Annotated in this window: 51 protein-coding genes (1 of these 51 running past the window's edge); 30 read left to right on the forward strand and 21 right to left on the reverse strand. The window is 53.1% G+C overall.

Annotated elements, in window-relative coordinates; translation table 11 throughout:
- Positions 1 to 309, reverse strand: a 309-nt coding sequence (locus BLQ17_RS10325; protein WP_143005483.1) for a hypothetical protein, incomplete at its 3' end; no start/stop codon positions are given.
- A 437-nt stretch (positions 310 to 746) separates the two neighbouring features.
- Here BLQ17_RS10325 and BLQ17_RS10335 point away from each other — a divergent pair.
- From BLQ17_RS10335 to speB, 6 genes are all read left to right on the forward strand, one after another.
- Positions 747 to 2030, forward strand: coding sequence for a citrate synthase (locus BLQ17_RS10335; protein ID WP_092222533.1), 1284 nt, complete (start codon positions 747 to 749; stop codon positions 2028 to 2030).
- 248 nt (positions 2031 to 2278) lie between these two features.
- Positions 2279 to 3085 carry a sulfite exporter TauE/SafE family protein gene (locus BLQ17_RS10340; RefSeq protein ID WP_245695102.1) on the forward strand — a complete coding sequence of 269 codons (807 nt, stop codon included), beginning with the start codon at positions 2279 to 2281 and terminating at the stop codon, positions 3083 to 3085.
- 190 nt (positions 3086 to 3275) lie between these two features.
- Complete coding sequence (speA, locus tag BLQ17_RS10345; protein WP_092222536.1) at positions 3276 to 5177, forward strand: biosynthetic arginine decarboxylase; 1902 nt, start codon at positions 3276 to 3278, stop codon at positions 5175 to 5177.
- A gap of 42 nt (positions 5178 to 5219) precedes the next feature.
- Positions 5220 to 6437, forward strand: coding sequence for a saccharopine dehydrogenase family protein (locus BLQ17_RS10350; RefSeq protein ID WP_092222538.1), 1218 nt, complete (start codon positions 5220 to 5222; stop codon positions 6435 to 6437).
- A 1-nt stretch (position 6438) separates the two neighbouring features.
- Entirely contained in the window at positions 6439 to 7629 is a 1191-nt protein-coding gene (gene nspC, locus BLQ17_RS10355; protein WP_092222540.1) for a carboxynorspermidine decarboxylase, read from the forward strand.
- The gene (speB, locus tag BLQ17_RS10360) at positions 7626 to 8516 is read left to right on the forward strand and encodes an agmatinase (protein WP_245695094.1); all 891 of its coding nucleotides are present in this window, start codon (positions 7626 to 7628) and stop codon (positions 8514 to 8516) included. Before nspC ends, speB begins: the two co-directional genes overlap by 4 nt.
- Positions 8517 to 8688: 172 nt before the next feature.
- On the opposite strand, the gene BLQ17_RS10365 is transcribed toward speB, so the two are convergent.
- The 4 genes from BLQ17_RS10365 to BLQ17_RS10380 all read right to left on the reverse strand — a co-directional run bounded on the left by BLQ17_RS10365 (position 8689) and on the right by BLQ17_RS10380 (position 11967).
- Entirely contained in the window at positions 8689 to 9213 is a 525-nt protein-coding gene (locus BLQ17_RS10365) for a 3-isopropylmalate dehydratase small subunit (RefSeq protein WP_092222543.1), read from the reverse strand.
- Positions 9210 to 10508, reverse strand: a complete 1299-nt coding sequence (locus BLQ17_RS10370) for a 3-isopropylmalate dehydratase large subunit (protein ID WP_092222546.1) — start codon at positions 10506 to 10508, stop codon at positions 9210 to 9212. Before BLQ17_RS10370 ends, BLQ17_RS10365 begins: the two co-directional genes overlap by 4 nt.
- Positions 10509 to 10584: 76 nt before the next feature.
- Positions 10585 to 11166, reverse strand: coding sequence for a helix-turn-helix domain-containing protein (locus BLQ17_RS10375; RefSeq protein WP_218121758.1), 582 nt, complete (start codon positions 11164 to 11166; stop codon positions 10585 to 10587).
- A gap of 249 nt (positions 11167 to 11415) precedes the next feature.
- Positions 11416 to 11967, reverse strand: a complete 552-nt coding sequence (locus BLQ17_RS10380; RefSeq protein ID WP_092222548.1) for a DUF2062 domain-containing protein — start codon at positions 11965 to 11967, stop codon at positions 11416 to 11418.
- Positions 11968 to 12246: 279 nt separating this feature from the next.
- Between BLQ17_RS10380 and BLQ17_RS10385 the strand changes: the two genes are divergently transcribed.
- A complete protein-coding gene (locus BLQ17_RS10385) occupies positions 12247 to 13431 on the forward strand; it encodes an ExeA family protein (RefSeq protein ID WP_176761175.1) in 1185 nt (394 codons plus the stop codon).
- Here the strand turns inward: BLQ17_RS10385 and BLQ17_RS10390 are convergent.
- On the reverse strand, positions 13409 to 14530 hold the full coding sequence (locus BLQ17_RS10390; protein ID WP_092222552.1) for a glycosyltransferase family 4 protein: 1122 nt from the start codon (positions 14528 to 14530) through the stop codon (positions 13409 to 13411). The two genes, BLQ17_RS10385 and BLQ17_RS10390, sit on opposite strands and share 23 nt — an antisense overlap.
- A 169-nt stretch (positions 14531 to 14699) precedes the next feature.
- Between BLQ17_RS10390 and BLQ17_RS10395 the strand changes: the two genes are divergently transcribed.
- From BLQ17_RS10395 to cydB, 8 genes are all read left to right on the forward strand, one after another.
- Positions 14700 to 15899: a hypothetical protein gene (locus BLQ17_RS10395; protein WP_092222553.1), complete on the forward strand. Its 1200-nt coding sequence runs from the start codon at positions 14700 to 14702 to the stop codon at positions 15897 to 15899.
- Positions 15900 to 16053: 154 nt separating this feature from the next.
- On the forward strand, positions 16054 to 16887 hold the full coding sequence (locus BLQ17_RS10400) for a hypothetical protein (RefSeq protein WP_092222554.1): 834 nt from the start codon (positions 16054 to 16056) through the stop codon (positions 16885 to 16887).
- Positions 16888 to 17081: 194 nt separating this feature from the next.
- Entirely contained in the window at positions 17082 to 18080 is a 999-nt protein-coding gene (gene galE / locus BLQ17_RS10405) for a UDP-glucose 4-epimerase GalE (protein WP_092222558.1), read from the forward strand.
- 514 nt (positions 18081 to 18594) lie between these two features.
- Complete coding sequence (locus BLQ17_RS10410; RefSeq protein ID WP_342674181.1) at positions 18595 to 19854, forward strand: ammonium transporter; 1260 nt, start codon at positions 18595 to 18597, stop codon at positions 19852 to 19854.
- 15 nt (positions 19855 to 19869) lie between these two features.
- Complete coding sequence (locus BLQ17_RS10415) at positions 19870 to 20208, forward strand: P-II family nitrogen regulator (protein WP_092222560.1); 339 nt, start codon at positions 19870 to 19872, stop codon at positions 20206 to 20208.
- 323 nt (positions 20209 to 20531) lie between these two features.
- Positions 20532 to 20753: a DUF4492 domain-containing protein gene (locus tag BLQ17_RS10420; protein ID WP_092222704.1), complete on the forward strand. Its 222-nt coding sequence runs from the start codon at positions 20532 to 20534 to the stop codon at positions 20751 to 20753.
- 20 nt (positions 20754 to 20773) lie between these two features.
- Positions 20774 to 22306 (forward strand): cytochrome ubiquinol oxidase subunit I, encoded by a 1533-nt coding sequence (locus BLQ17_RS10425; RefSeq protein WP_092222562.1) that lies wholly within the window; start codon positions 20774 to 20776, stop codon positions 22304 to 22306.
- 1 nt (position 22307) lies between these two features.
- Positions 22308 to 23441 (forward strand): cytochrome d ubiquinol oxidase subunit II, encoded by a 1134-nt coding sequence (cydB, locus tag BLQ17_RS10430; protein WP_092222564.1) that lies wholly within the window; start codon positions 22308 to 22310, stop codon positions 23439 to 23441.
- 328 nt (positions 23442 to 23769) lie between these two features.
- On the opposite strand, the gene BLQ17_RS10435 is transcribed toward cydB, so the two are convergent.
- The 8 genes from BLQ17_RS10435 to def form a co-directional block, all read right to left on the reverse strand.
- Positions 23770 to 24750: an NAD-dependent epimerase/dehydratase family protein gene (locus BLQ17_RS10435; RefSeq protein WP_092222566.1), complete on the reverse strand. Its 981-nt coding sequence runs from the start codon at positions 24748 to 24750 to the stop codon at positions 23770 to 23772.
- A gap of 5 nt (positions 24751 to 24755) precedes the next feature.
- On the reverse strand, positions 24756 to 25958 hold the full coding sequence (locus BLQ17_RS10440) for a glycosyltransferase family 4 protein (RefSeq protein ID WP_092222568.1): 1203 nt from the start codon (positions 25956 to 25958) through the stop codon (positions 24756 to 24758).
- Between the two features lie 47 nt (positions 25959 to 26005).
- Positions 26006 to 26722, reverse strand: coding sequence for a class I SAM-dependent methyltransferase (locus tag BLQ17_RS10445; protein WP_092222570.1), 717 nt, complete (start codon positions 26720 to 26722; stop codon positions 26006 to 26008).
- 3 nt (positions 26723 to 26725) lie between these two features.
- Positions 26726 to 28426, reverse strand: coding sequence for a glycerol-3-phosphate dehydrogenase/oxidase (locus BLQ17_RS10450; protein ID WP_092222572.1), 1701 nt, complete (start codon positions 28424 to 28426; stop codon positions 26726 to 26728).
- 102 nt (positions 28427 to 28528) lie between these two features.
- A complete protein-coding gene (locus BLQ17_RS10455; protein ID WP_092222574.1) occupies positions 28529 to 28990 on the reverse strand; it encodes a phosphatidylglycerophosphatase A family protein in 462 nt (153 codons plus the stop codon).
- Complete coding sequence (gene larC / locus BLQ17_RS10460; RefSeq protein ID WP_092222576.1) at positions 28987 to 30174, reverse strand: nickel pincer cofactor biosynthesis protein LarC; 1188 nt, start codon at positions 30172 to 30174, stop codon at positions 28987 to 28989. Before larC ends, BLQ17_RS10455 begins: the two co-directional genes overlap by 4 nt.
- Positions 30171 to 31139 (reverse strand): methionyl-tRNA formyltransferase, encoded by a 969-nt coding sequence (fmt, locus tag BLQ17_RS10465; RefSeq protein WP_092222577.1) that lies wholly within the window; start codon positions 31137 to 31139, stop codon positions 30171 to 30173. The genes larC and fmt overlap by 4 nt, the downstream gene beginning before the upstream one ends.
- Positions 31140 to 31147: 8 nt before the next feature.
- Complete coding sequence (gene def / locus BLQ17_RS10470; protein ID WP_092222579.1) at positions 31148 to 31654, reverse strand: peptide deformylase; 507 nt, start codon at positions 31652 to 31654, stop codon at positions 31148 to 31150.
- 377 nt (positions 31655 to 32031) lie between these two features.
- On the opposite strand from def, the gene plsY reads away from it, so the two are divergent.
- Entirely contained in the window at positions 32032 to 32631 is a 600-nt protein-coding gene (gene plsY / locus BLQ17_RS10475; protein ID WP_092222706.1) for a glycerol-3-phosphate 1-O-acyltransferase PlsY, read from the forward strand.
- A gap of 174 nt (positions 32632 to 32805) precedes the next feature.
- Positions 32806 to 33909: a M24 family metallopeptidase gene (locus tag BLQ17_RS10480; RefSeq protein WP_092222581.1), complete on the forward strand. Its 1104-nt coding sequence runs from the start codon at positions 32806 to 32808 to the stop codon at positions 33907 to 33909.
- A gap of 83 nt (positions 33910 to 33992) precedes the next feature.
- Here the strand turns inward: BLQ17_RS10480 and BLQ17_RS10485 are convergent, their stop codons facing one another.
- From BLQ17_RS10485 to BLQ17_RS10495, 3 genes are read right to left on the reverse strand one after another with little or no spacing between them, the layout of a single operon-like run.
- Positions 33993 to 35339 carry an L-cysteine desulfidase family protein gene (locus tag BLQ17_RS10485; RefSeq protein WP_092222583.1) on the reverse strand — a complete coding sequence of 449 codons (1347 nt, stop codon included), beginning with the start codon at positions 35337 to 35339 and terminating at the stop codon, positions 33993 to 33995.
- A 40-nt stretch (positions 35340 to 35379) separates the two neighbouring features.
- Entirely contained in the window at positions 35380 to 35760 is a 381-nt protein-coding gene (locus BLQ17_RS10490; protein WP_092222585.1) for a Rid family detoxifying hydrolase, read from the reverse strand.
- 26 nt (positions 35761 to 35786) lie between these two features.
- Positions 35787 to 36425 carry a helix-turn-helix transcriptional regulator gene (locus tag BLQ17_RS10495; RefSeq protein ID WP_092222587.1) on the reverse strand — a complete coding sequence of 213 codons (639 nt, stop codon included), beginning with the start codon at positions 36423 to 36425 and terminating at the stop codon, positions 35787 to 35789.
- Positions 36426 to 36699: 274 nt separating this feature from the next.
- Between BLQ17_RS10495 and BLQ17_RS10500 the strand changes: the two genes are divergently transcribed.
- From BLQ17_RS10500 to BLQ17_RS10520, 5 genes are read left to right on the forward strand one after another with little or no spacing between them, the layout of a single operon-like run.
- A complete protein-coding gene (locus BLQ17_RS10500) occupies positions 36700 to 38760 on the forward strand; it encodes a serine protein kinase (protein ID WP_092222589.1) in 2061 nt (686 codons plus the stop codon).
- A 56-nt stretch (positions 38761 to 38816) separates the two neighbouring features.
- On the forward strand, positions 38817 to 40202 hold the full coding sequence (locus tag BLQ17_RS10505; protein WP_092222708.1) for a DUF444 family protein: 1386 nt from the start codon (positions 38817 to 38819) through the stop codon (positions 40200 to 40202).
- A gap of 59 nt (positions 40203 to 40261) precedes the next feature.
- On the forward strand, positions 40262 to 41893 hold the full coding sequence (locus tag BLQ17_RS10510) for a SpoVR family protein (protein WP_092222591.1): 1632 nt from the start codon (positions 40262 to 40264) through the stop codon (positions 41891 to 41893).
- 20 nt (positions 41894 to 41913) lie between these two features.
- Positions 41914 to 44220, forward strand: a complete 2307-nt coding sequence (locus BLQ17_RS10515; protein WP_092222593.1) for a serine protein kinase PrkA — start codon at positions 41914 to 41916, stop codon at positions 44218 to 44220.
- A gap of 23 nt (positions 44221 to 44243) precedes the next feature.
- Entirely contained in the window at positions 44244 to 44912 is a 669-nt protein-coding gene (locus BLQ17_RS10520; protein ID WP_092222595.1) for a uracil-DNA glycosylase family protein, read from the forward strand.
- Between the two features lie 269 nt (positions 44913 to 45181).
- Here the strand turns inward: BLQ17_RS10520 and BLQ17_RS10530 are convergent, their stop codons facing one another.
- The 3 genes from BLQ17_RS10530 to BLQ17_RS10540 all read right to left on the reverse strand — a co-directional run bounded on the left by BLQ17_RS10530 (position 45182) and on the right by BLQ17_RS10540 (position 48800).
- Entirely contained in the window at positions 45182 to 45820 is a 639-nt protein-coding gene (locus tag BLQ17_RS10530; RefSeq protein ID WP_092222599.1) for a hypothetical protein, read from the reverse strand.
- 197 nt (positions 45821 to 46017) lie between these two features.
- Entirely contained in the window at positions 46018 to 47697 is a 1680-nt protein-coding gene (locus BLQ17_RS10535) for a mechanosensitive ion channel family protein (RefSeq protein WP_092222601.1), read from the reverse strand.
- Between the two features lie 308 nt (positions 47698 to 48005).
- The gene (locus BLQ17_RS10540) at positions 48006 to 48800 is read right to left on the reverse strand and encodes a sirohydrochlorin cobaltochelatase (RefSeq protein WP_092222603.1); all 795 of its coding nucleotides are present in this window, start codon (positions 48798 to 48800) and stop codon (positions 48006 to 48008) included.
- A 266-nt stretch (positions 48801 to 49066) separates the two neighbouring features.
- On the opposite strand from BLQ17_RS10540, the gene BLQ17_RS10545 reads away from it, so the two are divergent.
- The 4 genes from BLQ17_RS10545 to BLQ17_RS10560 all read left to right on the forward strand — a co-directional run bounded on the left by BLQ17_RS10545 (position 49067) and on the right by BLQ17_RS10560 (position 53574).
- A complete protein-coding gene (locus tag BLQ17_RS10545; protein WP_092222605.1) occupies positions 49067 to 50566 on the forward strand; it encodes a DUF3373 family protein in 1500 nt (499 codons plus the stop codon).
- Positions 50567 to 50704: 138 nt separating this feature from the next.
- Entirely contained in the window at positions 50705 to 51496 is a 792-nt protein-coding gene (gene pgeF, locus BLQ17_RS10550) for a peptidoglycan editing factor PgeF (RefSeq protein WP_176761176.1), read from the forward strand.
- Positions 51497 to 51524: 28 nt separating this feature from the next.
- A complete protein-coding gene (locus BLQ17_RS10555) occupies positions 51525 to 52199 on the forward strand; it encodes a winged helix-turn-helix domain-containing protein (RefSeq protein WP_092222608.1) in 675 nt (224 codons plus the stop codon).
- The gene (locus BLQ17_RS10560; RefSeq protein WP_092222610.1) at positions 52180 to 53574 is read left to right on the forward strand and encodes a sensor histidine kinase; all 1395 of its coding nucleotides are present in this window, start codon (positions 52180 to 52182) and stop codon (positions 53572 to 53574) included. Before BLQ17_RS10555 ends, BLQ17_RS10560 begins: the two co-directional genes overlap by 20 nt.
- 30 nt (positions 53575 to 53604) lie before the next feature.
- Here BLQ17_RS10560 and BLQ17_RS10565 read toward each other — a convergent pair whose 3' ends face one another.
- On the reverse strand, positions 53605 to 54345 hold the full coding sequence (locus BLQ17_RS10565) for an endonuclease/exonuclease/phosphatase family protein (RefSeq protein WP_092222612.1): 741 nt from the start codon (positions 54343 to 54345) through the stop codon (positions 53605 to 53607).
- 146 nt (positions 54346 to 54491) lie between these two features.
- Here BLQ17_RS10565 and hemC point away from each other — a divergent pair, with 146 nt between their 5' ends.
- From hemC to BLQ17_RS10585, 4 genes are all read left to right on the forward strand, one after another.
- Positions 54492 to 55421 carry a hydroxymethylbilane synthase gene (gene hemC / locus BLQ17_RS10570; protein WP_092222613.1) on the forward strand — a complete coding sequence of 310 codons (930 nt, stop codon included), beginning with the start codon at positions 54492 to 54494 and terminating at the stop codon, positions 55419 to 55421.
- A 336-nt stretch (positions 55422 to 55757) separates the two neighbouring features.
- The gene (locus BLQ17_RS10575; protein WP_092222615.1) at positions 55758 to 56561 is read left to right on the forward strand and encodes a transporter substrate-binding domain-containing protein; all 804 of its coding nucleotides are present in this window, start codon (positions 55758 to 55760) and stop codon (positions 56559 to 56561) included.
- Positions 56562 to 56576: 15 nt separating this feature from the next.
- Entirely contained in the window at positions 56577 to 57539 is a 963-nt protein-coding gene (locus BLQ17_RS10580) for an amino acid ABC transporter permease (protein ID WP_407919123.1), read from the forward strand.
- Positions 57523 to 57671 carry the start of an amino acid ABC transporter ATP-binding protein gene (locus BLQ17_RS10585; protein ID WP_407919121.1) on the forward strand. Its footprint extends 595 nt past the window's final position, so 149 of the gene's 744 nt are visible here — the first part of the coding sequence; its start codon is at positions 57523 to 57525; the stop codon falls past the right edge of the window. Before BLQ17_RS10580 ends, BLQ17_RS10585 begins: the two co-directional genes overlap by 17 nt.

Genomic DNA, 57671 nt, shown 5'->3' on the forward strand with positions numbered 1-57671 from the left:
TACCGCTTCAAGTGCATCAAGCTGTTCCTGGCTGAGACCGCCGCCACCGCCACCGCCGATGTCTCCGCAAAGCGCCTCGCAGGCGTCTTTTGCTGCCAGATCATGCTCGTGGCATTCTCTCTGGTCCCCCGCATCCTGGGATGCGATCGCGCAGAGCCTGTCAACATCCGGCGGACACTCGCTACAGGACCTTATGGTGTAGAACTCGTTGGAATGAATGACGCCTGCTGATCCCGTACCCGCTCCAGGAATCAGATATGCGAGTATGGCCGTAAGAATTACCGCCGGATAGCTGCGAAAAGTTTTCATGGCGCCCTCCTTGTCAACACACTTAATAGTGCAGGTATTTGCTAGGTACACCTGTACCCTAACAAACAAAAATGATAAGCGTGGTAAGGAAATGGTAAATAAATGTTTGCTATATCAATGCGATACAGAATGTTCTTGCTACAAGAGCGGTTAAAACACAACAGCTTTTGTTGTTTTAATCAGGCTGCTGCAATAGGGAGCTCAGCTATGGTCCGGTCAGGGGCTGTTCTGTGTTGCGCGATATGGGGTGCGGCGGGGGGTGTCTTTTTCCTGGAGGGGGCGCCTGTTAAATATGGGGTGTCCAATCAGTGATTTCGATTCTTTTGTTGACAAATACAAATAACTTTCTCAGAATCGTGGTCTTATGAAAAAATAACTTCAAATCGAACCAACTCCGAAGTCAGCTTCGCGGTTATAGTAGGAAGGAGGAAGGTATCTTGGAAGAATTTGTGACGTTAAACTACAAGGGAAAGGAATTCTCGCTTCCCCTGATCACAGGGTCAGAAGGAGAGAAGGCTGTTGATATTTCCAGATTACGGGCCGAGACCGGGCTTATCACTCTTGATGTCGGGTATGCCAATACCGGCAGCTGTCAGAGTGCCATAACGTTCATGGACGGAGAGAAGGGTATCCTCCGCTATCGCGGAATCCCGGTGGAGCAACTGGCTGAAAAGTCGACTTTTAAGGAGACCGCATACCTTCTTATCAACGGAAGGTTGCCGAACAGGGATGAGCTGACCAGATTCTCGGTGATGCTCAACGACAACAGCCTTGTTCATACCGATTTAAAGGTGTTTTTCCAGAATTTCCCCCGGGCCTCGCATCCCATGGGAATCCTGTCGTCGATGGTAAATGCGCTGAGGAGCTTTTATCCGTCGCTCAACGATACCCACGAAGAGGAAATCAATATAACAATGACGAGGCTGCTGGCGAAGGTCCGCACCATGGCGGCGATGTCTTACAAGATCTCCAGGGGGCATGAGCTGGTTTTCCCCCGGCCCGATCTCACCTATTGCGAGAATTTCCTCAATATGATGTTTGACACCCCGGTGACGCCGTATGAAATAAAGAGGGAGGCGGTCAATGCGCTGCGGGTGTTCTGGATTCTCCACGCCGATCATGAGCAGAATTGTTCCACTTCGTCGGTGCGCATGGTCGGCAGTGCCCGGGTGAATCTGTATGCCGCCATCTCGTCAGGCATAGCCGCTTTATGGGGACCGCTGCACGGAGGTGCCAATCAGGCGGTCATTGAAATGCTCGAAACGATCCAGAAGGAAGGCGGGAATTTCAAGAATGCGATCGACAGGGCCAAGGACAAAAACGATCCGTTCAGGCTGATGGGATTCGGACACCGGATCTACAAGACTTACGATCCGCGGGCCAAGATCATGAAGAAGATGTGCGATGAGCTTCTTGAGGCGCTGCAGATAACCGATCCCCTGCTCGATATAGCGAGAGAGCTTGAAGAGGTCGCGCTCAACGATTCTTATTTTGTCGATCACAACCTCTATCCCAATATCGACTTTTACAGCGGTATCGTGTTGCGGGCCATCGGCATTCCAACCAATATGTTTACGGTGATGTTTGCCATCGGCCGTCTGCCGGGGTGGATTGCCCAGTGGAAGGAAAGCATGGACGATCCCAAATGGAAGCTGAGCCGGCCGCGCCAGGTCTATGTGGGCAATACCGAATATGATTATGTGCCCATACATGCGCGTTAAACGGTGGATATGACAGCGGCAGCCGTGTAACCGGTGAAAATCGAGCCGTGAGAGTGGTTCGTTTTTCGGCTGCGTGAAGTCCAGAAGGGCCGCCCTGGTGAGGGCGGTCCTTTTTTCGTAACGAAGCCTGTCTGGTGACCAGGAGGTATCATTTGCCGGATATGGCGCCAGGTGAAGCCTGGGGCTGATATTTCTGGTGGTTTTTCAGGTAGAGTGGGAACGCCGAAAGGCGGCAGAGAGTAAGTTTGGTGGAGAGGGCAGGGCAATTGGGCGACTGGATTTTTTCTTTGATCCCCGGGATAGGTGTTGAGCAGCTGCTGATCATCTGGGCGGGCATTATCTTTGCGGGACTGCTCCGCGCGTTTACCGGGTTCGGATTTGCTCTTGCCGCCGTTCCGGTTCTGGCGCTGGTTCTCACGCCGGTCCAGACGGTCGTTCTTACCGCCGCTCTGAGTCTGGGGATAGGGGTCGTCACCCTTTTTGTCTACTGGCGCTATGTTCCCCGCAGCACCCTCGCATGGCTGCTCTTCTTCTCCCTTGTCGGTACCTACCTGGGGAGCTTGCTGCTGGTAGCGTTTACGCCGCAGGATTTTCAGCTCTGGATAGGTTTGTCGGTTATTTTGGCCTCGATCCTGCTCGGTCTGGTAAAACCTGGTAAAGCCAAAACAGCCGGAGGGAAGAGCAAGACGGGCAGCTTTGTCAGGGGTGTCGCCGGGCTGTTTTCCGGCGTCATGAACGGCGCTTTCGCCATTCCCGGCCCACCGGTCATTGTCTATGTTATGGCCACGGAGGCTGACCCGAATCGGTCCCGCAGCCTCATGATTGCGTTCTGGACCTTGTCATCGGCGCTTGCCCTGTGCATTTACGGGGGACAGGGATTGGTGGGATTCCAGGCGTTGTGGCTGTTTGTCCTCTCTTTTCCCGCGATGGTGGTGGGCGACAAGCTGGGATACAGCCTGTTTAAGAGATACGGTTCGTCCTTTTATCGACGCGTTTCTCTTGCAACCCTGGTTGCCATAGGGGTTGTCTCCCTCGGCAGGGCGTGTCTGTCTTGACCCTTTTGAAGGCCTGTTTGAAAACCTGGGACTTGCACTTTGCGGACGGTTATGGGAAAAAAGTAGTATAGTGTTCTATTTGTGTCGCTTTACTGCACTATTCTGTTGACATTGTAAGATGTTTTTCTTAAATAGGGCACCTTTCTTTTTTACATGATATTACTGATTTTTTTGTTGAGCGTAACGGGTGATGAACTGGACACTGGAAAAAGCTGCTGATCTGTACAACATCGACAAGTGGGGCGCCGAATACTTCTCTATTGACGCCAAGGGCGACGTGGTGGTGTCGCCCAAGGGAAGCGAGGCAGGTCCATCGATTAGTCTTCTGGAAGTTATCAAGGAGGTGGAGGCGCGGGGCCATTCTATGCCTGTTCTTCTGCGGATTGAAAATATCCTTGGTTCCCAGATAAGATTGCTCAATGAAACATTTCGCAGCGTTATCACGCAATACGACTATAAAGGCGAATATAAGGGCGTTTTCCCTGTCAAGGTGAATCAGCAGGAACATGTGGTCGAGGCTGTGGCTGAGTTCGGCGCGGAGTTCAATCACGGCCTGGAAGCGGGATCAAAATCGGAGCTGATAGCCGCAATCTCCATGCTGGGCAATCGCGACGCCTTCATTATCTGCAACGGCTACAAGGATGAGGAGTTTATAGATCTTGGCCTTTATGCGGTGCGGATGGGCTACCAGATTTTTTTCGTGGTGGAGGTTCCCGGCGAAATCGATCTTTTGATCGAAAGAGCCAAGTATCACGATGTCATGCCTTCCATAGGACTGCGGATCAAGCTCGCAACCCAGGCCGAGGGCAAATGGTCCGAATCCGGCGGGGAATCGAGCGTGTTCGGGCTTACCATGAGTCATGTGGTCGAGGTTATAGACCGGCTGCTTGAAGAGGAAATGCTCGATTCGCTCAAGCTGCTCCATTATCATATCGGCTCCCAGATCCCCGATATCAGCGATATTCGCGCAGGTGCCATGGAAGCCTGTCGGCTCTACGAAGAACTTGTAAAGGAAGGGGCGCCGATGGGGTACCTGGATCTCGGAGGTGGACTGGCAGTTGACTACGATGGCTCCAACACCAACAGCCAGTCGAGCCGCAATTACACCATGGTGGAATATTGCTCCGACATTGTCGAGTCGATCAGTACCGTTCTCGACAAGCATGACATCCCCCACCCGACCATCATCACCGAATCCGGCCGTGCGATTGTGGCCTACTCCTCGGTGTTGCTCTTTAATATTCTTGATGTGAGCGCTTTCGAGCCGTCGGAGCTCCCTAAAAGGATACCGGAAACGCAGAACGATTTGCTGGAAAATCTGATGTTGACCTACACCATGGTCTCGGAGAAAAATATCCAGGAAACCTGCAACGATACACTCTTTTACCGAACCCAGGCACGGCAGCTGTTCAAGCACGGTCAGATCTCGATTCGCCAGCGGGCCATCGCTGAGAGCCTGGTGCAGCACATCTTTATCAAGATCAGGGAGATATCGAAGACAATGCCGCATATTCCCCGGGATGCCCAGGAAATAATAAAACTTGTCTACGATATCTATTACGGCAACTTCAGTCTCTTTCAGTCGCTCCCCGACGTCTGGGCCATAGACCAGCTCATGCCGACGATGCCGATTCACAGGCTCGGCGAGGAGCCGACCCGTCCGGCAATTATCTCTGATATCACGTGCGATTGCGATGGAAAAATAGACAAGTTCCCCGATATCGCTCAGCCCAAGAAAAGTATTCTGCTTCATCCCTTGAAAGAGGATGAGGAATATTATCTGGGAGTATTTCTGGTGGGGGCCTATCAGGAGACGCTGGGAGATCTGCATAATCTCTTCGGTGACACCAATGTCGTTTCGATTCATGTCAACGATGACGGGTCCTATAATTTTTCAAAAGAGATCGAGGGAGACTCCGTAGAGGACGTCCTCTCATATGTGGAATATGACTTGAAAGCCGTCAGGTCAAGGCTGAAAGCACTGGCCGAGGATTCCATCAAGAAGGGATATATCAAGCCACGGGAGCGTAAAACGATTCTTCGAGCGTTTGAAGAAGGATTACGCGGCTATACCTATTTCGAAAAAGAGTAGCACCGGATGCTTACTCGGATCATTACCTAAGAGGAGAATGTCATGTCACGGATATTGATTATTGGCGCCGGAGGAGTCGGCAACGTTGTGGCGAAAAAATGTGCCATGCACAGCGAGCTGTTCACTGATATCTGGATTGCGAGCAGGACGCTGGCAAAATGTGATGTGATCAAAAAAGAGGTAAAGGAGCTTTGCGGGGTTGACCTGACTACCGCCCGGGTTGATGCCGACAATGTACCCGAACTTGTCGACCTGATACAAAAATGTCAGCCGAAACTGGTGATCAACGTCGCCCTGCCGTATCAGGACCTGACCATCATGGATGCCTGTCTGGAGTGTGGGGTTCATTACCTCGATACGGCCAACTACGAGCCTGAAGACACCGCTCACTTTGAATACAGCTGGCAGTGGGCGTATCAGGAGAAATTCAGGGAAAAGGGATTGATGGCCCTGCTCGGATGCGGTTTTGATCCGGGGGTTACCAATATTTTCTGCGCCTATGCCCAGAAGCATCTCTTCGATGCCATCGAAACCATCGACATCCTCGACTGTAACGCCGGGGATCACGGACACCCGTTTGCGACCAACTTCAACCCCGAGATCAACATCCGTGAAGTAACCCAGGTTGTGCGCCACTACAAGGATGGAGAATGGGTTGAAACTCCCCCGATTCTTGAAGACGACTGCGTCCATTTCAGTTTCGACTACCCGGTGGCCGGTCCCCGGGAAAGTTATCTGCTCTACCATGAAGAGATGGAGTCGCTGGCCAAGCATATCAAAGGGTTGAAAAGGATCCGCTTCTGGATGACTTTCGGCCAGCCCTATCTTACCCATCTCAAGGTGCTGGAAAACGTGGGTATGACACGTATCGACGAGGTGGACTTTGAGGGCAACAAGATCGTACCGATCCGTTTCCTCAAGGCGCTGCTCCCCGATCCGGGATCGCTGGGCAGCAACTATACCGGCAAGACAGTCATCGGCTGTGTCATCAGGGGAGACAAAGACAACAAGCCGCAAAGCAAATATATCTATAATATCTGCGACCACACCGAAGCGTTTGGCGAGGTTCAGTCCCAGGCCGTTTCCTATACCACCGGAGTGCCGGCGATGATCGGCGCGATGATGATGGTTACCGGCACCTGGTCGGGGGCGGGGGTCTTCAACGTTGAACAGCTTGATCCCGATCCCTTTATGGAGCAACTGAATAAAAACGGTCTGCCCTGGCAGATTACCGATTTCACTGGGCAGTTGCCCGAGTAACATGAGCAATGCAGCTGTGGATTCCTTGACCAGAAAAGATTTTCCCCAGGCGATTATCGACCAGGTCGAGACCCCGTGTTACCTGATAAGTGAAGACGTTGTCCGGCGCAACTGTGAGCTGCTTGATGAAGTGAGCCGGCGTACCGGGGCGGAGATATTGCTGGCACTGAAAGCCTTTGCTCTTCCCGCCCTGTTTCCGCTTATCTCCGGATATCTTTCCGGAGTCTGCGCCAGCGGGCCGATAGAAGCGCAGCTGGGGGCCGAAGAATTCGGGGGTCAGGTACACACCTACGCCCCGGCTTTCAGCGGCGACCAGATGAAACGGGTGGTGCACTATTCCGACTATGTGATCTTCAACTCCATCTCCCAGCTCAACACTCACCTGGATGCGGTAAGCAGTGGTCAGCGCAACAGCGGCCTGAAGGTCGGGCTCCGTGTGAATCCGGGGTATGCCGAGGTGGAAGTCGATCTTTACAATCCCTGTCTTCCCGGTTCAAGGTTCGGGCTGTTGCCCCACCATCTTGAGGGTGTCGATCTCTCCCGGGTTTCGGGACTGCATTTTCACGCTCTTTGCGAGCAGAACGCCGATGTGCTGTGCCGGGTTCTGGCCGCCTTTGAGGAGCGGTTCGGCAAATATCTCAGCAGGATGGAGTGGGTCAATTTCGGGGGTGGCCACCATATAACCAGGAGCGACTACGATGTCGATCTGCTGTGCCGGACAATTACCGACTTTCGCAAGCGGCACGGCCAGATCAAGGTTTTCCTGGAGCCGGGCGAGGCGGTGGTGCTCAACGCCGGCGTCTTTGTCACCTCGGTGCTCGATCTTATTGACAACGGCATTGAAATCGCTGTCGTCGATTCATCGGCGGAAACACATCTGCCCGACGTCCTCGGCATGCCCTACAGGCCCCATGCCGTGGGCAGCGGTGACAGCGGTGAGTATCCTTATAATTATCGTCTCGGCGGAATCTCGTGTCTTGCCGGCGATATAATAGGGGACTATTCCTTTTCAACCCCCCTGCAAACAGGGAGCAGGCTGGTGCTTACCGATATGGCGCTCTATTCCTTCGTGAAGAACACCACTTTCAACGGGGTCGAACTGCCGCGCATCTACACTTTTTCCGGGCAAAAAGGGCGTCCGGTATGCGTGAAAAGTTTCGGCTATGGCGACTATAAGAGCAGGCTCGGATGATTATGGCTGACAGGTATTGTAATTTTCACGGAGAAGATGTCCCCGGATCTCCCGCGGAAGAGGCATTTTTCCACGTAATTCCGGTTCCTCTTGAACGCTCTGTCTCCTATGGAGAGGGTACCGCAAAAGGGCCCGCCGCACTGCTTGAGGCATCGGCCCAGCTTGAGACCCTCGCCTTGGGCGTGGTGCCTTCGGAGCATGGCATCTATACCGCGGCGCCGGTTGACTGCGGTGGCCCCGTAGAAGAAGTACTGCAGGGGATAAAAGCGCGGGTTGCCCATGCTCTGTCGGTCGGGGCGGTTCCTGTGGTCTTGGGCGGAGAGCATACCGTTACCTGCGGCGCTGTTGATGCGCTGGTGGAGCACGGCGGCGATTTCGGAGTGATACAGTTCGATGCCCACGCCGATCTCAGGGATCAATATGAGGGGTCGCGGTTCAGCCATGCCTGCGTGATGCGCAGGATTTGCGAACAAAACGTAGCCATTTATCAACTGGGAACCCGCAGCTACTCTGTTGAGGAAAAAGAGTATCGAACTTCCCGCCAAATAGCTTATAAAGACAGCGAGACACTGTGGCGTGACGGGGGCCGGCTGGATCTGCCGCAGGATTTTCCCGAACGGGTCTATATAACCTTTGATCTGGACGCTTTTGATTCGTCACTTCTTCCGGCGACCGGAACTCCGGTTCCCGGCGGGCTGAACTGGTTTCAGGCGATGCAACTGATCGAGGAGATTATGCGCCGGAGAGTGTGCATCGGGTTCGATGTGGTGGAGCTCGCCCCCATGGCAGGGGTGCACGCCCCGACCTTCACCGCTGCCCAGCTTACCTACAACATGATGGCCTGTCTGGTGAAAAGCGAGTTGAACCGCGGTCACTATTTCGGCTGAAATACGGCCGGAAAAAGAGGTAGCTGAAAAAAGTATAACGGCCAACCCGCACTGGTGCGGGTTGGCCGTTATACTTTGGGATTTAGTTGCCGGGCCAACATCTTACCCGGGAAAAATTCCGGTAAGGCTGGCCCGGCCCCCGGTTTTTCGCGAAAAACCGGGGTGGGTGCCGTCAATAGTTGCTGTCGGCATAGCCTACCCATCCGCCCGCTTCGACAAGGGCCCTGTCAAACCCGGAGATGGTAAAGGGGACACTCTCCTGTTCCCCGTCTGCGCTAAAGTGGAAAACGTTTTTTTCCAGATCAGTGGTGAGGCTGGTCTGCTTGCCCGCAAATTTTGCAAACAGTTGGTCGATAACGGCGGGTTCCAGCTGTACCGCCATCATCCCGCAGTTGAACATGTTCTGCTTGAAGATCCTGGCGAAGTTCTCGGCGATGACGATATTGAAATCGTTGACCTCCAGCGCCCATGGCGCATGTTCCCTGGAGGAGCCGCAGCCGAAGTTTGCCCGGGTCACGATTACCGTGTGTTTCGGTACATCCTCCCGCGGGTTGAAACCTTCAAGGGAGAGATCGTCGAGCAGATAAGACTTCAGGGCCTCCTTGGTGATCTCGGTGAGGTACCTGGCGGGGATAATTTCATCGGTGTTGATATCCGATCGGTCAAGAAAAAGTACTTTGCCGTTGAAAGATTTCATGAGTTGCCCCCTTGCTGGTAAATATCTGAGTTGGTGATGTAACCGGTAATGGCGGTGGCCGCAGCGGAAGCCGGGCTCATGAGGTGGACGGTTCCGCCTTTGCCCATGCGGCCGTTGAAGTTCCGGTTGGTGGTCGAGGCGCACACCTCTCCTTCGGCAAGAACTCCGTTGCTCATCCCAAGACAGGCGCCGCATGTCGGATTTGTCACACAGAAGCCTGCGTCCATGAAAATCTTGATGATACCTTCGTCAAGGGCGTTGTTGTAGATTGCCGGGGACGCCGGGGAGACGATGCCGCGGACCCAGTCTTTGATTTTCTTGCCCTTGAGAACGGATGCCGCAACCCTGAGGTCTTCGATTCGTCCATTGGTGCAGGAGCCGATATAGACCTGGTCTACCCTGGTGTCGGACATCTCGCTCACCGGCTTGATCTGGTCGGGCTTGAAACCGAAGGTTGCCACCGGGACAAGTTCGTCGCCGTTGATCGTTATGGTTTCGGCGTAGGTTGCATCCGGGTCCGCGCAATATTGCTGATATGCCTTCAGGGCGTCTTCGCGGGAGCTGAATTCGTCACTGATAAACGGCCACAGGTATTCAACAGTTGTCATGTCCGGGGCACAGATGCCACAGGTTCCTCCGGCTTCAATGGCCATGTTGCAAAGCGTCATGCGCTCTTCCATGGACATGTTGTCAACCACCTCGCCACAGAACTCTATGACTTTGTTGGTCGCGCCGTTTACCCCGAGCTTGCCGATAATGGTCAGAATGGTGTCTTTGGCAAAGACCCCTTCGGGCAGCGATCCTCTGATCTCGATTTTGATCGATTCCGGGTAATGGAAGGCGCAGACGCCTTTTAAGATGCCGACTTCAAGGTCGGTCGTTCCCACTCCTGCGGCGAACGCGCCGAAGGCGCCGTGGGTGCAGGTATGGGAGTCTCCCATGATGACGGTGTAGCCTGGACGTACAAAGCCTTTTTCCGGGAAAATGGCATGACATACTCCGTTTCGCCCGATGTCAAAAAAATCTTTTATCCCGTGGCGATTGGCCCAGTCCCTGAGGATCTTCCCCTGGGTCGCCGTTTTGGAGTCCTTGGCCGGGGTGACGTGGTCGATTACCGCCTTGATTTTTGCAGGATCGAAAACCCGGTCGAGACCCCGTTCAACCAGATCGTTGATTGCCACCGGGGTGGTTATTTCATGACAGAAAACTGCGTCGAGCCGTATTACGTGGATATCGCCAAACGGGTTGTCCACGCGGTGGGATGCGAATATTTTTTCCGCAATATTTTTTCCCATAGTATCCTCCTGATTTCTTGGTGAATGGAGCTTGGTGTTATCAGTGGTCAAATGTTTTGCCGTGTAAGGTTCAGGGTCAGTGACGAAAAAGATTTCTGGGGGGACTGATGACCCAGATAGCCTGTAATAGTGTGGAGCCTGTGTTCTTCAGAAGATGCGGCATGTCCGAAGGAAAATAGACGGAGTCTCCGGCAGCAAGAAAATATTGTTCATGCCCGTACAGCAGCTCGGCAGATCCTTCGAGGATAATGCCGAACTCCATGCCGGCATGCCCGTACTGCCGGTCGCCTTTTTCTCCGCCGGGGTCGATCTCCAGCAGGAATACTTCGATTGCCGAATCCCTGACCGCGCCGTCATTTACCGAAAGCTGGTGAAAGGCGACTTTGTCGCGGCGGATGGTTCCTCGCTTGAGTTTCCGCACGATAGAGACTTTTCTCTTCTGCCGGTAGTCGTTGAAAAGATACTCGTAGTCAACGTCGAGAATATCGGCAATGAGTAGCAAGGTGTCAATGGATGGCGAAACTTTATTTCGTTCTATCTGGGACACCAGGCTTTCGCTCACCTCGGCTCTGGTGGCGACATCTTTAAGCGTGTAGCCTTTACGCTCCCGTACTTCGCGGAGCTTGTGACCGAATTTGTAGCGCATTTTCCCTTTCATATTACTTCATCTCCTGAAGTATGCATAAAAAACACAGGCGGGGTTTTGTCAACTGTTTTTTTTCGCATGGAAAAAATTCCACCTGATTTTTGCGCTGCAGGATCGCTCAGCTTCCTTCCTGATACCTCTTTTGAGGAGAATATTTTATATGCGTTGCGGTTTTGGTGTTGCAACGTCAGGGAATTTCGGGATAATGAGTGTTCTGTGGAGAAACGGCTCAGCGGGCGTTGGAAGTGGTGTTTGCCGGTGCTACTCCCGGTGGTTTTTTTTCTGGTGGCGGGTGCTGGTTCTTGTGCGCCTGTGGTTGAGCAGATGCTTCTGGGCACGCCTGGTAAAGAAAATCGAGAGAAGCTTGAGGCTTACCAGGTAGACCAAAAGGCCCAGGATGGTGCCGAGCACAATGGAGCCCAGCAGCAGGGGCAGCAGTATCTCACGGCTCATCTGCACCACCGCCATGAACTGTTCCTTTATGTTCCAGAACTCCAGTCGTGCCATGGTGCGGCCAATATCGATAAAGAGACCGGATACCTCGGAAAGCGGGGGGCCGCTGAGAAACTTGAGGCCGAGCCAGTAGTTGAACGTATAGATCGGGGCGATGGTGATCGGGTTGGTGATCCATACCGGTATAAGAGAGGCGGCCCTGTTTACGTTGAGCATTGTGGCAAGGATAACCACCAGGATGAGCTGGATGCCCACAGTGGGGGTGAACGCGACAAACATCCCGACCCCAAGGCCGCCTGCAATGGCCCTCGGGGAGCTGCGGAGTTTGAGTACCCACCGCAAGACAGGGCGGGTGCGCATGAGCAGATTACGCCTGTGTTTTTTGGGAGGCGGAGGTTGTTGCGTATTTCTTGACAAGGCGCAGCTCTTCGGTGAACAATTAGTGTTTTGCGACGTTTCCCGGTTTTTTGCAGAATCTAATACAAGTATACCAAAGGTTCTGCAAACATTAAATTGATTGTGTCACCGATTTTGTTTTGTGCGCGAAATAGGGGTGGTACACGGCAACAAATAGAGCAAATTGCCAACGGAAACCATCGTTTTTGCTTCGTTCGGGCAACTTCAGACAACAATATGGTTATGGACAGTTTTTCTACTACAGCGGATTCAGGTTCTTCTCACTTTTTCCATCCCCAAAAAACGTCGTGGCTCGGTGCTGTGCGGCGAGAGTGCCTGGAAACTCTTGAGCGGGAGATAGCTGCGGCCAACGGCCTGCAGCTGTTGGTCGGCGGGGAAGGAGTCGGCAAGACTTTCCTGGTGGGGCAGCTGCGTGAAAAACTGGACGACACCATCGTGTTTTGCCGGCTCAGTCGACTGCAGGGTGAACTTCTAGATCTTTATAACGAGATCGGCGAGGGGCTCGGCCTTGGCGGGGAATACACTTCACGGGTGCAGTTTCTGCTCGATTTTACCCTTTTCCTGCGCCGGGCCGCCGACCAGGGGAGGAAGGTGCTGCTGGTTGTCGACGACGGCCATACGGCCGGGCCTCCAATGTTTGAGTTGCTCCGGTCGTTATCAAATGTCACCAAAGACGGCGGCAGGATTATCGGTCTCCTGCTGGTCGGCCGTCCCGAACTGGAAGAGATGATTGACCTCCCCGAAAACCGCGCGTTGCGGAGGCGGTTTGCCGCAAGGATTGCAGTTGCCCCCTTGGACAAGGCGGAAACCGGGCAGTATCTTTGTTGCCGGCTTAAACAGGAGTGGGATGTCGAGGCCCGGATCAGCGACGGCGCCCTTGTTTTTATCCACCGCTGGGGCGGCGGCATTTTTAGTGAAATAGATGAGCTTTGTGCCCTGATCGCAGGGCGATGCACGGTCCAGGGCGAGGTGCTGATCGATGAAAAACTGATGCGCAGCTGTCTGGCCAAAGACAGTGGCGACAGGAATACAGCCCAAGAAAAAGGAGCAAAAGACGGGTCGACCGCAAGCGATGCAGCGGCCGGGGGAACATGGAAAAAATACCGCACGGTGGCTGCCGCCGCACTCCTGTTGTTTGTCCTGGCCTTGCTCTATGCTGTACCGGGAACGAAAAAAAAGGAGGAAATGGCAGCGGTTGAACTTTTGCCGGTAAAGGCGCAGCAGGAAGAACCAACACCTGGAGAAGGCGGGGCGGGGTCGGAAGAGGCAGCCGGTCTTTCGGCTGATTCCGCGGAGGGTGGCCCGGAACAGGTCGTGGCGCAGGTAAGTGACCAGTCGCAGGTTTTACAAGAACCTGCGACTGGTCCGGTAACCACGATCGTCATCAGGGATCTTGAAGTCCGGTGATGGTCCTGAGGGTTGTCTCGATTTTTTTATAGTTTTGGTCAATATCGTGGGCCGAGCGTATGTGCACGGCTCCATTTGCGCCCAGTTTGGCGCGCAGCTCCGGCTGCAGGATCAGCTGCTCCATCTTGTCGGTGAAGGTGTCCGGCCGGCTCGCCGTTGCCAGAAGGCCTGTGTGGCCGTCGACCACCGCCTCCCCTCCGCCCCATTCCCTGAATGCGACCACGGGGAGACCGCACGACTGGGCTTCGAGGTAGACCATGCCGAGCGATTCCTCCACCCCTGGAAATGCAAAGAAGTCGGCTCCGCTATAGTAACGGTACAGTCGGTTGCGCTCTATTTTACCGCAGAAGATGCATCTTTCACCCAAGAGGCTGTTGGCAAGACGTTCAAGGGACGGTCTTGACTGGCCGTCTCCGACGACGATCAGTTTCAGGTTGTGACCTCTCTTTGCCAACAGCGAGGCTGACCTGATCACGGTTTCAAGCCCTTCTGTCTTGACCCCTGGCCGCATCATGGCGGCGGTCATGATGATTGTTTCGTCGCCGGTTTTCCACTGCTGGCGTGATGTGCGGTGCCACTCTTTTGAGAACTCGAACTGTTGGGGCCGGATGCCGGGCGCGATGTAGGTGAGCCTTTCTTTAGGGAGCAGTCTTGCCAGGTTGCGGTAGTCCCGGTGCTTGTTGGTGAATATATGGTCGGCGCCGAGGAGGACCCTCCGGTTGAGCAGGTAGCCCGGCAGGGTTGCCAGTTTTTTCCGTCTCTTGGTCGAATAGATGCCCTGAAAGATGACGTACGGGATGTCGAGCTTTCTGCTGCAGGCGAGCCCGAGGAGGTCGGGGCACTTGTAATAGCTGTGGTAGCTGAGCCAGATATCAAAGGATGGCGAGGTTGAACGGCTGGTTATGCGTCTTTTTTCCCGGATCAGCTTGAGCATGGCAAGCGGTCTGTAGTAGATCCAGCGGCAGCGGATCCGGCTGACGAGCAAGACGTGGTGGCCGCGGCTTTTCAGGTTGTCATGCAGTTCGGTTCCGATCACCAGGTCTCCGGAGGGAACGGGGTGTCCCAGCGGTTTAAACGGCATGTAGTAGGCGATTTTCATCGGCGTCCTCGGAGATATTATGGTTTGGAAAACAGGTTGCATCTATACCGGAAAACTAATAATCTTGCCCGAATATTTCATGGAGCTCTTTGTTCTGTCTTCCGGGAGGAAGGTGTTAGATTTATGTGTTTTCAGTATGTTAAGGTGTGCTTTCTGAAAAGGGGGAGGGGTGAGCAACGGCGGTGCAACACGGTTGGATATATTGATTTACGCCCATGACGGAAGAGGGCTCGGACACGCCAGCAGGTCGATAGCGATCGGGATGGCCCTGCGCAGTCTCTATCCAGCGCTGAGGGTGCTGTTTGTTTCCGGTTGCAGTTTTTCCCAGGAGCTGATCGGCACCTCCGGTCTGGACTGGCTCAAACTGCCGTCCTACAGGACTGAGGTGGTGGATGGAAAATCGCGGGGCATTCCCGGGTATTCCAATTTCGGTGACCACCAGCTGGGCGTCATTCGCTCGCGGACCATCGCCCATTATGTCGAAATCTACCGACCGAGGGTGGTTCTCGTGGACCACACACCCCAAGGCAAGCATCGCGAGCTTGTTCCGGCAATCGAGGACTCCTGGCGCAAATATGGGCCGGAGTCGGTGAAGTGGGTGCTCGGGGTTCGCGGGGTGGTCGGGGCGGTGCGCCAGGCCAGATCTGCACTTTCCGCCGAGCTGTTCAGGAAATATTATGACACTCTGTTGTGGTACGGGGACAGCGGCGTGCTGGGCCGGGACCATCTGGTGCAGCTGGAAAGACAGTATGGGGTCGCCCCCGTTGAGTGCGGCTATGTTTCCCGTCTTGCAGAACAGTTTCCCGGTAGCAGGGGGGTGAGCGGTACCGGAGAGAAATATGCCGGGACTGTGTCCGTTCCCTGGATTGGTGAAAAAAGTATCGGTTTCCTGCGCAATCTTGCCGAAGCCCTGAAAGGGTTGGGGACGTCTGTGGGGGTGTGGCGGCTTTTCGTCGGCGGCTTGGAGGAAGGAAGAGTGGGCCCGCAGGTTTCTGCTCTTTTCCAGGATATTGAAAACTGCCGGGTTGAGCCCCCTTCGGCACGCTATGTCCCTGCTTTGCTGCAGTCGAAAACCGCGTTGGTTTACGGCGGCTACAACAGTCTTATGGATGTAATCTATGCAGGAATCCCCTTTCTCGCCGTTCTTCGGGAAATGCAGGATGAAGAGCAGCGGATTCACGTTGGGTCAATTCTTCAGGCGGTGGGCGACAGGGGAAGTGTTCTGGGCGAATCCGAACTCAGCGTGGACAAAATTATGCGTCGGCTGTCGGCAAACTTACAGGCCGGCGGGGCGGCCGATCCCGGCATTGATCTTCAGGGAGCCCGGACGGCGGCAGCCCGCTTATACAGGATGGTGGTTGTCAAATAACGCAGCCGGCTGGTGAACCGAGAAGTTTTTGGGGATGAGGGCCACTGCTGCGCCAGACCGCGTTGACGCGACGTGTTGCGGGATAAGTAATTGCAAATAGCTCGCAACACTGGTAGACAGAGACTTTTATGATAATTAGCAAACGAGTCCTATTATGCCGGTATTAATAGACGGACATGTCCATGTCCATTCCAGTTTTTCGCTGAACCTGTTTCTTGAATCTGCCTGGAAAAATTTCAGCAGTGGTGCCGAGCGGTTGAAACTCTCCGGTGACTGCGTATACGTCCTCGCCCTGGCCGAGGGGCAACGGGCCGATGTGTTCGGGCAGATGAAAAAAATAGCGTCGGCTGACTCGGGTGGTTCAGATTATTCATCTGAGGCGGGGCGGGAGTTTGCGTTTTTTCGTACCAGGGAAGAGCAGAGTCTTGTCGCCCGGCGGGGGGAACAGGTCCTGGTTATTGTCGCCGGCAGGCAAATCCTGAGCAGGGAAGGGCTGGAGGTACTCTCCCTTGCATCCCTTTTCCGGGTGGACGATCACCTCCTGCCGCTTGCAGAACTGACCCAGACCGTGATTGACCGGGGGGGCGTGGCGGTGGTGCCGTGGGGAGTGGGTAAATGGTGGGGTAAAAGGGGACGTATCGTGGCCGAAACCCTTTCCCTGGACCGTCCGCTACTGTATGGCGGAGATAACGGCAACCGGCCGGCGTTCTGGCCCAGACCCAGGATTTTTCCCCGACCGCAACAGCCGGGAAAGAACATCTTGTCGGGCTCCGATCCGCTGCCGCTGACGGGCCACCAGGCGAGAGGCGGCTGCTTCGGTTCGGCGATAACAGACGGCTCGCTCTCTCTTGACTGTCCCGCAAAAGATCTGCGGACGCTGCTGGGGCGGGAAAAAAATCGGTTGATCGGATATGGCCGGGGAGCCTCTGTGGGTCGGTTTATTTCCGACCAGTTCCGGGTTAACCTGAAAAAGAGGCTTTCCCGGTAGCTGCCGGACGGACCTGTTTTACGGGGGTAAGCTTCCGGTAATAATCACTGAAAAAACAGTGCTGGTGAAAAATTCTCACGCCGGGCAGAGGGGGCACAAGCCTCCTGTTGCCGGTATAAAATGTTGCCGCGAATTCTGTAGGTTACCTGAACTTCGGCTGTGCAACGGTAAAATAGTTATTGGCGGATAAGACCATGGCTGAATTCCTCATTGTCGGCGGGGCCGGGTATATCGGGTCTCATATGTGTAAGTACCTGCACTCCAAGGGCCATACCCCTGTGGTTCTTGACAACCTGAGCTACGGTCACAGGCAGGCGGTCAAGTGGGGACCGTTTTACCAGGGGGGGCTTGCCGACAAAGAGCTGTTGTCGGTTATATTCGGCTCCCACGATATTCAGGCAGTGATGCATTTCGCCGCTTTCTGTTATGTCGGAGAGTCGGTGACAGATCCGCTCAAATATTACCGCAACAATGTCAGCGCTCCCCTTGACCTTCTTGAGTCGATGATCGAACACCGGGTGCTGAAGTTTATTTTCTCCTCCACCTGTGCCACCTACGGCGAGCCGACCAGCTTGCCGATTGACGAGAGTCATCCGCAAAATCCCATCAATCCTTATGGGCGAACGAAGCTGATGATGGAGAACATCCTCGACGATTTTGATGCGGCCTACGGCCTGAAGTCAGTATGCCTGAGGTATTTCAACGCTGCCGGTGCCGACCCCGAAGGGGAGCTGGGGGAAGATCATAACCCGGAAACCCACCTTATTCCGCTTGTTATTCGTTCCGCCCTGGACAAGGCGAGGAAGCTGACCGTATTCGGCGACGATTATCCCACCAAGGATGGGACCTGCGTGCGTGACTATATTCATATAATGGACCTTGCCCAGGCGCATTACCTGGCGATGCAGCATCTGCTCGATGGCGGAGACAGCAGGAAATACAATCTCGGCAACGGCAACGGTCACTCCATCCTTGATGTCATAAACACAGTTGCCAAGGCAGGGGGAGTGAAAATCGACTTCGCCTACGCCGACCGGAGGGCCGGTGACCCGGCAGCGCTTGTCGGTTCGTCGGATAAGGCCATGAACGAACTTGGCTGGAAGCCGGAATATGACGACCTCGAGACTATCATCGATACCGCGTGGAACTGGCACAAGTCTTACCCCCAGGGATATGACGGGGAGAATTCCTGAAACAATTCCTGAAACATGACCGGTGCAGTTCCGGAGGAGTTCAGACTTCACCGTGTTGCTGCCCGGTCACCCGTACGATCCCGGATGGTCCCTGCTGAATAAAACCTACCCGCTACTCCTTTGTCGCCAGAGCCTTGATCCCCGGCTTTTTGTCCGCCCAAAAAGGTTTCAGTTCTCCTTTTCCGGAAATTAAAAATTACATTTGTGTAATAAAAGCTTATTTTGTTATTGCAAAAATGTAGTAATATTTCATTTCTCGAGAAGTCGTTATTTGGGTGTATCCGGGATTACTCCCTGAAAATAATAGATATTCGCTGAATTTGTATTGTATGGCATGGCTCTTGTAATACTCAGGCCAGATGGTGCGATGGGCCCAACTTATAATTTTGTTTCGCTGTTTGCGAAACAGCGTCATACAAAACAAATGGAGGAAAACGTGAGCGAAAAACTAAAGTATCGAAAGTGTCTGGGAACAGGTGTCTTCTTGGCGGGGCTTGCCATTGCTGTACCCGCGATGGCGGAAGAACCTGGTGTGAAAAACAGTTTTATCGAACTGGCGTATTCGGTCGACACCTTTTATTTCTTGATGTCCGGAGCGCTGGTTATGTGGATGGCCGCCGGCTTTGCGATGCTTGAAGCCGGGCTGGTGCGAAGCAAAAATACGGTGGAGATACTGACCAAAAATATTGCACTCTATGCGGTGGCCTGTGTCATGTACATGCTGGTCGGCTACAACATAATGTATGGTGGAGGCCCCAACGGTTTTATTCCGGGGTTAAGTTTTCTGCTAGGGCTTGACAACACAGCAGAGGCGGTGCTGTCGAGCGGCGGCGATATCTACTACTCGTCGATGGCGGACTTCTTTTTCCAGGTTGTGTTCGTTGCCACGGCTATGTCGATTGTATCCGGCGCCGTGGCCGAAAGGATGAAGCTTTGGGCCTTTCTGATCTTTGCCGTGGTGATGACCGGATTCATCTATCCTGTTCAGGGGTATTGGAAGTGGGGCGGCGGTTTTTTAGACGCTCTTGGTTTTCTTGACTTTGCAGGTTCCGGAGTCGTTCATCTTTGCGGTGCTGCTGCGGCGTTTGCCGGGGTTCTGCTGCTCGGCCCCCGTACCGGCAAATATGTCGATGGCAAAATCAAGGCAATCCCGGGTGCCAACCTGCCTCTTGCGACACTTGGCACCTTCATTCTCTGGCTCGGCTGGTTTGGTTTCAACGGCGGCTCGGAGCTGAAGATCAGCAATATTGCCGAGGCCAACGCGGTCTCCCTGGTTTTCGTCAACACCAACGCCGCAGCGGCCGGTGGGCTGGTTGCCTCCCTGATTCTCTCCCAGATCTGGTTTGGCAAGGCCGATCTTACCATGGTGCTCAACGGGGCGCTTGCCGGTCTGGTGTCCATCACTGCCGAACCTCTTACGCCGACTCCCCTGATGGCAACCATAGTAGGAGTTGTCGGTGGATTGATAGTGGTTGGAGCAATTATCCTGATAGATAAAATGAAGATTGACGATCCGGTCGGCGCTATTTCGGTTCACGGGATCTGCGGCATCTGGGGCCTGATTGCGGTAGCCTTCACCAATCCGGAGGGCTCTCTTGCCGCGCAGCTTACAGGTGTTGTTGTCATCTTTGGCTGGGTTTTCTGTACCAGTTTCGTGTTGTGGATGGTTATCAAAAGTGTCCTGGGAATTCGCATCAGCGAAGAGGAAGAACTCGAAGGTGCCGATGTGACAGAGTGCGGGCTTGCAGCTTATCCGGAATTTACTAAAGAATAATTGGGAGGAATAGTCGTGAAAAAGATTGAAGCTATAATAAAACCTTTCAAGCTGGAGCCGGTGAAAGAGGCGTTGACGGCCCTTAATATAACCGGGATGACCGTCTCGGAGGTAAAAGGCTACGGCCGACAGAAAGGACATAAGGAAATGTATCGGGGAGCCGAGTACAATGTCGATTTTAATCCCAAGCTGAAAATAGAACTGATCCTGGCAGCCGAGCTGGTCGCTGAGGCGGTAGAGACAATACGCAGCGCGGCAAACAGCGGCAAGATCGGTGACGGCAAAATTTTTGTCCTGCCGGTTGAAGATGTCATGCGTGTCAGGACCGGAGAAAGAGGAATGGAAGCGGTATAAGAACGTTTGTTGAAAGGGTGATCCGATTGAAACAGTAGATCGTCGGATTATAGCCCGATTATAAATTAAAAAATCAAATTCCCCGTGCAGCCCTTGCGCACGGGGAATTTTTTTGTAAATAGTATGCAAATGATAATTATTCTTGACAATTGCTGTTGCTGTTAGGTATTTTGCACGGTAACGGTGCAAATTTTTCTGTTGTAATTGGGGTATATGTTTTGTAACAGGTGGCGTTGCGCGACATGACCAGGGGCAGCGTCTTTAACACAGCCGAGCGTTTCTATGGAATATGCGGGTTGCAGGTCAGCATGTCAGGGGGCGAGATGACTCACACTATTTCCCGGGTATATCGGTTTTACCTGGACGGGTTCAGGAAAATGACAGTGGGCAAGACGCTGTGGAAAATTATTTTCCTGAAGTTGCTGGTCATGTTTGCGGTGTTAAAGTTGTTCTTTTTCCCCAATTATCTGGGGTCTCATTTTTCAACTGATCAGCAAAGGGCCGATCATGTCATTGAACAATTGACAGGGTCTGTAACCAATTAATATTTCAGGAGGATGTTGTAATGGGTGAAATTGATCTGGCCACAGTGAACTGGGCAAGGGCGCAGTTCACTTTGACCGCGATGTATCACTGGTTGTTTGTCCCGATCACACTGGGACTGTCATTTCTGTGTGCGTTTTACGAGACCATTTATGTACGCACCGGCGACCAGGCGTGGAAGAGGTTGACCAAATTCTGGATGACCCTGTTCGGGATCAACTTTGCCATCGGCGTTGCTACCGGCATAATCATGGAGTTTGAATTCGGGACAAACTGGTCAAATTATTCCTGGATGGTGGGAGATATCTTCGGTGCCCCCCTGGCTATTGAAGGAATATTTGCCTTTTTCCTTGAAGCGACATTCTTTGCGGTGATGTTTTTCGGTTGGGAGCGCACCTCCAAGGGGTTTCATCTCTTTTCCACCTGGATGGTTGCTATCGGCTCCAATCTGTCCGCTCTCTGGATTCTTGTCGCCAACGGCTGGATGCAGTATCCGGTCGGTATGGCGTTTAACCCGGATAATGCCAGGTTCGAGATGCAGAACATCTGGGAGGTGGTGTTGTCGCCGGTGGCGGTGGCCAAGTTCACCCACACCACCACCTCGAGCTTTGTGGTCGGATCATGTTTTGTCATAACCATTTCCTGCTACTATCTGCTCAAAAGACGCCATGTGGATATGGCGAAAAAATCGATCGCCGTGGCTGCGGTGTTCGGGCTTCTCTCAAGTTTTGCAACGGCGGTTACCGGTGATGAGTCGGCCTACGCCAACGGTCATTTCCAGCCGATGAAGATGGCGGCCTATGAGGGACTGTACCAAGGTGCAAAAGGTGCTGACATTGTCGCCTTCGGCATCCTCAACGGCGACAAGGAAGTTGGCGACGATAAGGACCCGTTTACCTTTGAACTCAGTATCCCCAAGGGGTTGTCCCTGCTCGCCAAGCGGGACCTGAACGCGTTTGTCCCGGGAATCAACGATCTGGTATACGGCAATGAGGCGGAAAACATCGAATCCATCGGCGACAAAATCACCAAGGGGAAAGCGGCGATAACCGATCTCAAGCTGTACAAGGAAGCATCGGCCAACGGCGACGAGGCGGCCAAGAGCGCGGCTCTCGCCAGATTCAACGAGAACCAGGCCTATATGGGATTTGGCCATCTGAACAGTCCCGAGGAGGCGGTGCCTCCGGTGGCCTCAACCTACTATTCTTTCCACTACATGGTTTACGTCGGGTCGGCTGTAATACTTTTGTTCTTACTGTTTCTCAGGGCAACTCTCAAGGATACCCTGGCTGATCAGAAGTGGCTGCTTGGACTGGGCGTGCTCTCCTTTTTCGCCGTCTATCTCGCCTCGGAGTTCGGCTGGGTGGTCGCTGAAGTCGGGCGTCAACCCTGGGCGATCCAGGATATGCTGCCGGTGAAAATGGCAAGTACCAATATAGCTGCGACCAGTGTGGCGACGACTTTCTTCATCTTCTTGGTTCTGTTTACAATCCTGGCGATCGCGGAACTGAAAATTATGCTCAAGCAAATCAATATCGGACCGGAGGACGAATAAAATGATCGGGAAGCTGGATATAACGACACTGCAGCAGATCTGGTGGATTCTCTGCTCGATAGTAGGGTCCCTCTTTCTTTTTCTCACCTTTGTCCAGGGTGGCCAGACGCTTCTCTGGCAGGTGGCAAAAGATGACAGGGAGAAAGCGCTGGTGATCAACTCTCTGGGCCGGAAGTGGGAGCTTACCTTTACCACGCTGGTGCTCTTTGGCGGCGCCCTGTTTGCCGCCTTTCCAAAGTTTTATGCAACCAGTTTCGGCGGCGCGTACTGGGTGTGGATGCTCATCCTTTTCACCTTCATCGTCCAGGCGGTGAGCTATGAATACCGGAAAAAGCCGGGCAATCTCCTTGGGGAAAAGGTGTATGAGCTGTTTCTTTTTATAAACGGCTCGGTGGGGATTCTGCTCATCGGCGCGGCCATCGGTACTTTCTTTACCGGCTCCAATTTTACCCTCAGCGGGTTTAATCAGGTAACCTGGACGCACCCCCTGCGAGGACTTGAGGCGGCGTTTTCCCTTTTCAACCTGGCCATGGGGATTTTCCTGGTCTTCAACGCCAGGACCCTTGGCGCCATGTACCTGGTCAACAATATAGACTTTACCGGAGTGCCGGAACTGGAAGCCAGAATGCGGAAATCGTGCATGCAGAGTTTTCTCATATCGTTGCCGTTTCTGCTCTATGTGCTGGTCTCCCTGCTCATAATGGACGGGTTCGGAACCGGTGCTGACGGTGTGGTCACCATGGTGGCCAAAAAATACCTGGGTAATCTGCTCGGAATGCCGGTGGTTCTTGGAATGCTGGTTGTCGGGCTGTTCCTGGTGCTGATCGGGGTCACCCGCACCGCCCTTGGAACCGGTACCACCGGCATCTGGTTCGGCGGTCTCGGCACCGTCCTGGTCGGTCTCGCGGTTCTTTTTACCGCCGGATTCAACGACACGCCGTTTTACCCGTCAAAGGCCGATCTGCAGTCAAGTCTCACCATATACAACGCATCGTCGAGTCATTATACCCTTACGGCAATGACCTACGTGGCCTTGTTTATTCCCGCGGTTTTGGCCTATATCGCCTATGTGTGGCGCCAGATGGATCTTAAGAAAATCAATATGGACGATATCAGCGACAGAAAAGCGTATTGAACCAGAAAAGTATCCGAGCAGGTGGGGTGCGATTGGAGGATTATACCATGATGAATGCAGTATTGTTGATCGGCTGGGTTGTACTTATTTATGTCTCTTACAAAGGGGCGGTGGCCGTTCTGAAAAAAACGGATCTTCTCTGATCCACTGGTTGCTAAGAACCGGAAAAACCCCCTTGGCGGCGAAGTGCCGGCAAGGGGGTTTTGTGCTCATTGAGGAGCTGCGGTCCGGCCCGGATAGGCTGGCCGACTGTTTGTCGCAGGGCAAGCTATCCGGGAAAGTGGTATCACGGTCTCGGGTCAGGAGGGAATTTGCCGAAAATAAGAGGCTAGAGTAAATTCTGTTGTCTGTACCATGTAGCCGTCAGCTCCAGCCCTTCTTTGAGGCCGAACTTCGGCTGGTATCCCAGTTTCGCCTTTGCCTTGGCAATGTCGAACGACCTGGATTTGGTAAAAAAGTCGACCCTGCGCCGGTATATCGGCGGTTCAATGCCCAAGGGGATGCAGATCTTCTCGCAGAGCGAGCCGGCCAATTGAAACGGCAGGGCCGGGATATGCAGTATTTTCCGGGGCTTGTTGAGAATTTGGGCGATGGTGTTGAGCAGGTCGTCAAGGCACATATTCTCTGCGCCGCCGATGATAAACACCTCACCTATCGCTTCCTCCCGCTCGGAGGCGAGGATAAAGCCCTGCACCAGGTCGTCAATGTAGACCATATGGTAAAACATCTTCCCGTCACCCAGCACCGGTGTAACATTTCTCGCCGCCAGTTTAAATAATTTGAGCAGCCGCAGGTCACCGGGCCCGTAGATCGCGGTGGGCCTGACAACCGACAGGGCTATACCGTTTTTGGCGGCAAACTCTCTTGCCCAGAGTTCTCCCTCGAGTTTGGTCCGCTGATATATATCGGCAGGAGCAAAAGGCGACTCTTCGGTGGCCGGGGGATTCTTCACGTCACCGTGTACTCCCACCGTTGAGCAATGCACGACCCGGGCGACATTGTACTCAAGCGCCGCTTCAAGCAGATGCTTTACCCCTTTGACATGAATGTCATGATAGTCCTGATCCACGGATTTTGCCGAGCGGAACATGGCGGCTATATTGAACACTTTTTCCACACCGTTGACAGAATCCCTGACCGCGTCCCTGTCCCGGATATCTCCTTCACGTATGTCGAGCAGGGGATGACTTGCTAACGCCACACGCTTTTTGCTTCTGACCAGGATACGTACCTCGTGTCCATCGTCGAGAAGACGTTTGGCAAGGTTGTGTCCGGTAAACCCGGTTGCTCCGGTGACTAGTATTTTCATAATTTTTAGCTTGTTCTCTTTCGTTGATTTGTTTCTATCGCCAGACAGATTTCTTGGTAGAACGTTTTCAGTTTTCTCCTGAACGCACCAAGCGAATAGTTTTCTCTTGCCAATTGCCGCCCCCGCGAACCAATCCGTTCCCGCAACTCCCGGTCGTTGAGCAGCTGTTCCATGCCGTCTGCCATGGCAGATTTCTCCGGAGCGACAAGATAGCTTATTTCATCGCTGAGCACCTGGGTGTGAGTGAACAGGTTGGTGGCAAGAACAGCTTTGCCCGAATCGAGGTAGGAGTAGAGCTTCATCGGTGTATTGTTGCCCTGTATCCTTGGTGACAGCAGAATGTCGGCCTGCTTCAGGTAATGCCCCAGCAGTTCGACAGGGCGCATGCCGCAAAAATAGGTGTGGGCGGCAATACCCAGCTGCTCCGCTTTTTTTCGGTAACTGTCGATGGCGGGCTCGGTTCCGCCGATGATGACAACGTTGCCGGCGCATCCCCGCTCCAGGGCAAGCTGGAATCCCTCAAACAGCAGATCTATCCCCTGGTACCCTTCGAGGTTGCCGACATAGAGCATGATCGGCCCGTCGAGGTCATATTTTTCCCGTAGATCCTCGTCGCCTGGTGCCTCATCTTCGAGCAGGCTGATGTCTTCGAGCCGGGCGATACGTTTGTCCGGATCATGTTTTGCCGCGATATCTTCAAGGGCTTTGCAGACGGCGACGACCCCTATACTGGATCTTACCGCCACACGTTCGAATACCTGCAGCGGCTTGAGCAATGGGGAGAGAAACTGCAGCTTGTCAACAATCTGTATCGGCAGGGACGAATCCATATCGTAGATATACGGTACCCTGAACATCTTTTTCAGCACCTGCGCAATAAATGCCGCTTCCTCAACGGCATGCAACACATCAAAATCATATCGGCGCAGAAGAGCCACCGCCTTGAAGAACATTGCGGCGTCATACACAATTTTTTTCCAGGAAATGGAAGGCGGAACGTTTTTTACCCCAGGGACATGTACGCAGCGGTGTATGGTTACCCCGGCTATATCAATCTTTTCGCCTTCCGGAAAAACCAGGAGATGGACATCATGGCCGAGCAGTGCAAGCTCCTCGACCAGCAGTTTTATCGCAATGGGGGTGCCCCGGTGCTGAAAAAACGGCTGCGGTGCCAGTACAAGAATCCGCAACTTGTCAATTTCGCTCATTATCGCAACTCACTTTCTGTTTAGTCTGTCTTGGTTTGCACCGTGTTTCAGGGCAGTCGGTCACTTCTGAAAATTATCGGCGAACCGAAGAAATGGGTCAATGACGTCGCTTGCAGACAGTTTTCCACAAGTGATGAAATCTTTTTGTTATTAAGCTTGCGGTGAATCACCATCGGCAGTAAAAATTCCGGCTTAAAAAGGGGGGCGCCAAATCCGTTACGCTCAAGCACCTGCGCCATCTGTCCTCTGGAAAAGAGCGTGTATGGCCTGGTATTACCTTCCATTTTCTTTTTCATTGCGAACAGGTGCTCGTAGAGGATGTTGACAGAGCGGCGATCGGGATAATCGCATATTACGCACCTGTCTGCGACCCTGCAGAGTTCGGCCAGCAGCTCCTGCCACCTTTGTGCATGGGGAAGCAGCCTGAACGAGATGACAACGTCGAACGCATTGTCTTCATAGGGAAGATTGAGGCAGTCGCAGGTGAGGTAGGTGAAATTGCTCGAACCTATCCGTTGATCAAGACGCTTTCTGCATATGTCGTCGCTACCGGTTACGGTTACCTCGAATCCTTTTGCAACCAGCGGCTCAGCCAGTTGCGCATGTCCACCGCCAACATCGAGAATGCGGGCGCCGGAAAGGTCTTGGAGCAGGGCGAGGGTGATCGCCTCCTGCTTTTCCAGGAAATATTCGCCCGCCTGGCCGCTGAAGCGTTCAGCATAACCGGCTGAGGCGGTTTCTATGTCAGCAGTTTCCAAAAACATTGTTCACACTTCTCTCTGTTGTTCTGTGGGTACGGCAAGCGGTGCGAAAACACGCCTGACCTTTGCAATTTGGTGCTGTCGCTCTTCTTCGTTCCAGCCCAGTTCCTCTCCCATATGAGCGGCCAGACGCTCCAGCACCTCCTGGGCCGGGCATTCAGCCGACCCTATGCCAGACCTTCGGAAAACCACGTCAGGCAGCTGCCGGGCCATTTCATTTCTGATAAAATGCAGTAATTCGGCCCTGAGCAGCTTCGGCTCGTCAACCAGCCAGAGAACCTCGTCCCGCAGCGGTCCGGAATCTTTTTGGTACTCACTGGCCAAAACACCAAGGATCTCCCGCCAGCCTTTTCCATAGTTGCTCTCGAGATGCTCTTTTATGGCTGGGTATTTCGGGCCAAGCGCTGAAATCACGGGGTGGAAATCCGGCTGCACCACCCCTGTTTCCAGGGAGTTGCGGCCGTTGCGCCTGCCGAGAAACTCCGGTCTGGAGATTATCTTTATCACTTTTTCCGCAATATCCGGGGCGGTGGTGTATTTGACACCTTTTATTGAAAGCAGGCCACTCACCCCCCCTGTTGCGCCATGATCTACAATCGTCGACGATTTGTCGAGCTGCACCGAATCGGATGCCGACTCGTCCGCTTCGGTCATCGGCAGCAGTCCGCCATGGTAGTAGCCGACATCAGCCATGGTGAGATCGCCCTTGGGGTATATCTTGTTGATATCGGCAAGAAGTTCCTCGATATCAACGCGGCTGATGGAATAGTGGTTAGGATCACCATGAAACGGCTTGTAGCCTGTTCCTATCATTGTGAACCGGTCAAGCCACGGGACGAAGAAGAATAGTCGTTTTCCCCTTTTGATCAGGGCATCCCGGTCAGTATAGTCGGTATAGCCCTCCAGGCCGACGGCATATCCCTGAAACAAGCTGCGCTTGATGACAATATTCACCGCCGAGGCCAGAAGCTGCGAATCCGGTTTCCCGTTAGCCACTTCTGCCAGCCAGGGACCGGCAGCATTCACAACCATGCGGCATTTGACCAGTCGGGTCTTGCCGGCAGTGTCGTCCTCGATAACAACGCCTGTGACCCTGCCGCCTTCCGTCTCAAGTTTCGTTGCCCTGGTATAGTTGACGGCCACAGCGCCGTATTGCACCGCTTCTTTAACGTACTCCAGGGTCAGCCTCTCGGTATTGCCGGCAACGGCGTCGTACCAGACCGCTCCGCCGGTAAGACCTTCCGTGTTTATTCCCGGTACGGTGTTGATGACTTCACGGGCTGAAATTGAAGAGGAGCAGGGCAGGCGGTTTTCCTTCTCCAACCCGCGATTGCGGTCGGCAGCAATGAGATCATACACGCCAAATGCCAGCCGCATGGTCTCTTTCCCCCGTATTCCATGACCGTAGGTGGGCATCATGCACTTGAGGGGGCGGACCAGGTGAGGGGCAAAAGCCATCATGGCCCGGCGGGACCTGATAGACTGGCGCATTCGCGGGAAATCACCGTGCTGCAGATAGCGGATACCGCCGTGAATTATTTTAAGACTGTTGGCTGAGGTGGCACAGCCGAAGTCGCCCTTATCCAGCAGCGCTACTGTATATCCTCTTGAAGACGCTTCAGACGCCAGGATGGCTCCGTGTATTCCGGCTCCGACAATTATCAGGTCAAAGATTTTATTCTCCAACTGTTTATACTCTTTCTGCATACAAATCACCACTTCCTCTGCATCACCTGTCAGGTCCGGTTGACGGTTCGCCGCCTGGCCGGTCCCTGTCCTGGTTTTCCAGCAGGCGGCTGTTTATTTTTCCTACATAAGCAGCCGTAAGAGCCACCAAAAAAACTGCAGGGTCATGAAAGCATAAATCCCTGCCGCCACATCATCCATCATGATGCCTATCCCGCCATGGATATGGGTGTCAAACCAAGAGACGGGGAAGGGCTTGAAAATATCGAAGACGCGAAAAAGGGCAAACCCCGCCAGCCATGCCGCGGGATTATCCGGCGCCAGGGTGAGGGTAATAAACATCCCCAGGACTTCATCAATAACAATGCATCCGGCATCGGGGGTGTCGAGAATTTTCTCTGCTGAACCGCAAACGAAAAAGCCGACGATAAAGAGCGTGAGCAGGATGAGGCAGTAGCTGCCAAACTCAAGGTCCTTGATCAGAAGCCAGGGGAGCAAGGCGGCAAGAGATCCCCAGGTTCCCGGAGCCTTGGGAATTTTTCCAACATAAGCGCAGGTGGCGATAGCCATGATGAGCCGGTTCATATCAGTTTCATCCCCTGCTGCTGGATTTCCAGATAGACCTCTTTTAACGGGATCTGTTGTTTTATAGCCAATTTTTTGCACTCCTCATATTCAGGGTAGATAACCACACCCCTTGAGGTCTCGACCTGTTTGGCGAGAATTTCTCCCCACCTTGTCGCCACCATGACTTTTTTCCTGGGCAGCGTCATGCGCTGTTCGGTGCGGAACCTCAGCCCAATGGCGGTGGTCTCGGTCAGAATGGTCTGTTTCAACCGGTGCGCATAAGCCGGTGCGGCGATAACCTGAAGGGTGAAGCCAGCCCGGCCTTTTTTCATTTGCAGGGGGCTGAGGGTGACATCAAGCGCCCCCCGGTCAAAAAGCAGTTCGGCCAGGTAGGGAAAGCCCTCTGGACTCCAGTCGTCGAGATTGGTCTCAATTATCTCGATATGCTGACTCTCCGCAACGTTTAGCTCCCTTCCGACCATGCATCTGAGCAGATTGGGCTGGCCGTTGTCCAGCACCGTGGTGCCGGCACCGTAGCCGGTTGCCGTAATTGTCATTGGCGGCAGCGGGCCGAACTGGTCGGCAAGAACGCTGACAAGGGCCGCCCCGGTGGGAGTGACGAGTTCCTGCCTGAGATCGACCCCATAACAGGGAATACCCCTGAGCAGTTCGCAAACCGCCGGAGCCGGCAGTGGGAGCAGGCCGTGGTCACACCGGGCAAAACCGCGGCCTGCAGGAAGGGGGGAACAGTGTACCCGGGATATCCCGAGCTTTGCCAGACAGGCGACCACCCCTACGATGTCGACTATGGTGTCGAGACCACCCACTTCATGGAAATGGACGCGGTCTGTGGCGATGTTGTGCACCTGCGCCTCCGCTTCCGCCAGAACCTTGAAAACCGCCCCGGCTTTAGTCACGATTTCTTCGCTGAGCCCGCTTCGTTCGAGGATTCCCAGAATCGATGGAAGGGTTCGCAGTTCCTGGCGCCTGGTGGCGTCGACCGTTATCCTGCAGGCCTGGATGGAATTTATCGTTACCCGCTGAATCGCAACGCTGAAGTCGGACAGGTGCAGTTTTGCCAGTTCGTCCCTGAGTTCCTCGTCACTGAGGCCGCAGTGCAGCAGGGCTCCGAGAAGCATATCGCCGCTTACCCCGGAAAAGCAATCCAGATAGCAGGTCTGGCCGTGTCCCGGGGCGTTCATCTCCCCGTTTCCTCTGCTGCAGAGCCAAGGGTCATACCCGGTGTGAGACTGCATCCGCAGAGAAAGGCTTCAACACTCATCCGCTTCTTGCCTTCAGGCTGGATTTCCCTGATGCGCAGACTGTTGCTGCCGCAGGCGATTACCAGGCCGCTTTTGTCGGCCTGCAGCAGGGTTCCCGGTTCGCTGCCGCTGTCCTTATGGATTACTTCAGGGCGGAAAAGGCGCAGCCGTTTGGTGTTGAGAAAACAGAAGGCGGAGGGCCAGGGGTCAAGGCCCCGGATCAGACATTCGACTGTCTTGGCATCCTTGGTCCAGTCTATGAGGCCGTCGCTCTTTTTCAACATTGGCGCCAGGGTCGCACAGGTATCGTCCTGGGGGGTCGGCGTAATCGCCCCCTCCTTGAGCCCCCTGATCGACTTGAGCAGAACCTTGCTTCCAAGTTCGGAGAGCTTGCCGAAAAGAGAGCCGGCGGTCTCTTCACTGTCCGGAGTAAGTTTTGCGGTAAGCAGCATATCTCCGGTGTCCATTCCCTCGTTCATCTGGATGATCGTCACCCCGACTTCCTGTTCGCCGTTGATTACTGACCACTGGATGGGGGCTGCTCCCCGGTATTTGGGAAGCAGGGAACCATGGACGTTGATGCAGCCCATAGGAGCAAGCTCCAGCAGGGACTTGGGGAGTATTCTGCCGTAGGCCGCGACCACGATGATGTCCGGCTGGTATGACTGCAGCCCGTTACGGAACTCCTCTGTCTTGATTTTTGCCGGCTGCAGCACCGGAATGTCGGCTTCGAGTGCGACCTCCTTGACCGGCGGCGGACTGAGATTTTTACCTCTCCCCTTTGCCTTGTCCGGCTGGGTGACGACAGCCACCACCTCGTCCGGACTATCAATCAGGGCTTTAAGAATTGCTGCCGCAAAATCGGGAGTTCCCATGAAAATAACGCGTAGCGGTTGCGTTGGCATTGTCGCTCCTATTTTTGTTTAAGCCATTTTTTTACTTTCTTCTTATAGAGATTTCGCTTCAGTGAACTGAGATGATCGATGAAAAGGATACCGTTGATGTGGTCGATTTCGTGCTGCAGCACAACGGCGAAACGATTTTCCGTCGTGAGACTCTGTTTTTTGCCTTCCAGGTCGTAGTAGTCGACGGTGATTTTTCTGAACCTGTTTACCTTGGCCGTCAGGTCCGGGACGCTCAGACATCCTTCCTCGTCGAGCTGGCTGCCTTCATGGTGGGTAATCTCGGGGTTGATCATGGCCTTGTATTCCCGGTCTTCCTGGTTTTTTGAGGTGTCGACCACGATCAGCTTCAGGGACTCTCCTATCTGCGGAGCGGCAAGGCCGATGCCCGGTGCATCGTACATTGTATCCGCCATGTCGCTGACGAGTTTTTTTAATTTTTCGTCAAATGTGGTGATGGATTCGGTCTGTTTTCGTAGGACCGGTTCGGGGTATTGGTATATTTTCCTGACGCTCATTGTGTTGTTCTATTCGTTGCTGGCCATAAAAGCCAAATTATTATTTCGCCGAAAACGGGCAATGTACCATAACAACTGTTTTATTGCCACGTTAACAAAGGTAAGCACATATTATCCGGTTGTTAATACACCAAAGGGGTTCGACCCGTGGCAACGAGCTTTTAGCGGGGAATACGGGCGGGGGAATCGGCGCACGGTGCAGGGCTGGAAACAGCTTGACTAATTGACAAATCTGGTGTGTCATGTAGTGGTTCAGCTATCCTGTCATGAAAGTGGTACAGTTGGGGATCTGGCAGCAGGATCAGGCTGTTTTCCCCGTAACAATACAAGTAGCGGTCGACCGACGGGTCAACTCATATTCATTAAGAGTAACTGAGATGCATATTATTTTTCCCTTGGCGGCGTATCTGTTGGGATCGATTCCCTTTGGCCTTGTGATCGGCAGAATGGCGGGTATCGATGTCCGAAAAGAGGGCAGCAGGAATATAGGGGCGACCAATGTTTCCAGGGTTCTGGGGAAAAAACTCGGATTTATTACCCTGGTGTGCGATTGCCTGAAGGGTTTTGTGCCCACCTATCTGGCTGCAGTGGTGCTGGCCGAGAGCGGTTCTTCTGAGCTGGTCACGGCGATGACGGGGCTGATGGCTGTGGTCGGTCACATGTTTCCTGTTTACCTGGGGTTTCGCGGAGGCAAGGGGGTTGCAACCGGACTGGGGGTTTTTTTATTTTTCTCTCCTGCTGCCATTGGCATCAGCCTGCTTATTTTTGTTGTCTTGGTGGCTGTTACCGGTTTTGTGTCGGTCGGTTCTCTTCTGGCTTCCGGCCTGATTCCGGTGTGGCTCTATCTGTTGGGAGCATCGAAGGTGACTGTGGGGGTGGCCGTTGTGATTGCTCTGCTCATCTGGCTCAAACATCACCAGAACATCGCGAGGCTGCTGAGGGGAGAGGAAAAGACCTGGAAGAAGAGCGCTGGTTGATGCGGGGATAACGATGAGGTGCCGCGCCAAAAGACGGAGCCCTGGTTCTTGATCAGGCGTTTTTTTGATTTGGCTACGTGCGGTAATGTGTTGAAATTGAGGGGGAAATATTGTTTTTCTGGTTGCGTTTTCGGTTAAACGTTACACCAGGATTGAAGGCGGAGGAAAACGGGTATGTTTGGTGCGCGAATAGAAAACCTTAAAAGAAACATGGTAAAACAGGAGGTGGATGTCCTGGCGTTAAACGGTGGGCCGACCCTGTCCTATTTTACCGGACTCCATTTCCACCTCATGGAGAGGCCTGTTGTGCTGCTGTTGCCTGTGGACAACGATCCTGTCATTATCCTGCCGGAACTCGAACTGGCAAAACTGGAAGATCTGCCGGTATTTGCGGATGTCTTCAGTTATGGGGAAAACCCGGATACCTGGTACGGGGTTGCAGCCGATGCGATGACCTCACTGGCGGGGAAAAAAAAGAAAATAGCGGTGGAACCCGTATGGCTTCGGTTTCTGGAGTACGAACTGCTCCGCCGGGGGTGTCCGGAGGCGGAGTTCATTGACGGATCAGGGCTTGTTGCCCGGTTGCGGAGCATCAAGGATGGTGGTGAGCTGGCCCATATGCGCAAGGCGGTGCGAATCGCCGAAGACGCCCTTGAGGCAACTCTTGGCAGCGTCAGGGAAGGTGTAAAGGAAGAGGAGGTTGCCTCGGAGCTTTTTCTCCAGCTGCTTCGTCACGGTTCGGAACCGGACCTGCCTTTTTCCCCCATAGTATCTTCGGGACCAAACGGCGCAAACCCGCACGCCAGGCCTTCTGAACGGAAGCTTTGCCGGGGTGATCTGCTGGTGATCGACTGGGGCGCCCGGTATAACGGATATGTTTCCGATCTCACCAGAACGTTTGGCATCGGGGAGCTGGACAGCGAAACAGAGCAGGTGTACCAGCTGGTCAAGAGCGCCAACGAGGCCGGCCGTAACGCAGGTGGTCCCGGAGTTGCCTGTTCCGCGGTTGACCGTGGCGCCAGAAACGTTATAGAAACAGGAGGTTACGGAAGGTTTTTCAGCCACCGGACGGGCCATGGGCTTGGGCTGGAATGTCACGAACCCCCCTTTATCCGCGGCGATAACATGGAGGTGCTGCGGCCCGGTATGACCTATACCGTCGAGCCCGGCATCTATCTTGCCGGCCGCAACGGCGTAAGGATCGAAGACGATGTGGTGGTCACCCAGTCCGGGGTGGAGTCGCTTTCGACAATGTCCAGGGAGCTTCGCTATCTCTAGCCTGATGTTTCTATCCTCAGCCCCTGACAACCCAACGCCGGGTTGGTCAGGGCGGCGAACTGTTGAGCTCAGCCGGCGTTGCCTTAATCGTCGCCGTCGTCTTTTTTCTCCTGTTTTTCCCGGGTCATCTGTTTTTCGAGCATGATCTTGAGGATGGTCTTGTCGGCCTGGGCCATGCCGTTGTGACTCAGAATCCCCATGTTCTGAATTGTCTTCTGGGTGGAACTACCGATAATCCCGTCGGTATCCTTGACGTTTATTCCGTGCAGTGAAAAAAGCGCGGCCTGCACCGCAGCACCCGCAGCGGTATTGAGCTTGAGGGCGCAGCCCGCCTTGGCCCCGTCGCAGATTACGCCGGCCAGGTCCTCGAGGATATTCTTGATTGCCCCCTCCATATGGTGAACATCGCCGCCCACCAGGTAGGTGATTCCCGCCGTCGCCCCGGCACCCGCGGCCATCGAACAGCCGCAGACGGCAGACAACCTGCCGGTGTGCGCCTTAACGTAGGCGGTGATGATGTGGCTCAAGCCGATGGCCCGTAAAAGTGTGGCCCTGTCATGATCGATGAAATCCTTTATTGCCCAGATGGGAAGGATGGCGGTAAGGCCGTGGTTGCCGCTTCCTGCCGAGCTCATAGCCGGAAGCTTGGCACCGCCCATGCGGGCATCGGCTGCTGCCGACGTGAGCCGTCTGGCGGAACTGGTCATGTCCCTGACCAGCAATTTCTGTTTGATCAACCGGTCTATTGCCTTGCCGATTCCCAGGCCGCTGCCGTGCTTGAGTCCGTATTCGGCGAGTGCCAGATTATGGTTGACCCCCTCTTCGAGAAACTTGAGATCTTCTTCGTCGAGATCGGCGGTCAGTTCAATAATATCCTCAAGGGTGAGCTGTTTCAGCCAGTTCTCAAGATCCGCCAGGGTGTGCCGGCCAGATTTTCCTTTTGCCCGGTGCAGGAGCGGCGACTCTCTAATCTCTTTATCGTTGAGCTTGAGGCTGACGATGTTGTTGTGCAGATCGAGAATAAGGGACTCGGCCGTATCGTCTCCTGCACAGATTCTGGTCCTGACGTAAAGTCCTGTTTCTTCACGCAGGTTGACCTTTACTTTTTGGGCTTTCAGTAGCGCGTGCGCCCTGCTGATCCCCTGCTCGTCAAGACTGTCGAACACCTCCAGCCCCCTTGCCGGATCTCCCCCACAGGCTCCGAGGGCGGCGGAAGTGTCGAGCCCTTTAAGCCCTCCGGTGCCGGGGATGGTTACCGCCATCCCGTTTTTATAAATATTGGGGTCGATCCAGATCTCGATGGAGTCGAATTCCTTCCGCGGCAGAAGGAATGCTGCTGCTGCCGCTCCAAGGGCGATGGCAACCGGCTCGGTGCAGCCGAGTGCCAGGGTCACTTCCATCTCGAGAATGTCTTTCACTGTAAAATTCATCCATGTCTCCAGTAACGGCAGCTGTAGGTAGAGGTCCCGTTTAAAGGGCTACGATAAAATCAATTTCAATGTCGGATTCCAGCGGAAGGGCCGCGACCTGAACGGTTGAGCGGGCCGGAGGCTCGTCGGGGAAAAATTTGGCGTAGGCGCTGTTGACGGCTTGAAAATCCTCCAGGTCGGTGAGGTAGATGGTGGCTTTTACCACCTTTGACAGGTCGGTACCTGCTTTTGCGGCAATGGCCGCCGCGTTGGATAATATCAGTTTGGTCTTTTTTCCTATATCCGCTTCAAGCAGCCGGCCGGTTTCAGGATTGAGCGGCAGCTGGCCGGAAATGAAAAGAAAACCGTTTTCGGCAATACCCTGGGAATAAGGGCCAACGGCGGCTGGGGCCTTGGCGGTGGCGATGACGGTTCGACTCATACTCTACCTCCCGGTCAGAAATCTTGTTATTTTTTATTTTTCTTCAAATAGTTGTATACCGTGTATTTGGTGACGCCCATCAGCCTGGCTGTTTTTTCCACGGCACCTTTGAGCCGGAACGTGCCGTTTTTTTCAAGAAGAGCAATAAGCCGGGTTCTGTCCTCGACGGTCATCGCAGTTGGATGTCTGCCAACTTCGTTTACCGCCCGGGAAAATAGAGCTTCAATACTCTGGTTAAAAGAGCGGGGTAAGGTCTCGGCAGCCTGGCCGGGGTGCGGCGATTCCTGGGTGAGAAATGGGCGCAGGACCTGGCTTGCGGTGTAAAAATCGGTGGTGTCGAAATTGATACAGAAGGCGGCCACAGGGACCCCGCTTGAATCCCTTATGAGGGTGGTGGTTGATTTCAGGTTCCTGCCGTCCTCGGTTGTGGTCTTGTAGTTGCAGGTATTAATCGGCGAGGAAACCTTCTGGTTGGCCAGCTGTCGCAGCAGCTCTTTTGTCGGAGCTCCTGTTGTTTTTCGGGTTACGTCTCCCTGTATGTAGACCAGCGAATCGGGCAGCGAGGTCAGGTCATGAACGCATGCCTCACAGTTTTTGCCGAATTGGGCAACGACACCGTCAGCCAGGTGCTTGAGATTCTCTATGATTGATTCACATTCGGTCATGGTAAAATGTGGAATTTATTTAATTCGTGGTTAGTTCTGTGAATATGCACCAATAATGTGGCCAATGACGCAAAAGGTGTCAATCAAAAAAATGGAACCGTCTTAAAAATATTAAAATTATTTCGATATAAACGCAAAATGTCAAGTAACGCCCTGAATTATTGATCAATATTTAAATATATTTTCGGATTGGCTTGTAAAGCCACCCTATACGATAGATAATTGTATAAAACCTGCCGCAATAATCTATCTCAACCTGTTCAGGAGGGGAACGATGACCGAACAACGAAAAGATTCACTCCATTACCACATTACCTCAGTAAAAAAAGCAGACCGGGTTTTCGAAAACGCTTTTGAAGGCGTCAGCCGCATGGTGTTGGAGGGGGATATCGATAAAGTAGTCGTTAATGGAAAGTCCACCTTTGACTTCAGAATGTTCAGAGAGGGGAAGAAACATATCATCGGCATGTACGATGAGATCAATTCCTTTGTCTCCTTTATCAAGGACGCTTCCCAGGGAGGGTCTTCCAAGGAGATGGCTTTCGTTCTGGTCGGCGAACCGGGCAATGGGAAAACCTTTCTGGTCGAGTATCTTTGCAATATGTATCGAAATTTCCTCTCGATTCCCAAAAACAGAAAGTACACGTTCCGCTTTGTCGGTCTGGATAAGATTGGCAGCTATGGCAATATAAAGACTATCGAATCGCAGACCTACGAGGATCCGATGGTTCTTGCCATGAACCTCTATGAGACCCAGGATGAATCGGCAAAATATCTTTCACGGCGTTATCGGGTTGCTCCGGAGATGCTGGAAAAATGGTATGACAATTATCGTCCGCTCGGTGCGTGCTCAGCCTACATCTGGAACGATATCCGTAATTATACCGACGGTAAGCTCGACGATATGCTCGAGTTTATAGAGATAACCCCGGTTCCGCTGGTTGAGAGCCTGGGGACGGTGACCGGGAAATATCCGGCCAAGGACAAGATCACCTCCTCGGCGGTGGATCTTCTCGGCGAGGAGTCGATCCAGCGGCTGCTGCATATCTCCGATACCAACAATCCCTACCGGTTCGATCTCAGGCGCGGGGCCCTTGCCAGGGTTGCGGGAGGAGGGATACATTTCAGTGATGAGATATACAAAAACAAGAAAGACCTGGTCCAGGTCTATCTGGGGATTATCCAGAACAGGTGTATTGAGATTGACGGTTACAAATGGCCCATCGATACCCTGATAGTGGCGACCAGCAACAACTCGGAATTCAACAGGTTCCTGGAGGAAAAAGAAGAAGCGCCGATCGTTGACCGGTGCCGGATCTGCTATGTGTCTCACAATACCAATTATGTGCTGCAGCGCGATCTTACGGCCTACGCCATCGGCCATGAGTCGAAAACCACCCTCACCGGCGACAGCATGCACCAGGATCCCAATCTCAATTATGCCGCTTCGGTGGGAGTGGTGCTGACGCGGCTGCCCCGCTCGGAAAAACTGACCCCGGTGGAGACCATGAAGCTTGCAGCAGGAGAGGTCGCCGGGGAGAAAAGTCTCAAGACCCTTTCCGAAGTGATTGATACCCTGAGCCAGGAGCACGATATCACAAAACGATTCGGCCAGAAAGGGCTCGGGCAGCGAAATCTCGGCCGCTCCATCCAGCTTATGCTCGAGGGGTCCGAGACCAATGAGGGCAAGTGCATGTTTGCCTATGACGTGTTTCACGCGGTCGAGCGGGTGATTCTCGACTATGTCTCCGAGGCAAAGGACAGGACGAAGTTCCTGGAAGATCTCAAGATTGCCAAAGGGCTGTACCGAGAAAGAATCATGACCGAGATGTTCAACGCCTATATGGACGAGCCGCTGGCCATCCGCAAGGATGTGATGAACTATGTCAATATGATTATCGGCATCGATGCGGAAAATCTCGGCACCGACAAGATGTGGAAATATAAGAATCCGCAGACCGGTGAGCTGCAGGCACTCAAGATCGATGAACGCTATATCAACTCGGTCGAGGACTGTCTCGGCCTGAAGACCAAGGAGCAGAAAGACTCCTTCAGGACTTCGATCCGCAAGATTTACGGCCAGAAAATTTCGGTTCGTCCCGATTACGACTTCATGGATAACCTGGAACTGGTCAAAGCGGTGACCGATGTTCGGCTCAAGTCGGATATCGCCGGGTCCGGCAGCCTGATCGGGGCGCTGGCCAACCGGACCAACGAAGAGAACCAGAAACTCTACGACCGGATGATTGAGACGATGCTGGATAAGCTCGGGTATTGCAACACCTGCGCACAAAAGACAATCGAATATTTCTGTACCCAGGTCGATGAAAGCTGAAAGTACCTAGTGCGCGGGCTCAACAAGGCGGGCAGGAATAATTTTCGGTGAACGATATGAAGACCAGACTACGACAACTTTTTGCAGACCTCAGGAGTAGAGGGCTTACTCCCTTGCAGGAGAAGAAAATAAGGTTTGAGCTGGATATGGCGGAGCGTAACGGTGTCGACCACCGACAGACACCAGCGCCTTCTGTCTGCCCCATTTACCGCTATCATGACCTGGAAATGCTCCAGGACTTTTCTCCTGCAAACCTTACAGCGCTCACCACGGTACAGTCGCTGGATTATCTGCTTGAGCGCGACAAACAGCGCGAAAAGGACGGGTTCCCCCGGAAGATACGGGTCGGCAGGATGGTGAAGCCGAGCAAAAACGGCGACGACAAGGTCATTATTGTGCCGACTACGGTCGAGGAAAAGCTGGTTCACGACAAGATAAGGCTGGATGAAGAAGGGGAAGGCGGGGATGGCGATCCCTCCAGCGGGGACGGCGGTACCGGTGAAGGCGAGGAAGGAGATGTCATCGGGGAAGAGCCGGTTCGTCCCGATCAGGGCGGCGTCGGGGGGGCCGGCCAGGGCGAAGGCGCAGAGCATGATGTGGAATCGAACGCCTACGACCTGGGGAGGATTCTCACCGAACAGTTTGAACTTCCAAATCTCAAGGATAAAGGGAAAAAACGGTCCCTGACCAGATATACCTATGATCTGACCGACAAGCACCGGGGGTTCGGCCAGGTTCTCGACAAGAAATCAACCCTGAAAAGGATCATCCAGACCAATATCGCCTTGAAGAGAGTCCAGTACGGGAAAGAGGTGAACGCCAACGACCTGCTGATGTCGCCCGATGACCGTGTCTACAGGATATTGTCCAAGGAGAAGGATTACGAGTCCCAGGCGGTGGTGTTCTTTGTTCGGGACTATTCCGGATCAATGGGCGGCAAGCCGACGGAACTGGTGGTTAATCAGCATGTGCTCATCTACTCCTGGCTTATCTTCCAGTACAAAAACCAGGTGGAAACCCGGTTTATACTCCACGACACCGAGGCCAAGGAGGTGGAAAACTTCCAGGTCTACTACAACTCGACCGTTGCCGGCGGGACCCAGGTGGCGAGCGCCTACAAGCTTGTGAATGAGATCGTCGACGAAGAGTCTCTTGCAAGGGACAACAACATCTATGTCTTTCACGGAACCGACGGCGATGACTGGGACACCAAAGGGGAAAAGGCGGTGCCGCAGTTGAAAAAGATGCTGACCTATGTAAGCCGGGTAGGGATCACCATAGCTGAAAACGGCTATGGTATTTCAGGTCAGACTGAGGTCGAGAAGTATGTCAGGAAATCGGGACTTCTCGAGGAAAAAAGAGATCTCCTGAGAATGGATGTGATCACCAAGGATACCGAAGAGGAAAGGTTGATCAAAGGAATCAGAGAGCTTATCTCGTAACATGAGACAGAAGACGGCGTAGCCGGTTGGGGCGACGTTGTCTTCTTGGAAGGGGTGATATGGAACTTTTAAGTCAGCACGCGAAAAAGATCATGGAAGGCTGCAAGGAGCGGGCCCGTGATGCGGGGTTGCGGTTCCAGGACGACAGTCTCGAATATATTGTCACCAATCGTGACTTTCTCAGGCTTACACCGAAAAACATGATTCCCACCCTGTACGACTACTGGGTCCAGGATGTCGAAGTGATGAAGGAAGCGGGGCAGTACGAACTCTACCCCACCAACCCGTATGAGACGGTCATCAATACCAGGCCACCCATTTCGTACTATAACGATAATAACCCCGACTGGTTGAACGTGATGATTTTCTATCACGTTCTCGGCCATATCGATTTTTTCCAGAACAATCTGTATTTCAGGCACACCTGGGATTATGACTTTGCGGGCAAAGCCCTTTCCGACAAACGCCTGATTGCCAAGTTACGCTCCGAAAAGGGAAGGTGGGTGGATTATATCATTGAGTTTTCGAGGGGCATCGACAATCTGGTGGGATATTTTGACATGCTCATGGACCTGTCTGTCGAGCAGAAAAAAATGACCAGGATCGATTTCTATTTTGATGTTTTTATCCAGGGAAAAAAGAACAGCTCGATTGTAGACTACGTTGGGGAGATCGAAAAATACAACCAGTTCGAAAGGGATTTTCCCGGGGAAGGAGAACTCCGCTTTATCGACGATGTCCGCACCAGGCACGCTGAATTCGAATCCCTCTATGAGAAGGAACTGAAAGCGAGGGAGAAGGGCAACAACAGGCGGGATCTGCTGCAGTTCCTTATGGATAAGTCTGAATTCCTCAATCAGGAGGAAAACAAGTGGATGCATTCGGTGATGGAGGTGATCCGCACCACGTCACTTTATTTTCAGCCGCAGATCCGCACCAAAATCCTCAACGAGGGGTGGGCCAGTTACTGGCACGAAAATCTTTTCCTGCAGGACGACCGGATCAGCGGTCATGAAATCGATTTTGCGGTGGTCAACGCCAAGGTCACCTCTCTTCCCCGGGTAGGCCTGAATCCGTATGCGTTGGGGATGAGGCTTTTTTATTATATCGAGGAACAGGCGGATAAGGGGAAAATCTCCTATGATTATCAACGGATTGCCGATCAGTATCGCCGCCGGAAATTTGATGTGGGTGCTGGCGGCGGCAAAGAGTTTATCTTCAATGTCCGGGAAAATTTTTGCGATGCCATGTTTATCGCCAACTTCATCGACCAGGAGTTTGTCGACAAGCACAAACTGTTCGTCGCCGGCAAGCGCCTCAATAAGAAAAGAATGACCTGGCAGTATTATGTCAAGTCGAAAAAAGCGCGCCACTATCGGAAAATGGTAGCCGATGCCCTGTATCATCCGCCGGCTATCAAGATAGACGTGGATGAGAACAACAGCCTGGTAATCAACCATATCTTCGAGGGTAAGCCGCTGCTTCGCGACTATATCCGGGGAACGATGATGGGAATCGAATTTTTGTGGGGCAACAAGGTTATTCTTTTTACCGAGGAACCCGAACCTGTCAAGAAGCAGCCGGGACAGAGCCAGCAGGCGCAGCAGGAAAAAGGGCCGGGAGAGGTGAAGTGGAAGCGGGTGAAGTACACCATGAAAGACCGCAAGCTGAACCGGGTTCTGGTTGACTAAAGCAAGCAACGGGGTGGAAGATGCGTGATTTGACGAAAGCGCTGGAGAATCTGAAAAACAACGACGGGCATTTCCTGCAGTCTCCGATTATATCTTTTAACGATTTTCTCAGGGAGGCAAAAAAGCATCCGGAGCGGGTTCTTCGGGATGTGTATCAGGTCTATTCGGATATGGTCGATTCCCATATCTGTGAAGGTCTTGACGAATATGACGGCGATCCGGAATCGATCGGGTTCTTGAAGTATGACTGCGGCAGGCTTTTCGTGGAAGGAGCCGACCGGGCCTTTTTCGCCGACAGGCTGTTTGCCAACAGGCTGATGCGCCATGTCGACAGCTTCAAGGTTGGGACCAAACAGAATAAAATCTATATCTTTGACGGCCCGCACGGAAGCGGAAAATCAACATTTCTCAACAACCTGCTGAGAAGTTTCCAGAAATATGCAAATTCTCCTGAAGGATCGAGATACGAGGTGGTGTGGCATCTCAAGAGTGAGCAGGCGTTGGAGAGTAACAACAGTTTTAATGCGATAGCGGAAAAGCTCGCCCTGCTGCTTGAAAACGAAGGCAAAAAGGATCTTGCCGCGGAAATGACTGGTGTTTCGCCGAAAGAAATCGACTCCGAAGGATATTTTTATGTCCCCTGCCCGAGTCATGACAACCCGCTGCTGCTGCTTCCCAAGGAATTGCGGCGTCAGTTCTTCGACGACCTGTTTGAGGACGACAGGTTCAAGTGGCAGCTTTTTACCCAGAAGAAATATGAATGGATTTTTCATGATGAACCCTGCACCATATGTGTTTCCATTTACCAGGAACTGTTGAAGAAAATGCGCAGCCCGCTCAAGGTGATGGAGTTTGTAAAAGCCCGTCCCTACATCGTCAACAGGCGGCTCGGGGAAGGGGTGTCGGTTTTCAATCCGGGGGACAAACCCCTCAAGCAGACCATAATGACGGACAACAGGATACAGCGAGGGCTCGATGGGGTCTTTGGCGACAGCAAGAAGGTGAGTTACCTCTATTCCCGGTACGCCAAGACCAACAACGGCATTTACGCCTTGATGGATATTAAATCGAATAATTCAGAGCGGTTGATCGAGCTGCACAATATCATCAGTGACGGTATTCACAAGGTGGAGGACATTGAGGAGAAGGTCAATTCCCTGCTTATTGCCATCATGAATCCTGAAGACAAGAAGATGATGGACGACATGCACGCCCTCGCCGACAGGGTCGAATATATCAATATCCCCTATGTTCTTGATCTGCAGACGGAAGTGGATATTTATCGGGAAAATTTCGGCAGGCATATCGATGAGAGCTTTTTGCCCAGGGTGTTGCACAATTTCGCCCGGGTGATCATCGCCACGCGACTCCGTACCAAGTCGGAGGCAATGCAGGAGTGGATAAGTACGCCCGGGAAGTACAAAATGTATTGTGATACCAACCTGCAGCTGCTCAAAATGGAAATCTATACCGGGTATATTCCAGAGTGGCTTGTGGAAGAGGATATGAACAATTTCACGAGAAAACGACGCGAAAAGATTATCGCCGAGTCTGAAAAAGATGGCTGGAAAGGATTGTCCGGCCGGGATTCCATCCGTCTTTTCAACGAGTTTTATTCTATCTATGCCCGGGAAGACAAGCTTATCGACATGTCGATGCTGGGCAAGTTTTTCCGCAAGTTCTGCAAAAGGGACCGTGATATCCTGCCCATGGGTTTTCTTGATTCCCTGCTGAGAATGTACAATTACACCGTGCTGCAGGAGGTGAAGGAGGCGCTCTACTACTATAACGAGGAGCAGATAGCCAGGGAGCTGAAAAATTATATTTTTGCGGTGAATTTTGAGCCGGATACCATGGAGTTTTGCGAATTTACCGGAGAACGGATTGAAATTACGGAAGAATTCTTTGCCCGGATAGAGGCCAGACTGCAGATCGATCCCCGCACCAGCGCCTCGTTTCGGGCCAATGTACAGAAATCGTATACAACCGTCGCTCTTCCCCAGGAGATGTTGCGCGACGGACGTGATATTTCCCAGACGACGCTTTTTGAAAATCTTCGCGAAAAATGTATATATGGTCTGAAGGAAAAAGTTCTTGAGCCGTTTTTGAAAAATGAAAATTTCCGCAGGGCGGTGAAGGATTACAATCTTGAAGATTTCAAAACCTATGACAAGAAAATACGTGACGACGTCACCTTCATGATGGAGAATCTGCAGCAGAATTACGGTTATTCCCGGCAGGGGGCAAAAGAGATCTGCATTTACGTCATAGACAACAATCTCGCCCAGGTCTTCTCCGAACCAAAGCTTGAGCTGGCCTCATCATAACCATCGACGAAAAACAGATATCGGTGCATTTCTTTCATTACCACCCTTACCGGGTATTCATTCCGTCGAACGCCACCAGGATCATTGTCGGTACCCTGCCGCCGCCGCGTTTTACCCTCAAGCTGCTCAAGGAGGGTGATGTGGATTTCTGCTACGGCAGCTGCGACGGGATGTTGTGGCCGGTTGTTGACAGGATCTTCAACCTGGGGCTGCGTTATGACAACTCTGAGGAGGCGGTGGTGCAGCGAAAACAGTTCCTGATTGCCCAAAATCTCGGGATCTGTGACATAGTAGCCTCCTGCTGGCGGTCGAAGATCGATTCCTCCGACCTTGGCATGCAGCGGATCAAGCTACGCGACATCCTTATGCAGCTCAGGGTCCATCGGAACGTACAAGGTCTGATATTTACCGGGAAAAACTCGAAAAACGGTCCGGAATACCTGTTCCGCAATCAGTTGCGAGAGGCGGGAATGAAGTTGACCAGGGTCGACGACACCTCCCTGCGGCGCCATGTGTTCGACTATGACCGCAGGAAAGTGACCACCGTATCGCTTATTTCCCCTTCAAATGCCGCCAACAGATCCATTGGCGGCAGTAAACTCTATAAAAAAAGAAGGGCGCAGCACCCCGGTTATTCGACCTTTGATTTTCGCGTTGAACAGTACCGGGATGTTTTTTTAGCCGATAGATAGGGGGGGGATGCTTACAGTGGTTTGCGCTGCCTGCAGGTCTAAGCTTTGGCGGTATGATAAAATAGGACACGGTCACGTGGTGAGATGTCATAAAGCGAGAATCACCAAATGGCACAAGGCTGAAACACGCGGCCATAAATTGTATTGTCCCTGTGGCAAGCCGGTGGCGATAGATAAGGGCGGTCATTATCGTATGATTGCCGGAAATTTCACCCATACCGGCACCAAGAGGAACAAGCGCTGATGCGGCAGTTGTGTCTGGTCTGGCATCAGGGATGGTTGTGTTGCGGCCGATCTGTTGTCGCTGAGACCCCGGGGGTGGTGTGGTCGGGTTCATAGCCTCCTGCAGGAGCGGCGCGAAAGACTTGGCGGGCGTGCGCCAGATGTTGGTAGAGAGAGAGATTTTTGCGGTGGGGCAGCCATTCGATGAGAAATACGGCCAGGGCCTCCCACATCGAGACCCAGGCGGCTATTGTCAGCCCCTCCGCTACCACGTTGGCGACAACAGATCGATCCGTTTCCAGCAGCCGGTTAAAAGAGACGGAGATAAAAAGAATGCAGATACCGATGCCAAAAAGTATCGCCGAGCGCCGGAACATCTGCATGATCATACGCATCTCTATGTCCTTGAGGTAGATGAAGTAGGTGTAGACGCTGCGCTGTATCCGGCATACGGTCGGTTCATCGGGAGGTTCCAGCAGGGTGAAGCGGATGATGAACGGATTCCGTGATACCTCCCGGGCGCAGTCAATCAGGTATTCAGCCAGATCCTGGTCCAGGTCCCGCCTGATATACGGCGCACTCTTGTCGAAGTTATCGTAAAGATCCTGAACGCGTGTCGCGGAAACATCTATTACGATTCGGCCTTCACTGTCGCGTTCATATCGACTGAGAACGTTTTGTTTCAATTTCGGCTCCTTGCTCCCTGCCTGACCATGTCATGAAAACACCGGACCCAACCTGTTTCGACGCCGGACTCATCAGAGTCTTGAAATTAACAGGTTTTGCCTAGGATTTTGAAACCCTCCAGGAAATTATATCAGTTGATTTGCTCTAAAGTCCACACGTCATCAGACTCGAAAAAAATGGGGATAAAGAAAGCGCGCTAATCCGCCCTGTGCACCGTCAGCTGTGGGAAGGGGATCTCCCAGCCATGTTGGGTGCAGCAATCCACGCACCATTTCTGGATTGCCCTCTCGATACGCTTGCAGATGTCGGCGGCACCGCCTTCAAAATCGGCAAGCACGATCAGGTCAAGCGATGAAGAGTTGGCCTGCTGAAACTCCACCTGCAGATTGAGGCAGCTCTTGGCATAACCTTCCTCTTCCATTCTTTTTTCCAGGTATTCCTTCATGGTCGCAGGAACGGTCGAGGTGATTATCTCCTGAAGGCCGTAACTCACGCCAAAGGGAACCCGCAACCGGAAGTTTCTGGAGAGGTTGGCAGGAGATGCCTGGAGGAACACTTCTGTTGGATAGATAATCCTGCGACCGCCCCGCTCAACCACCTCAACCTGTTCATGGGAAAGACTTACAACCCGTGCGCGGGACCCGCCGTTAACCACGACCCAGTCTCCGCGCCGGCAGGGGAACCATGGCTCTTCAGGATTGAATGGCCGCGACACCAGGCCGATCAGGTCTTCAATTGGGACCCGCAGTTTGAGTTCAAGGGCCGGGTTCACCAGCTGGCAGAACACGTTGATCGATTCAACCTTCCAAGGGACGCCATGCAGAGTGATCCGCTCGTTCTCGCGCACAGCACCGATGTTGAGCATCAATCTTGCCTGCTGCCACAGCCGGGGTAGCCCATGGCGGATCGTCCAGGAGAGTCCCAGGAAAAAAATTATGGCGACGCTGAGGAGAAACCAGTCCTCGGCAAGGTATAAAACGAAAAAGAGTCCCAGCGTTGCCAGGATAATGGAAAGGACCTGGAAGATGATATAGAGCAGGCGAACCTGGAAAGACTTCACCTCCTTTTTGCCTACCTTGAAATAGATCCTGACAATAAGTTGATAGGCCAGGCGGCAGCCAAAGAGGATGGCGGCAAAGGTAACAGTTGCGATGATGAGGTACAAGCCCCTGGCGCGGAAGAATTCCTTGAGCGAGTCGCTGAAGCCCTCTACCATGGAAGTGTCCTGGTCCTGCAGCTTGGTCAGTTCGCTCTCGGCCAGGTCAAGCTTGCTGCGAGTTCTTTCATTGACGTTTTTCCATTCGGGAAGGAGGCTGTTGACCTCTTTTATCACCCTTTTGTCCCGGGACGTCTGCGCTACCGTCTTCAGATGTTTTACGGCCTCGGCCGCGGTCTGGGTCAGCGCCGACAGTTCGCTGACCCGTTCCTTGAGGTCGCTTCTTTTTCTGGCTTTATCGGTAAAGCGCTTCAGTTCCTTGATCGCCGGTTCCAGAAGGTTGGCCAGTTCGGCCTTCCAGCTGAAGGTCTCCGGCTCTTTTTCGGTGAAAAGGGCAGGCTCCACACCGGTTGCGATTCTCTCGAAATCCTTGGTGGTATCGGAAAGCTGTTTGTCCAGGTGCGCAATCTCTTGTTCCAGCGTCTTTTTCTCCGCTTCGGAATTGCTCTGGCCTAATTTTTTTCTTGATATCCTGATCTGCTCGTTCAGGTTCTTCTGCAGATCAAGCAGGGATCCCAGCATCTCCTCAGTGGTGTTTTCCGTTTTGGCACTCCGGGCTGCTGGCGCAGTGTCCACTGAACTGGCGTTGTCCTCGGAAAGGACAAGAACAGGGGGAAGCAAGAGGGTTAAAAAAAGAACAACTGTTAGAATTTTCTGCATAAATCTGTTCTGAATATTAATGCGGTCGAGTATCCGCTGTATTTCGGGGAATGGACACGTTTGGCCGGGTTGCAGACCGGGCCAAACGGGTCGCTCTCTGTCTGCGCGGGGTGAATATACCGGAAAAAGAAAAAAATATCATGTTTATTTAACAGGTTATCGGCCTTGTGGTAATCTGTGTTCCGGGATTGGTTACGATGGTTCGTCTTTTTGTCTTGAGATGGCTGCGGGGCAACCGGAGCAATGGGATAAAGATATAAACATGAACGTTCAAGTTGTCGCTGAGGATAATATCCATCCGGTTTCCCTTAACAATTCTGCAGCCTTCCGTGCAGCTGTTTTGCCGCCTGGTTGATGTGTCTGACGATGATCTTTTCGATACCCGCCAACAGGCCGATGCCCTGGTCCACCGTTTCAACCTCCATGCCGTACCCGGAAAGACGCGATACCCAGCTGTTGTCTCCGGCTCCTGCAATATCCCTTGTGAAGTGCATCCCGGCAACGAGAAACAGAGGGATAATGGTTACCGCGCCGGTTCTCGTAGCAGCGATCTCTTCTACAAGGTTCGCTGAATCGGGATAGTTTTCCACAACTCCCACCCGGATCCTTTTGCCAAAAGCTTGCTGGAAAAATTTTTCCAGACAATAGTATGAGGTCCAGCTCGGGTGGGTGGTTCCGTGTCCCAGGATGAGGATAGTATTATTCGGCCTGGCGGTGATTATCGGTTTGAGCAGTTGGGTGAGTTGATGAAAATCGTCCGGATCAGAAAACAGGGGCAGCCCCGCAACACAGGGAAGCTGGGCCCTGCGAGCTGTCTTTACCAGGTTGTGGAATTCAGAGCCGGGGAAAAGATGCAGCGACTGGATCACTGCACCGCGGTATTGACCGAGGCTGAGTTGCTCGAGAATTTGTTCCGGCGACCGGAGGGCGGAGGTTCTTCCGATACCGCCGTGCGCCCTGTTCCTGTTGATGGTTTTTGATGAATAGGCCCAGTGGAAGTCAAACTCGGTCAACAGTGGTCGGAGTTTTTGGTCCAGCGCGTCGTACGTGGCGGCGGCTCTGGTGGAAGTGCCGAAAGCGGTTAACAGGAGAGCTGTTTTCATAGTTGCTGAATAGATAAATGAAATGAAATAGTCAGGTGACCCGATAATATTATAATAGACGAATCATTTATATCGACACATAAAAAGAGCGCTTCCGGTTAAAAAAGAAAGTATGTATTTGTGGTCAGGCTTGGGTTTCTGATACAATACTTGACAATGAAGAGACGTTTGTAGTATTTATCAAAATAATTAAATACTGATACTTTGCCGTGATCTGGGCGCATGTCGGAGGACATGTGGAATATCAATATTTTGGGAGGAGAATTATGAGGAAGACGATTTCGGCATTGGCTCTTGCCGGCCTGCTGGCGCTGCCCGCAATGGGGGTGGCAGGTGGCGGTGGAGCGGCCAATGCTGACCTGGAAAAAAAGATCGAGGAGTTGAGCAGGCAACTCGAGGAACTGAAAGCGGCCATGGCCGCCCAGGCGGAAAACGTGGAGAGTCTGAGCGACAACCTCGATGAAATGGACGCGCGCTCGGAAGAGTGGGATCTGGCTGCACGGTTCAAGCTCTATGGCGATTACCGGGCACGTTATGACTATTACAATGCCGACTCGGTTTTTGGCAGATCCATTGAGAACGATTCGCTGTTAACCAACAGGTTCCGTCTTAACATGCGGGTCAAGGCGACTGAAAACGTTGAGTTCAAGGGTCGCATGGTCATGTACAAGACCTGGGGTAATCAGTCCGCTTTCACCTCTGAAGGCGATCCCATGTACCCTGTTTTCGACGGTAACGTGACCAGGACGCCCATCCATGACAGCGCCGTCTATATGGATCGCGCATTCGTCAACTGGAATAATATCGCAGGAATACCGATGTGGTTCTCCATCGGCCGGAGACCGACCACCGACGGCCCTCCGGGGCAGATTCGCATGGGTGTCGACGACCGGCTTGCAACTCCCATGGCATTTATGGATTGGCCCTTTGACGGACTTTCTCTCGGTTATGCCTGGAACTGGGGCGCCGAAGCTATGGGTACCAGCCGGATGCGCTTCTGCTATGGCCGGGGCTTTGAAGCGGGGTTACTCGACGATGTCGGGTCCACCATTGACGATATGGATTTTGCCGGGTTGAGCTGGGATATCATGAAAAAAGGCGATCGCTTCGCCTATATCCAGTCTTTTATGGCATTCAACCTGATCAATTATCCCAACTTCCAGGATCCGATCGTAAATTCCGCTTTCGGTGAGATGAGCGGTATGGGCGAACGGATGAATCTTGGTAATGTACTGCATACTTCGGCGGTATACATGGACAAGATTGCCGGATTTAATTACTTCATCTCAGGCGGCTGGTCTCAGTCCCAGCCCGATGCATCGGGAATGTTCAACGATCCGTTCTCGATGGCCGGCCCCAATACCAGCGACGAGGACGGATACTCCATCTATCTCGGTATCCGTTACGACCTCGATGAGGCCGGACTCAAGTTCGGTGCTGAGTGGAACTACGGATCGGAGTATTGGCTGGCGATGTCTCCGGGACATGACGATATTTATCAGTCCAAGCTTGCCACCAGGGGTAATGTCTTCGAACTGTATACCATCTGGGATCTCCCGACCGGAGAGGCCATCTCCAAATATGCCCAGACCTTTATCCGTCTTGGATACCAGCACTACGAGTACGATTATTTCGGCTCCGGCAACTGGAACCTCGCTCCCTATGACCTGAGCGACAGTGCTGATCTGGCGAAGCTGCAGATGATGGGACAGGACCCCGTGGAGAGTGCTGACCAGGTTTACCTGACTTTCGAGGCGTTCTTCTAATCGTTTGTATATCTGAACCTTGCGGTTTGAGGGGGCCGGCGCAGTTGTCGCCGACCCCCTTTTTTTATTGCCGCCGTCGCTTTCCTGATTTACCTTGAGTGGTAAAAAATCGTGCGGAATATGAAAAAGGATTGCCAAATGGCAGGATCGCCATCCATTGCCGACAAACTGGTCTCCGGCTCGGCTGCGTGTGGTGCCAGGAGTAACAGCAGCAGTGTCGCCTACTGCATGTTCAGCCGCTACGGCGGCAGCAGCGAAGGGCGGTTTGCGTCGCTCAACATAGCTGCAAACGTGGGTGACACCGCCGCCGCCGTAGCGGCCAACCGTGAACTGGTGAAGCGGCAGGCCGGCGTTACCCGGCTTGTTTCGGCACACCAGACCCACGGGACCAGTGTTTATTGCCTGAAAACGCCCATAGACAGGGACGTCACCGTCGGAGAAAAAAACGGCTGCGACGCGCTTGTCACCGATGTGCCCGGTACCGGGTTGATGATTCAGCATGCGGACTGTCAGGCAATTCTCCTGTTTGATCCAGTAACCGGGGTGATCGCGGCGGTCCACTCCGGCTGGAGGGGGAGTGTGCAGAATATCGCTGCAAAGGTGGTCGGGACCATGACGACGGAATTTGGCTGCGATCCGGCCGACATTAACGCCCGCATAAGCCCTTCTCTGGGCCCATGCTGTGCCGAGTTCATACATTACCGGGAAGAACTGCCGGAACATTTTTATCAATTCATGACGTCGGAAAATTATTTTGATTTCTGGAAAATCTCCAGATCTCAACTTACACGGGCCGGTCTTTTGAACGGCAATATTGCGGTTTGTGAGGTTTGTACCGTCTGTTGCCGGGACTATTTTTCTTACAGGAGAGCCCGCCCGAACGGTGGGGTGACCGGCAGGAACTGTTCGGTTATCGCCCTGGTAAAATAGACTGTTAATAGCAATTGCTCTGAAAACAATGCGAATTCTGTTGATTGAAGATGATGTGAAAATCGGCTCTTTTATCGAGCGGGGCTTGAAAGAGGCCGGGTTTGCCGTCGACCGGTGCGTTGACGGATTGTCGGGGCTTGACCGGGCTCTCAGCTACACCTATGACACCGCCGTTATCGACATCATGCTCCCCAAGATGGACGGGTTGCGGGTGATTGAGAAGATGCGGGAACACCGGATCGACGTACCGGTTCTCATTCTCAGTGCCCGACAGTCGGTGGATGACAGGATACTCGGCTTGCAGAAGGGCGGCGACGATTACATGGTCAAACCGTTTTCCTTCAGTGAGCTGCTGGCAAGGGTACAGGCGCTGATAAGAAGGGACAAAAAGAATTCGCAGCCGATGATGCTCACCCTGGACACTCTTGAGATGGACCTGCTCAAGCACGAGGTTTATCGTGACGGCCGGAAGGTCGAGCTGCCTGCCAAGGAATACGCTCTGCTCGAGTATTTGCTGCGCAACTCCGGTATAGTGGTCACCAAGACCTCAATCCTTGAGCGGGTTTACGACTACTCGTTCGAACCGCAAACCAATGTAGTCGACGTTCTGGTATGTCGTCTCAGGAACAAGATAGACAAGGGATTTGAAAGAAAAATGATCCATACCGTGCGGGGCGTGGGCTATGTTCTCAAGGCTCAGTAAGGAGGATTTTTCCCGATCGAGATCGACCAGAGCCTTTCCTGTTTTTCTGCTGCTCTGGGCGGGCGGCGTGGTCCTGGCGGTTGTCTATCTGGCTATTATCCGCGGCCATCTCCAGACCGTTGAACGAACCGAGACCAGGCGGCTGCTTGGTGATTACGTGGCGGTTCAGAGACACAGCAGCCTGCTCGGACGATTTGTTCTGCGCAAGGAACACCTGCCTCCGGGACTCGGGTTTGTCCGGATTCAGCAGGGGCGGGATCAGCTGCTCATTATCGGCGAACAGCTCAAGGGGATCGGCTTCTCAGAGTTTGCCGATTTCCCCCTGGAAAAGTCGGGGGTGTGGCTCACTTTTGCCGGAAGCGGCGGGGAGGGGGAAATGGTGACGGTGGTCAGCAGGACCTATAAAGACGGAACCATTCTCCAAGCCGGCAAGAGCAGTCGGTCAAGCTATGAATTCTACCGATCGCTGCTGCAAAAAACCGCGGTGATTGTCGTGGGCAGTGTTTTTCTGTTGTGGCCACTTTCCCTCTATCTTGTCAGAGCGGGTCTTTATCCCCTGATCGCCACCAAAAAAGCTGTCGCTCAGCTGGCCGGCCGCAACCAGAGTGAGCTGCTGCCGGAAAAAGGCGGCGGTCCCGAACTCGATTCACTGTACCGGCAGATCAATAAACTGCTTACGAGCAATCGCCGCCTGGTGGAGACCATGCAGCACTCGCTCGACAATGTCGCCCATGATCTGCGTACGCCCATGACCCGGCTGCGGTCGATCGCGGAATACGGGATGCAGGGCGATGATATTGACCAGCTGCACAACGCTCTTGCTGACTGCCTTGAGGAATCTGACCGGGTACTCGGTATGCTGAAGACCATGATGAGCGTGGCGGAAGCCGAATCGGGAACCATGCACCTGGATATCGTCCCCTGCGACCTGGTCGCCACTGTGGAGAAGGTTGTCGCTCTTTACGAGTACGTGGCAGAAGATAAAAATATCAATATTCATTTTGATTTTCAGCAGGCAATCAATGTCGAGGTGGACGTGACCAGGATCTCCCAGGTATGGGCCAATCTTCTGGATAATGCGATAAAGTATGGGAAGGAGGGCGGCTGGGTCAAGATCGATATCAGCCGGGAAGATGGGGCGGTGAGGGTTTTGTTCAAAGATAACGGCATCGGCATTTCCGAGGCGGAAAAAACGCGAATATGGGAGCGCCTCTATCGGGGCGACAGGAGCCGTTCGGAAAAAGGCCTCGGGCTCGGCCTTAATTACGTAAAAGGAGTGGTGGCGGCCCACGGCGGCTCTGTATCCGTGGCCAGCGAGCTGCACCGGGGCTCCGAGTTTGTTGTTTTGCTGCCTGTAAAAATGAGTGAGGTGTGAGGGCGGTCCGGTAGCGGGGGCAGCAGGCGGTCAGTCAAGTACGCAGGAGAAGTCGCAGACGAGCGGCGAGTGGTCCGAGAGGCGAATGTCGGGGATGTAGAAATTGTCGATGGAGAGCCCGGCACTGTGCAGGATGAAATCGATCTGCCGGTGGGGGGCATGGCTGGGGTGGGACGGCTTTTCAAAGAGGTTGGCATTTTTCAATCCTGTTGCGGCAAGAAAAAGACTGAGCTCCCGGCTTCCCCAGAAAGTGTTGAAATCGCCGGCCACGATCACTTCCTTGTCGGTCTCCTGGATCAGGGAGTGGAGCTGCTCCAGCTGGTTCTGGCGGTGCCGGTACTTCAGGGAAAGATGGACTATGAATATCGCCACCGCCCTGAGGTCGGTCTGGATGACAAGCCTCTTGACCCCTTTGTCGAAATAGTGGAACTGCACCTGTTCCACCGATTGCTTGGTAAGCAGCGCGTTGGCCTGCTTGTTGAGGAGCGGTACCCTGAGGGCCAGGGAATCGTTCTGGTATTTACGCTCTACGATGCAGTCGTAGCCGAGCTTGTCGGCGATCAGCTGCGCCTGGCAGTGGTAGGCTGCCCGGTACGAGCCGGTGTCCACTTCCACCAGGGCGATGATATCCGGATCGATGGAGCGGATAAAGCTTATTATCCGGTGCAGGTTAATCACCGTCGGTTTAAAAAAACCAGTGAACGGCAGCGGCAGATGGTATCCCTTCTTGTGTCCGGTGCCGTATCTGATATTGTAAAAAAGTAATCGCATACCTAGATGATACTGGGTAAGAAAGATTGAGGCAATGGTAGGAAAACAAGGAAATTGATCTCTTGTGATTTTTTCAAAAAATATCTATGTTTTCTGCGAAGCTCTATCCGGCAAGGCGGAAAGTTCAAATAACACGGGATAACTAAATGATTACTATCGGAACAAGAAAAAGCAAGCTCGCCATGTGGCAGACAGAAACCGTCGCCAGCATGCTTGAACAAGGTGGTCTTCGTACCAGGATAAACTCGATGGAGACCATCGGTGACAAAATTCTTGACAGGTCTATAGCAAAAATCGGCAGTAAAGGAGTATTTACCGCGGAACTCGAGGAGCAGCTTCAAAGCGGCCTGACCGACATTGCCGTTCACAGTGCCAAGGATATGCAGTCGCAGCTTCCCGATGGATTTACCCTGATCGCCTATACCAAGAGGGAGAAGGTCAACGATATACTGCTAAGTGATGATAGCAGCGTTGACATTGATGCCAAAGATAAGCCATTAATCATTGGCACTTCGTCGGTACGTCGCCGTGCTTTTCTCAGGCACTACTATCCCCATGTACAGCTAGTCGAAATGCGCGGAAACCTGCAGACCAGGATCCGGAAAATGCAAGAAGGTGCATGTGACGCGCTGATGCTCGCCTATGCCGGCGTAGTGCGGATGGGGTACGGCGATATGATAGTCCATGAGTTCGGGGTGGACCAGTTTGTTCCCCCCGTGGGCCAGGGGTGCATTGCCGTTGAGTGCGCCGTCACCCTGGCGCCTGAAAAGGTTGAGAAGATAAGGGCGAGCGTGAATGATCTACAGAGTGAAGCCTGTCTTCTTGCCGAACGGGCATTTTTGAAAAAACTCGAAGGCGGATGCTCCATACCCGCTTTCGGCCATGCAACCCTTGACGGGGACGAGCTCACCCTGACCGCCGGACTTGCCAGCCTTGACGGCGCGACCATTGTACGCACAACCCGGAAAGGGAGTGCAAGGGACCCGGAAAAACTGGGTATCGCGGTGGGTGAATATATACTTGCCAATAACGGCAGAAAGATGTTGGCGGAAATCAAGAATCTGCAGAAAAGCTGAATCGCGGTATGGATAGGGCATCTTGTTGTCACAACTTCCGTGGTGGAAGGGATGACAACAAAAAAAGATGGCTGCGCTCCGCACTGTGATGCAGGGTCTGCGGTGTTGGGCGCAACATAAGATTGTCCTTGAGTTTTTTCCTGGATTTTGTTACCCAAAAGAGATCTGTTCTTTTCCTGGACAGATGTCCGAAGCTGTTTGAAACAGGATGAAATCTTCATTAGTCCCACTGTTTCTATGCGTATATCCGTACATATATTCCTGATGTTGCTGGACGGTTCCTGGTAGACCGGGGGCGACCCCTTTTCAACGAGAAACATAATAGAGGAGATGAGAATGAAAAAAATTGCATTGCTGGCAGCTCTTGCTTTGGCGCTGGTCACCTTTTCCGTCGGTACGGCCTGTGCCTCGGATACTCTGGCAGAGATTCAGAAACGCGGGTCGCTTCGTGTCGGTATGGAGCCAGGATACATGCCGTTTGAACTCACCAATCAAAAAGGCGAGATCATCGGTTTTGATGTCGATGTCGCCAGGAGAATGGCAAAAGCGATGAAGGTGGAACTGGAGCTTGTCTCCACCGCCTGGGACGGCATTATTCCTGCGCTGCTCACCAACAAGTTTGACATTATCATGTCCGGGATGACCCTCACCCAGGAGAGAAACCTCACGGTCAACTTCGCCGAGCCGTATATCCTTATCGGCCAGTCGATCCTGCTGAGAAAGGAGCTGGCAGGGGAAGTGCACTCCTATAAGGACCTGAAAGATCCTAAATATACAATCGCCTCAAAGCTTGGCACAACCGGCGAACAGGCCACCAAACGGATGATCGGTGAGGCCAAATACATCTCTTACGAGACAGAGCAGGAAGGTGTTATGGAGCTGGTAAACGGCAAGATCGACGCTTTTATCTACGATCTTCCGTTCAATGCGATTGCCATAAGCCAGAAGGGCGCGGGCAAACTGGTCCACCTCGACGAGCCTTTCACCAAGGAGCCTCTTGCCTGGGCGATTCGCAAGGGCGATCCGGATTTTCTCAACTGGTTGAACAATTTTATGCAGCAGATCAAATATGACGGCGTCTATGACAAGATCTATACCAAGTGGTTCAAGGATGATGCCTGGCTCAAAGAGATCCAGTAACGAGAGGAAATCGATATTTTGAAAGCCACGACCAAGACCTGGCCCTGGAAATTATTGCTGGTGGTGATCCTTCTGGTGTTTGCCGCCGGCATCTGGGGTGCGGTGCAAAAAATAGACTATCACTGGCGCTGGAACAGGATCCCGCAATATTTTCTGTACCTGGATGAAGAGGCGCAGAAAATACCTTTTGACGGCACGGTGGAATCGATCAGGAAGGTGGGGGATGACGCGGAGGTAACCCTGCTCTCGGACAATTCGCAAAGACTCGTCCAGACAGTTGCCGCAGACAGTATCAACGTAGACGAGGGCGACCTTCTTTTTGAAGGTGATACCGTGGGGTTTGTCAAAGAGTGGCGGATTGGGCCTCTTGTTTACGGATTGTGGACCACATTGTGGATTTCCGCTGTATCGAGTGTTTTCGCGCTGATACTGGGGTTGCTCACAGGACTGGCGAGGATATCGAACAATCTCACTTTGAGAGGGATTGCCATTACCTATGTCGAATGTATTCGCGGCACGCCGCTTCTCGTTCAGATATTCATCGCCTATTTCTTTCTCGGCACCGTCTTCGACCTGAGCCGCAACGTCTGTGGCATCGGTGCCCTGGCACTGTTTGCCGGGGCCTATGTGGCGGAGATCGTCCGGGCCGGAATTCAGGCAATCCCCAAGGGACAGACCGAGGCGGCCCGCTCCCTGGGGATGAATGTTTTTCAGACCATGGCCGATGTGATCCTGCCCCAGGCATTCAAAAAGATCATGCCGCCGCTGGCGGGACAATTCATCAGTCTCATCAAGGATTCCTCTCTTGTTTCGGTGATTGCCATCACCGATCTAACCAAATCCGGCCGGGAGATTATCACTTCGACCTTTGCAACTTTTGAGGTCTGGCTGGTGGTTGCGGTAATGTATCTGCTGGTGACTTCGGTGTTGTCGCAGGTCGTGTTTTATATGGAACGGAGGTTTGCCGTCAGTGATTAAAACCGAAAATGTTGTCAAAGTATTCAACACCCGAAGCGGCGTAGTCCGGGCGGTTGACAGAGTTTCCGTAGAAATTGCCAAAGGGGAGGTGGTGGTTGTCATCGGGCCGTCCGGTTCGGGAAAGTCCACGTT

Origin of the sequence: Desulforhopalus singaporensis (assembly GCF_900104445.1) — a bacterium.
Taxonomy (GTDB): domain Bacteria; phylum Desulfobacterota; class Desulfobulbia; order Desulfobulbales; family Desulfocapsaceae; genus Desulforhopalus_A; species Desulforhopalus_A singaporensis.

Bases quoted from the DNA above. Each gene is read 5' to 3' on its own strand.
- def (WP_092222579.1), bottom strand. From the start codon at position 31,654: ATGAGCGTCAGGAAAATATACCAATACCCCGAACCGGTCCTACGAAAA.
- BLQ17_RS10545 (WP_092222605.1), top strand. From the start codon at position 49,067: ATGAGGAAGACGATTTCGGCATTGGCTCTTGCCGGCCTGCTGGCGCTG.
- BLQ17_RS10390 (WP_092222552.1), bottom strand. From the start codon at position 14,530: ATGAAAATCGCCTACTACATGCCGTTTAAACCGCTGGGACACCCCGTT.
- BLQ17_RS10490 (WP_092222585.1), bottom strand. From the start codon at position 35,760: ATGAGTCGAACCGTCATCGCCACCGCCAAGGCCCCAGCCGCCGTTGGC.
- BLQ17_RS10560 (WP_092222610.1), top strand. From the start codon at position 52,180: ATGTTCTCAAGGCTCAGTAAGGAGGATTTTTCCCGATCGAGATCGACC.
- nspC (WP_092222540.1), top strand. From the start codon at position 6,439: ATGAGCAATGCAGCTGTGGATTCCTTGACCAGAAAAGATTTTCCCCAG.
- BLQ17_RS10370 (WP_092222546.1), bottom strand. From the start codon at position 10,508: ATGGGAAAAAATATTGCGGAAAAAATATTCGCATCCCACCGCGTGGAC.
- BLQ17_RS10435 (WP_092222566.1), bottom strand. From the start codon at position 24,750: ATGAAAATACTAGTCACCGGAGCAACCGGGTTTACCGGACACAACCTT.
- BLQ17_RS10425 (WP_092222562.1), top strand. From the start codon at position 20,774: ATGGGTGAAATTGATCTGGCCACAGTGAACTGGGCAAGGGCGCAGTTC.
- BLQ17_RS10455 (WP_092222574.1), bottom strand. From the start codon at position 28,990: ATGAACCGGCTCATCATGGCTATCGCCACCTGCGCTTATGTTGGAAAA.
- BLQ17_RS10440 (WP_092222568.1), bottom strand. From the start codon at position 25,958: ATGAGCGAAATTGACAAGTTGCGGATTCTTGTACTGGCACCGCAGCCG.
- BLQ17_RS10505 (WP_092222708.1), top strand. From the start codon at position 38,817: ATGAAGACCAGACTACGACAACTTTTTGCAGACCTCAGGAGTAGAGGG.
- BLQ17_RS10480 (WP_092222581.1), top strand. From the start codon at position 32,806: ATGTTTGGTGCGCGAATAGAAAACCTTAAAAGAAACATGGTAAAACAG.
- BLQ17_RS10375 (WP_218121758.1), bottom strand. From the start codon at position 11,166: ATGAAAGGGAAAATGCGCTACAAATTCGGTCACAAGCTCCGCGAAGTA.
- hemC (WP_092222613.1), top strand. From the start codon at position 54,492: ATGATTACTATCGGAACAAGAAAAAGCAAGCTCGCCATGTGGCAGACA.
- pgeF (WP_176761176.1), top strand. From the start codon at position 50,705: ATGGCAGGATCGCCATCCATTGCCGACAAACTGGTCTCCGGCTCGGCT.
- BLQ17_RS10510 (WP_092222591.1), top strand. From the start codon at position 40,262: ATGGAACTTTTAAGTCAGCACGCGAAAAAGATCATGGAAGGCTGCAAG.
- BLQ17_RS10380 (WP_092222548.1), bottom strand. From the start codon at position 11,967: ATGCGCACCCGCCCTGTCTTGCGGTGGGTACTCAAACTCCGCAGCTCC.
- BLQ17_RS10535 (WP_092222601.1), bottom strand. From the start codon at position 47,697: ATGCAGAAAATTCTAACAGTTGTTCTTTTTTTAACCCTCTTGCTTCCC.
- speB (WP_245695094.1), top strand. From the start codon at position 7,626: ATGATTATGGCTGACAGGTATTGTAATTTTCACGGAGAAGATGTCCCC.
- BLQ17_RS10365 (WP_092222543.1), bottom strand. From the start codon at position 9,213: ATGAAATCTTTCAACGGCAAAGTACTTTTTCTTGACCGATCGGATATC.
- BLQ17_RS10400 (WP_092222554.1), top strand. From the start codon at position 16,054: ATGCCGGTATTAATAGACGGACATGTCCATGTCCATTCCAGTTTTTCG.
- BLQ17_RS10495 (WP_092222587.1), bottom strand. From the start codon at position 36,425: ATGACCGAATGTGAATCAATCATAGAGAATCTCAAGCACCTGGCTGAC.
- BLQ17_RS10420 (WP_092222704.1), top strand. From the start codon at position 20,532: ATGACTCACACTATTTCCCGGGTATATCGGTTTTACCTGGACGGGTTC.
- BLQ17_RS10515 (WP_092222593.1), top strand. From the start codon at position 41,914: ATGCGTGATTTGACGAAAGCGCTGGAGAATCTGAAAAACAACGACGGG.
- BLQ17_RS10350 (WP_092222538.1), top strand. From the start codon at position 5,220: ATGTCACGGATATTGATTATTGGCGCCGGAGGAGTCGGCAACGTTGTG.
- galE (WP_092222558.1), top strand. From the start codon at position 17,082: ATGGCTGAATTCCTCATTGTCGGCGGGGCCGGGTATATCGGGTCTCAT.
- cydB (WP_092222564.1), top strand. From the start codon at position 22,308: ATGATCGGGAAGCTGGATATAACGACACTGCAGCAGATCTGGTGGATT.
- BLQ17_RS10575 (WP_092222615.1), top strand. From the start codon at position 55,758: ATGAAAAAAATTGCATTGCTGGCAGCTCTTGCTTTGGCGCTGGTCACC.
- BLQ17_RS10555 (WP_092222608.1), top strand. From the start codon at position 51,525: ATGCGAATTCTGTTGATTGAAGATGATGTGAAAATCGGCTCTTTTATC.
- BLQ17_RS10500 (WP_092222589.1), top strand. From the start codon at position 36,700: ATGACCGAACAACGAAAAGATTCACTCCATTACCACATTACCTCAGTA.
- BLQ17_RS10540 (WP_092222603.1), bottom strand. From the start codon at position 48,800: ATGAAAACAGCTCTCCTGTTAACCGCTTTCGGCACTTCCACCAGAGCC.
- BLQ17_RS10410 (WP_342674181.1), top strand. From the start codon at position 18,595: ATGGCGGAAGAACCTGGTGTGAAAAACAGTTTTATCGAACTGGCGTAT.
- BLQ17_RS10565 (WP_092222612.1), bottom strand. From the start codon at position 54,345: ATGCGATTACTTTTTTACAATATCAGATACGGCACCGGACACAAGAAG.
- BLQ17_RS10445 (WP_092222570.1), bottom strand. From the start codon at position 26,722: ATGTTTTTGGAAACTGCTGACATAGAAACCGCCTCAGCCGGTTATGCT.
- BLQ17_RS10450 (WP_092222572.1), bottom strand. From the start codon at position 28,426: ATGCAGAAAGAGTATAAACAGTTGGAGAATAAAATCTTTGACCTGATA.
- speA (WP_092222536.1), top strand. From the start codon at position 3,276: ATGAACTGGACACTGGAAAAAGCTGCTGATCTGTACAACATCGACAAG.
- BLQ17_RS10485 (WP_092222583.1), bottom strand. From the start codon at position 35,339: ATGAATTTTACAGTGAAAGACATTCTCGAGATGGAAGTGACCCTGGCA.
- larC (WP_092222576.1), bottom strand. From the start codon at position 30,174: ATGAACGCCCCGGGACACGGCCAGACCTGCTATCTGGATTGCTTTTCC.
- fmt (WP_092222577.1), bottom strand. From the start codon at position 31,139: ATGCCAACGCAACCGCTACGCGTTATTTTCATGGGAACTCCCGATTTT.
- plsY (WP_092222706.1), top strand. From the start codon at position 32,032: ATGCATATTATTTTTCCCTTGGCGGCGTATCTGTTGGGATCGATTCCC.
- BLQ17_RS10385 (WP_176761175.1), top strand. From the start codon at position 12,247: ATGGACAGTTTTTCTACTACAGCGGATTCAGGTTCTTCTCACTTTTTC.